The 57199-nt window shown below is 68.1% G+C and carries 50 protein-coding genes and 1 tRNA gene (1 of these 51 cut by a window edge); 27 read left to right on the top strand and 24 right to left on the bottom strand.

What is annotated here, in order from left to right:
- A protein-coding gene (locus BM430_RS11170) for a peptide ABC transporter ATP-binding protein (RefSeq protein ID WP_093567336.1) crosses the window boundary here: on the top strand, nt 1–926 show its 3' portion. The gene continues 82 nt to the left of window position 1, outside the view; only the last 926 of its 1008 coding nucleotides appear in the window; the start codon falls outside the window, past its left edge; the stop codon is at nt 924–926.
- Between the two features lie 61 nt (nt 927–987).
- On the opposite strand, the gene BM430_RS11165 is transcribed toward BM430_RS11170, so the two are convergent.
- Together BM430_RS11165 and BM430_RS11160 are read right to left on the bottom strand one after the other, a co-directional pair.
- Nucleotides 988–1356, bottom strand: coding sequence for a DUF6883 domain-containing protein (locus tag BM430_RS11165; protein WP_093567335.1), 369 nt, complete (start codon nt 1354–1356; stop codon nt 988–990).
- A complete protein-coding gene (locus tag BM430_RS11160) occupies nt 1353–1640 on the bottom strand; it encodes a DUF4926 domain-containing protein (RefSeq protein WP_093567334.1) in 288 nt (95 codons plus the stop codon). Before BM430_RS11160 ends, BM430_RS11165 begins: the two co-directional genes overlap by 4 nt.
- A 324-nt stretch (nt 1641–1964) precedes the next feature.
- On the opposite strand from BM430_RS11160, the gene argC reads away from it, so the two are divergent.
- From argC to BM430_RS11145, 3 genes are all read left to right on the top strand, one after another.
- Nucleotides 1965–2942, top strand: a complete 978-nt coding sequence (argC, locus tag BM430_RS11155; protein ID WP_093567333.1) for an N-acetyl-gamma-glutamyl-phosphate reductase — start codon at nt 1965–1967, stop codon at nt 2940–2942.
- 147 nt (nt 2943–3089) lie between these two features.
- Entirely contained in the window at nt 3090–4583 is a 1494-nt protein-coding gene (locus BM430_RS35240) for a GGDEF domain-containing protein (protein WP_093567332.1), read from the top strand.
- A gap of 111 nt (nt 4584–4694) precedes the next feature.
- Nucleotides 4695–6152, top strand: coding sequence for an adenylate/guanylate cyclase domain-containing protein (locus BM430_RS11145; protein ID WP_244539440.1), 1458 nt, complete (start codon nt 4695–4697; stop codon nt 6150–6152).
- A gap of 14 nt (nt 6153–6166) precedes the next feature.
- Here the strand turns inward: BM430_RS11145 and BM430_RS11140 are convergent, their stop codons facing one another.
- Nucleotides 6167–6544 carry a VOC family protein gene (locus BM430_RS11140; RefSeq protein ID WP_093567331.1) on the bottom strand — a complete coding sequence of 126 codons (378 nt, stop codon included), beginning with the start codon at nt 6542–6544 and terminating at the stop codon, nt 6167–6169.
- A 172-nt stretch (nt 6545–6716) separates the two neighbouring features.
- Between BM430_RS11140 and BM430_RS11135 the strand changes: the two genes are divergently transcribed.
- Nucleotides 6717–6806, top strand: a tRNA-Ser gene (locus BM430_RS11135).
- 581 nt (nt 6807–7387) lie between these two features.
- Here BM430_RS11135 and BM430_RS11130 read toward each other — a convergent pair.
- Nucleotides 7388–8554, bottom strand: coding sequence for a cysteine desulfurase family protein (locus BM430_RS11130; RefSeq protein WP_093567330.1), 1167 nt, complete (start codon nt 8552–8554; stop codon nt 7388–7390).
- Between the two features lie 125 nt (nt 8555–8679).
- Between BM430_RS11130 and BM430_RS11125 the strand changes: the two genes are divergently transcribed.
- From BM430_RS11125 to BM430_RS11090, 8 genes are all read left to right on the top strand, one after another.
- Nucleotides 8680–9645, top strand: coding sequence for a DUF4007 family protein (locus tag BM430_RS11125; protein WP_177303022.1), 966 nt, complete (start codon nt 8680–8682; stop codon nt 9643–9645).
- Nucleotides 9642–13109 (top strand): AAA family ATPase, encoded by a 3468-nt coding sequence (locus BM430_RS11120; protein ID WP_093567329.1) that lies wholly within the window; start codon nt 9642–9644, stop codon nt 13107–13109. The genes BM430_RS11125 and BM430_RS11120 overlap by 4 nt, the downstream gene beginning before the upstream one ends.
- A complete protein-coding gene (locus BM430_RS11115; protein WP_093567328.1) occupies nt 13106–13939 on the top strand; it encodes a phosphoadenosine phosphosulfate reductase domain-containing protein in 834 nt (277 codons plus the stop codon). The genes BM430_RS11120 and BM430_RS11115 overlap by 4 nt, the downstream gene beginning before the upstream one ends.
- Nucleotides 13940–14028: 89 nt before the next feature.
- The gene (locus BM430_RS11110; RefSeq protein ID WP_093567327.1) at nt 14029–16218 is read left to right on the top strand and encodes a DEAD/DEAH box helicase family protein; all 2190 of its coding nucleotides are present in this window, start codon (nt 14029–14031) and stop codon (nt 16216–16218) included.
- A gap of 11 nt (nt 16219–16229) precedes the next feature.
- Nucleotides 16230–16475: a hypothetical protein gene (locus BM430_RS11105; protein ID WP_093567326.1), complete on the top strand. Its 246-nt coding sequence runs from the start codon at nt 16230–16232 to the stop codon at nt 16473–16475.
- Nucleotides 16476–16482: 7 nt separating this feature from the next.
- The gene (locus tag BM430_RS11100) at nt 16483–18645 is read left to right on the top strand and encodes an AAA family ATPase (RefSeq protein ID WP_093567325.1); all 2163 of its coding nucleotides are present in this window, start codon (nt 16483–16485) and stop codon (nt 18643–18645) included.
- A 22-nt stretch (nt 18646–18667) separates the two neighbouring features.
- Nucleotides 18668–19114, top strand: coding sequence for a hypothetical protein (locus BM430_RS11095; RefSeq protein WP_143132006.1), 447 nt, complete (start codon nt 18668–18670; stop codon nt 19112–19114).
- A gap of 284 nt (nt 19115–19398) precedes the next feature.
- Complete coding sequence (locus BM430_RS11090) at nt 19399–21183, top strand: DNA phosphorothioation-associated putative methyltransferase (protein ID WP_177303021.1); 1785 nt, start codon at nt 19399–19401, stop codon at nt 21181–21183.
- Nucleotides 21184–21740: 557 nt separating this feature from the next.
- On the opposite strand, the gene BM430_RS35680 is transcribed toward BM430_RS11090, so the two are convergent.
- On the bottom strand, nt 21741–21971 hold the full coding sequence (locus tag BM430_RS35680) for a ribbon-helix-helix domain-containing protein (RefSeq protein ID WP_348273078.1): 231 nt from the start codon (nt 21969–21971) through the stop codon (nt 21741–21743).
- A 216-nt stretch (nt 21972–22187) separates the two neighbouring features.
- Between BM430_RS35680 and BM430_RS11085 the strand changes: the two genes are divergently transcribed.
- Both BM430_RS11085 and BM430_RS11080 read left to right on the top strand, forming a co-directional pair.
- Nucleotides 22188–22595: a GIY-YIG nuclease family protein gene (locus tag BM430_RS11085; RefSeq protein WP_177303020.1), complete on the top strand. Its 408-nt coding sequence runs from the start codon at nt 22188–22190 to the stop codon at nt 22593–22595.
- A 22-nt stretch (nt 22596–22617) separates the two neighbouring features.
- Nucleotides 22618–23931, top strand: a complete 1314-nt coding sequence (locus BM430_RS11080) for a DNA sulfur modification protein DndB (RefSeq protein WP_093567321.1) — start codon at nt 22618–22620, stop codon at nt 23929–23931.
- A 305-nt stretch (nt 23932–24236) separates the two neighbouring features.
- Here BM430_RS11080 and BM430_RS35550 read toward each other — a convergent pair whose 3' ends face one another.
- From BM430_RS35550 to BM430_RS11055, 7 genes are all read right to left on the bottom strand, one after another.
- Complete coding sequence (locus BM430_RS35550) at nt 24237–24362, bottom strand: hypothetical protein (protein WP_280142273.1); 126 nt, start codon at nt 24360–24362, stop codon at nt 24237–24239.
- An 816-nt stretch (nt 24363–25178) separates the two neighbouring features.
- Nucleotides 25179–25445 carry a hypothetical protein gene (locus tag BM430_RS11075; RefSeq protein WP_093567320.1) on the bottom strand — a complete coding sequence of 89 codons (267 nt, stop codon included), beginning with the start codon at nt 25443–25445 and terminating at the stop codon, nt 25179–25181.
- A gap of 106 nt (nt 25446–25551) precedes the next feature.
- The gene (locus tag BM430_RS11070; protein ID WP_093567319.1) at nt 25552–26592 is read right to left on the bottom strand and encodes an AAA family ATPase; all 1041 of its coding nucleotides are present in this window, start codon (nt 26590–26592) and stop codon (nt 25552–25554) included.
- Nucleotides 26593–26606: 14 nt separating this feature from the next.
- Nucleotides 26607–26783, bottom strand: coding sequence for a helix-turn-helix domain-containing protein (locus BM430_RS11065; protein WP_093567318.1), 177 nt, complete (start codon nt 26781–26783; stop codon nt 26607–26609).
- 85 nt (nt 26784–26868) lie between these two features.
- On the bottom strand, nt 26869–27588 hold the full coding sequence (locus BM430_RS33910) for a hypothetical protein (protein WP_143132005.1): 720 nt from the start codon (nt 27586–27588) through the stop codon (nt 26869–26871).
- A 39-nt stretch (nt 27589–27627) separates the two neighbouring features.
- Nucleotides 27628–28815, bottom strand: coding sequence for a tyrosine-type recombinase/integrase (locus BM430_RS11060; RefSeq protein WP_093567317.1), 1188 nt, complete (start codon nt 28813–28815; stop codon nt 27628–27630).
- 350 nt (nt 28816–29165) lie between these two features.
- The gene (locus BM430_RS11055; RefSeq protein WP_093567316.1) at nt 29166–30158 is read right to left on the bottom strand and encodes an HWE histidine kinase domain-containing protein; all 993 of its coding nucleotides are present in this window, start codon (nt 30156–30158) and stop codon (nt 29166–29168) included.
- Nucleotides 30159–30438: 280 nt separating this feature from the next.
- On the opposite strand from BM430_RS11055, the gene BM430_RS11050 reads away from it, so the two are divergent.
- The 6 genes from BM430_RS11050 (at nt 30439) to repC (ending at nt 38959) form a co-directional block, all read left to right on the top strand.
- Nucleotides 30439–30957, top strand: coding sequence for a MarR family winged helix-turn-helix transcriptional regulator (locus BM430_RS11050; RefSeq protein ID WP_093567315.1), 519 nt, complete (start codon nt 30439–30441; stop codon nt 30955–30957).
- Nucleotides 30954–32669 (top strand): FAD-dependent monooxygenase, encoded by a 1716-nt coding sequence (locus tag BM430_RS11045; RefSeq protein ID WP_093567314.1) that lies wholly within the window; start codon nt 30954–30956, stop codon nt 32667–32669. The genes BM430_RS11050 and BM430_RS11045 overlap by 4 nt, the downstream gene beginning before the upstream one ends.
- Before the next feature lie 307 nt (nt 32670–32976).
- On the top strand, nt 32977–34755 hold the full coding sequence (locus tag BM430_RS11040; protein WP_093567313.1) for a methanol/ethanol family PQQ-dependent dehydrogenase: 1779 nt from the start codon (nt 32977–32979) through the stop codon (nt 34753–34755).
- A 66-nt stretch (nt 34756–34821) separates the two neighbouring features.
- Nucleotides 34822–36030, top strand: coding sequence for a lytic murein transglycosylase (locus BM430_RS11035; RefSeq protein ID WP_093567312.1), 1209 nt, complete (start codon nt 34822–34824; stop codon nt 36028–36030).
- 181 nt (nt 36031–36211) lie between these two features.
- The gene (repA, locus tag BM430_RS11030) at nt 36212–37408 is read left to right on the top strand and encodes a plasmid partitioning protein RepA (protein WP_093567311.1); all 1197 of its coding nucleotides are present in this window, start codon (nt 36212–36214) and stop codon (nt 37406–37408) included.
- Nucleotides 37409–37672: 264 nt separating this feature from the next.
- Nucleotides 37673–38959, top strand: a complete 1287-nt coding sequence (gene repC / locus BM430_RS11025) for a plasmid replication protein RepC (RefSeq protein ID WP_093567310.1) — start codon at nt 37673–37675, stop codon at nt 38957–38959.
- A gap of 83 nt (nt 38960–39042) precedes the next feature.
- Here repC and BM430_RS35545 read toward each other — a convergent pair whose 3' ends face one another.
- Nucleotides 39043–39177, bottom strand: a complete 135-nt coding sequence (locus tag BM430_RS35545; protein ID WP_280142272.1) for a hypothetical protein — start codon at nt 39175–39177, stop codon at nt 39043–39045.
- A 381-nt stretch (nt 39178–39558) separates the two neighbouring features.
- Between BM430_RS35545 and BM430_RS11020 the strand changes: the two genes are divergently transcribed.
- Entirely contained in the window at nt 39559–40647 is a 1089-nt protein-coding gene (locus tag BM430_RS11020) for a catalase family protein (protein WP_093567309.1), read from the top strand.
- A 12-nt stretch (nt 40648–40659) separates the two neighbouring features.
- Nucleotides 40660–41058, top strand: coding sequence for an MAPEG family protein (locus tag BM430_RS11015; RefSeq protein WP_093567308.1), 399 nt, complete (start codon nt 40660–40662; stop codon nt 41056–41058).
- Between the two features lie 97 nt (nt 41059–41155).
- Here the strand turns inward: BM430_RS11015 and BM430_RS11010 are convergent, their stop codons facing one another.
- The 3 genes from BM430_RS11010 to hydA form a co-directional block, all read right to left on the bottom strand.
- On the bottom strand, nt 41156–42202 hold the full coding sequence (locus tag BM430_RS11010; protein WP_093567307.1) for a sensor histidine kinase: 1047 nt from the start codon (nt 42200–42202) through the stop codon (nt 41156–41158).
- A gap of 127 nt (nt 42203–42329) precedes the next feature.
- Nucleotides 42330–43307 carry an SDR family oxidoreductase gene (locus tag BM430_RS11005; protein WP_093567306.1) on the bottom strand — a complete coding sequence of 326 codons (978 nt, stop codon included), beginning with the start codon at nt 43305–43307 and terminating at the stop codon, nt 42330–42332.
- Between the two features lie 73 nt (nt 43308–43380).
- Complete coding sequence (gene hydA, locus BM430_RS11000) at nt 43381–44778, bottom strand: dihydropyrimidinase (protein ID WP_093567305.1); 1398 nt, start codon at nt 44776–44778, stop codon at nt 43381–43383.
- Between the two features lie 109 nt (nt 44779–44887).
- On the opposite strand from hydA, the gene BM430_RS10995 reads away from it, so the two are divergent.
- The 3 genes from BM430_RS10995 to BM430_RS10985 are packed head-to-tail and all read left to right on the top strand — an operon-like array spanning nt 44888 to nt 46242.
- Complete coding sequence (locus tag BM430_RS10995) at nt 44888–45076, top strand: type II toxin-antitoxin system HicA family toxin (RefSeq protein ID WP_093567304.1); 189 nt, start codon at nt 44888–44890, stop codon at nt 45074–45076.
- 6 nt (nt 45077–45082) lie between these two features.
- Nucleotides 45083–45532 carry a type II toxin-antitoxin system HicB family antitoxin gene (locus tag BM430_RS10990; RefSeq protein ID WP_143132004.1) on the top strand — a complete coding sequence of 150 codons (450 nt, stop codon included), beginning with the start codon at nt 45083–45085 and terminating at the stop codon, nt 45530–45532.
- A gap of 56 nt (nt 45533–45588) precedes the next feature.
- Complete coding sequence (locus BM430_RS10985) at nt 45589–46242, top strand: aspartate/glutamate racemase family protein (RefSeq protein ID WP_093567302.1); 654 nt, start codon at nt 45589–45591, stop codon at nt 46240–46242.
- Between the two features lie 2 nt (nt 46243–46244).
- Here BM430_RS10985 and BM430_RS10980 read toward each other — a convergent pair whose 3' ends face one another.
- The 8 genes from BM430_RS10980 to BM430_RS10945 all read right to left on the bottom strand — a co-directional run bounded on the left by BM430_RS10980 (nt 46245) and on the right by BM430_RS10945 (nt 55929).
- The gene (locus BM430_RS10980) at nt 46245–47171 is read right to left on the bottom strand and encodes an N-carbamoyl-D-amino-acid hydrolase (RefSeq protein ID WP_093567301.1); all 927 of its coding nucleotides are present in this window, start codon (nt 47169–47171) and stop codon (nt 46245–46247) included.
- Between the two features lie 250 nt (nt 47172–47421).
- Nucleotides 47422–49080 carry a nickel ABC transporter ATP-binding protein NikE gene (locus BM430_RS10975; RefSeq protein WP_093567300.1) on the bottom strand — a complete coding sequence of 553 codons (1659 nt, stop codon included), beginning with the start codon at nt 49078–49080 and terminating at the stop codon, nt 47422–47424.
- On the bottom strand, nt 49080–49955 hold the full coding sequence (locus BM430_RS10970; RefSeq protein ID WP_093567299.1) for an ABC transporter permease: 876 nt from the start codon (nt 49953–49955) through the stop codon (nt 49080–49082). The genes BM430_RS10975 and BM430_RS10970 overlap by 1 nt, the downstream gene beginning before the upstream one ends.
- 4 nt (nt 49956–49959) lie before the next feature.
- A complete protein-coding gene (locus tag BM430_RS10965; protein WP_093567298.1) occupies nt 49960–50991 on the bottom strand; it encodes an ABC transporter permease in 1032 nt (343 codons plus the stop codon).
- A gap of 16 nt (nt 50992–51007) precedes the next feature.
- On the bottom strand, nt 51008–52651 hold the full coding sequence (locus tag BM430_RS10960; RefSeq protein WP_244539439.1) for an ABC transporter substrate-binding protein: 1644 nt from the start codon (nt 52649–52651) through the stop codon (nt 51008–51010).
- Between the two features lie 143 nt (nt 52652–52794).
- Complete coding sequence (locus BM430_RS10955) at nt 52795–54183, bottom strand: NAD(P)-binding domain-containing protein (RefSeq protein WP_093567297.1); 1389 nt, start codon at nt 54181–54183, stop codon at nt 52795–52797.
- A 10-nt stretch (nt 54184–54193) separates the two neighbouring features.
- Complete coding sequence (locus BM430_RS10950; protein WP_093567296.1) at nt 54194–54940, bottom strand: SDR family oxidoreductase; 747 nt, start codon at nt 54938–54940, stop codon at nt 54194–54196.
- Nucleotides 54937–55929, bottom strand: coding sequence for an NAD-dependent epimerase/dehydratase family protein (locus BM430_RS10945; RefSeq protein ID WP_093567295.1), 993 nt, complete (start codon nt 55927–55929; stop codon nt 54937–54939). Before BM430_RS10945 ends, BM430_RS10950 begins: the two co-directional genes overlap by 4 nt.
- Nucleotides 55930–56580: 651 nt before the next feature.
- Between BM430_RS10945 and BM430_RS10940 the strand changes: the two genes are divergently transcribed.
- The coding region (locus BM430_RS10940) for a cysteine peptidase family C39 domain-containing protein (protein ID WP_244539438.1) at nt 56581–57199 on the top strand (619 nt) is incomplete at its 3' end.

Genomic DNA, 57199 nt, shown 5'->3' with positions numbered 1-57199 from the left:
TCCAGGCGGTCGGCGGCATCTCGTTTTCGATCGAGCCCGGCCGGACGCTCGCCGTGGTCGGCGAATCCGGCTGCGGCAAGTCGACGCTCGCCCGCATGGTGACGCTGATCGAGCCGCCATCGGACGGCACCCTCACCCTCGACGGAATCGACGCCGTCGACCCGCCCGCCGCCGAGCGCCGCCGCCTGCGCCGCACGGTGCAGCTGGTGTTCCAGAACCCCTACGGCTCGCTCAACCCGCGCAAGCGCATCGGGGCGATCCTGGAGCAGCCCCTCGCGATCAATACCGGCCTGTCGGCGCCTGAGCGCCGCGAGCGGGTGCGGGCGATGATGGCCAAGGTGGGCCTGCGCCCGGAGCACGACGCGCGCTATCCGCACATGTTCTCCGGCGGCCAGCGCCAGCGCATCGCCATCGCCCGCGCGCTGATGCTGTCGCCCAGGCTCGTCGTCGCCGACGAGCCGGTCTCGGCCCTCGACGTCTCGATCCAGGCCCAGGTGCTGAACCTGCTCGCCGACCTGCAACAGGAACTCGGCCTCGCCTACCTGTTCATCTCCCACGACCTCGGCGTGGTGCGCCACATCGCCCACGACGTGCTGGTGATGTATCTCGGCCTCGCCATGGAGCAGGGCCCGAAGGACGCGATCTTCGCCCGACCCCTTCACCCCTACACCCAGGCCCTGATGGCGGCGACACCCGGCGTCGGCCCGCGCACCCGCGCGCGGATCGTCCTGCGGGGCGAATTGCCCTCGCCGCTCGATCCCCCGCAGGGCTGCGTGTTCTCGACCCGCTGCCCCCATGCCGCCGAGCGCTGCCGGCAGGAGCGTCCGGCGCCGCGGCCGCTCGCGGGCCGGGCGGTCGCCTGCCACTACGCCGAGGCCTTCCTGGAGGGGACGCCGGGGGAGGGGCGGGTGGTCGCGGCGGGGTAGTGCGGGGAGGTGAGAGCGAGCCGCCGAGGGTTGCTGCGACACCCCGTTCGGCATGATGTCCCTACACTGACCGCTCCGCTTGGCGCGTCACGGGACGGATCGTGATGAACTTAGCCGTCCCGCCATCCCCATCGTTATCGATCTGCCAGACGCTTCGGATGTGAGGATTGCGGCCATCCGGACTAAGTAGAGGCCCCTCGAAATAGTGCTTGATCCCGTGTGGAGCCTCGAAGGCTGCCGTCCATCGTGTCGGCGACGGGTGCCGGCCGAGGGCGTCCATCAGATCGAGGGGACGATCGGGCGAGAAGCCGAACCGCACGAGAAGGGCGGCGTTCGCTGCCCCATCGTCGCTGTTCAGATTGAGGAGGTAGCCCACGACCTTCGCTTCCGGGATCGTGAAGGCGGACGGATAGGAATAGGCGGTGGTCACCCCGCGGCGCGGTCCACCACGCTCAGGAGGGCAGCCTCCACCGTGGCGAGCGCGTCCACCGGCTGGGTGAACTCGACCTCGAAGGCCGCACCTCCCGCCCAGATCGCAACCACCGTCCCGACCGAACCCGCAGGCACCGGCACTGCGTCGTCCCCGAGAACGTCCGCCAGCACCACGACACGGTCGAGCTCTTCGATCCGACGCGGTTCGCTGCGATCCCTCCGATCCCGGGCGACGGGACGCGGGGACGTCTCGGTGACGAATGTGAGGAGACGGCTGGCCATGCCCGAAAGCTACGTCATGCGGCGCATTCTGCAAGTCCTGCCGACGTTCCGCTTGACGACGAAGGCCGGCGGCGGCACCGTCGCCGCGCCATGATCAGGAACCCGACCCGCTGTGACCGACGTCGACGCCGCTGCCTTCCAGCGGTGGCCCTTCCGGCTGCGCGTCGATCGGTGTCCCTCCGTGGGGTGACGGCCTCTTAAGCGGCCCCGCCCGCCGGAGCGGCGATCGAGCCGCGTTCCCGAGAACAGCCCCCGCAGCCCCCGGCTCCGGGGGTTTTTCTTTGCCCGCATCCCAAGTTGCCCCACTCCCGAGAGGATACACCCATGAGCATTCGCGTCGGCATCGTCGGCATCAGCGGTTTCGGCGGCGGCGAGGCGTTGCGCCTGATCGCGGGCCATCCGGACTTCGAACTCGTCTACGCCGCGGGCGAGGGCAGCGCCGGCAGCCGCCTGGCGGACCGCTTCCCCGGCGTGCCGGCGCGCCTCGCCGACCTCGTGATCGAGAAGTGGGATCCGGAGCACCTGCCACCGCTCGACGTGCTGTTCGCCTCGCTGCCCACCGGCACCTCCGCCGAGGCGCTGGCGCGCGTGCCGGGATCCGTGAAGATCGTCGATATCGGCGGCGACCACCGCTACGTCGAGGGCTGGACCTACGGCCTGGCCGACATCTGGCCGGAGCGGATCGCCGGGCAGACCCGCGTCGCCAATCCCGGCTGCTTTCCCGCCGCGACGCTGACCGCGCTGGCGCCGCTCCTGGCCGACGGGCTGATCGCGCCCGACCCCATCGTGGTCGATGCCAAGACCGGCATCTCCGGGGCCGGCCGGGGCGGCGGCGACAGCCGGTTCGGCTACGCCGAGACCAACGAGAACCTGATCCCCTACGGCCTGCTCAGGCACACCCACATGCCCGAGATCGCCGCGACGATCGAGCGGATGACCGGCGGCAGCGCGGCCGGGCTGGTCTTCACGCCCCACCTCGTGCCGATGACCCGCGGCATCCTCGTGACGATCTACGGCCGCGGCCGCGCCACGACGGAGCAATGCCTGGACGCGGCCCGGCGCTTCTACGCGGGACGGGCCTTCGTCCGCGTCACCGACAGGCCGCCCCAGACCAAGTGGGCGACCGGCTCGAACCTCGCCTTCGTCAGCTACGCCGCCGACCCGGAGCGCGACCTCGTGATCGCGATGGGCGTCGTCGACAATCTCGGCAAGGGGGCGGCCGGCCAGGCGGTGCAGAACGCCAACCTGATCTGCGGCCTCACGGAGACCGCCGGGCTCGAGGGTGCTCCCATCTGGCCGTGAGGACGACTTGGCGCCTGGGCGCCCGCGGGCCGCTCGTCAATTTTATGGCAAGACAGACCATGGCAAGACAGATCATGGCAAGACGATCCCGCCATGCTACGGCAGGACGCCGCGGGCGGATGGCACCGCATCAGGAAAAGAACTTCTGTGAGAGCCATCCAGCGCCAGCCCGCCGAGCGCTCCGGCTCCCCGGTCCCGGGGCGGGCCCGGCAGGCCTTGCAGGATGCTGGCTGGACCGCCGCGATCGTGCTGCCTTGCGCGCTCGTGGCGATCCTGACCACCCGGCTGCTCGGGCCGCTGGCGCTGTTCTGGCCGGCAAACGCGGTCCTGCTCGGAATGCTGCTGCGCCATCCGGAGCGCGCCTCGGCCGCCGGCTGGCTCGGCGCCCTCGTCGCCTTCCTGGCGGCGGACCGGATCGCCGGCACCGGCTGGGCACCGACCCTGTGGCTCAACAGCGCCAACATGACCGGCGTGGCGGCGGGCTACCTCGCGGCGACCCGCCTCCTGCCGGCCGGGGCGCTCCGCCTCGACCAGCCGCGCGCCATGCTGTCGATGCTGGTCGTCTGCCTCGCCGGCGCCGGGGCCGAGGCGCTGGTCGGCGGCGCGGCCGGCCCGGTGCTGTTCGGGCGCGCCCTCGTCCCCAGCCTGCTCGACTGGTTCAACGGCCAGCTCGCGATCGACATCATCGTGCTGCCGCTCTTCCTCGCGGCGCCCCGGTCGCGGCCGCTGGGCGGCTTCGTCGCGCGCCTGCGGGCGCCGTCCCGCTGGCATCCGCACGACGTCCTGCCGGTGGCAGCCCTCGCCCTGTCCCTAGCACTGGCCATCGTGCTCGGGGGGCCGGGCGTGCTGGCCCTGCCGGTGCCGGCGCTGATCTGGTGCGCTTTGCGCTACCCGGTCTTCCCGACACTCGTTCTGACGGCGCTCATGAGCACCGCCCAGCTCTTCGCCATCGTGCTCGGCCTCCTGCGGCTGCCGGACATCGACCTCCTCTACCTCGACGCCCTCCTGTCGGCGCGCCTCGGCATCGCGCTGGTGGCGCTCGGGCCGATGGCGGTGGCGATCGTCAACGGAGCCCGCAACGACCTGCTGCACCGGCTCGACCACCTGGCCCGCCACGATCACCTGACCGGGGCGCTGCGGCGCGGCGCCTTCCTCGACCGGGCCGGCGCGCTGCTGGCGGAGCGCGCCGCGGCGGGCGAGCCGGCGGCGGTGCTGATGGTCGACGTTGACCACTTCAAGCAGGTCAACGACCGGTTCGGCCATGCCGGGGGCGACCGGGTGCTCGCCGCGGTCGCCGCCGCGCTCCAGGCCGAACTGCCGCGCGATGCGATCCTGGGGCGGCTCGGCGGCGAGGAATTCGCCGTGCTGCTGCCCGGCGCCGGGGCGGCACAGGCCGGGGCCGCGGCGGAGCGGCTGCGGCGTCGGGTGGCGGCCCTGCCGCTCCCGGGCGTGATCGAGGCGGGCGGACCGCCCCCGGCCGGGGTGACGGCGAGCTTCGGCCTCGCTTCCTGCGACGCCCGCCGGCCGCAGGGGCTGGAGCAGCTGCTGGCGCGGGCCGACGCCGCGCTCTACGCCGCCAAGGCGGCCGGGCGGAATCGCGTCGAGGCGGCCGAAGATCCCGGCTCCGCGCCGTCGGCCTGACCGCCCGCCGTGCGGGAGCGCACGCGCTCACGGCCTGTTCAACCCCTGGGGGCTTCGCTCCGGCGCGGCGCGCGCTACCATGAGGGGATCGGGAGGCCTGCGACCGGATCCGTGACAGAGCACGTTGCGACGGCCCGGCCGCGGGCCTTCACCAGAGACCGCCTGACCAGGGCCTTGCCGCTCGCCCGCGCGCTGACCTTCCGGGCGGGGCTCAGGATCGCGCGCCTGCGCCACTGGCTCGCCGGGCGGCTGCCGCCCCGGGTCCGCGGGCGGCTGGCCGGGAACGTGCGGGCCGCCGAGCTCGCCGGGCTCGCCTTCGCGTTCCGGGCCCGGGCCGTCGCCATCGTGGTCGTGTCGCTGTGGCTCCTGATTCTGGTGCCCTGGCCGCGCGACCTCTACTACCTCGCCGTCGCCGGCCTGTTCTTCCTCCTCGGCTACGTGCCGTATCGCCTGCGTCACCACGCCCGGGCGGGGACGATCAAGCTCGGCTTCACGGTGCTCGACATCGCGCTCATGACCGCGGCGATCATCGTGCCGCCGCCGGCCGGGCTCGGGGTCGACTGGCCGATCCAGACCCGGCTGCGCACCCCGGAATTCCTCTACCTGCTGCTCCTCCTCGGCGAGGCGGCGCTGACCTACTGGCCGGTGGCGGTGCTCTGGACCGGGACCTGGATCGCCGCGATCTGGTCGCTCGGCGTCTGGCTGGTCTACAGCCGCGCCGACACGGTGCGCTTCGCCAACGTCGTCCACGACGGGCGCCTGAGCGCGGAGGCCTCCCTGAAGGTCTTCCTCGACCCGGCCTATGTCGGCCTGACCCCGCTCTGGACGCAAGGGATCGTCACCGGCCTGTTCACCCTGCTGCTCGCCATCGCGGTGTGGCGGAGCCGGGGCACGATGCTGGCGCAGGTGCGCGCCGAGGTGGTGCGGGCCGACCTCGCCCGCTACGTCTCGCCCGACGTCGCGGACGCCCTGGCGGCCCGGGCCCATGCGGGCTTCGGCGCGCCGCAGACCCGGGTGGTGGCCGTGCTGTTCGCCGACGTCGTCGGCTTCACCGGCATGAGCGAGGGGATGGCGCCGGAGCGCGCCTTCGCGCTCCTGCGCGGCTTTCGCGAACGCAGCTGCAAGGTGGTGTTCCGCCACGCCGGCACCCTCGACAAGTTCCTCGGCGACGGTTTCATGGCAACCTTCGGCGGCCTCGACGGGCGCGGCGACGGCGCCGCCCGGGCGATGGCCTGCGCGGTCGCCCTCCAGGACGAGATCGACGCATGGAACGCCAAGCGCGAGGCCCGCGGCGCCGCGCCGGTGCGGGTCGCAGTCGGGGTGCATTGCGGCCCGGTGGTGATCGGCAATATCGGCGCCGACCAGCGGGTCGAGTTCACGGTGATCGGCGACGTCGTCAACGTGGCAAGCCGCCTGCAGGCCGCCACCCGCGAGGTCGGCGGCCGCATCCTCGCCTCCGATTGCTGCCTGTCGGCCGCCGGGCCGGACGTGGCGGGCCGCTTCACCCGCACGCTGCCCCTGACCCTGCGCGGCCGCCTCCAGCCGATCGTGGTGCACGTGGCGGAGTGAGGCCGCGGGCGGGCCTATCCGCGCTGCAGGATCTCGATGCGTACGCCGTCCGGTCCCTCGAAGAAGGCGATCCGCAATCCCGGCTTCACGTCGGTGATCCCTGAGACCAGCGGAATGCCGCGGGCGGCGAGATCCGCCACCGCAGCCTCGATGTTCTCGACGCGCAGCCCGATATGCTCGATGCCGCGATGGGGCGGCACGGCGGCGGACGCGGTGCCCTCCGGCGCCTGCTCGATGAACATCCTCATCCCGCCGAGATCGAGGATGATCCGGCTCGGCGTCTCCCCGCCCTCGCGCCCGGTCTCCCGCGCCTCCAGCACCTCGACGTAGAACCGCGCCGCCGCCACCGCGTCCCGACTGCGCAGATGGAGATGATCGTACACGTAGCCCATGCGGGTCTCCCTCGGGCCGCTCCGACGCGCGCCTCGTCCCGGCGCGCACGGTACGTCGCCCGGGCGCCGCGCGATAGGCGTTCCTCCACCCCCAGCCCCTCCGCACCCCGGTTGACGCATCGCCGCCGCCCGCCCTACAGAAAGGGCACCCGGGGCTCAGGCACCCGCGGCCGGAAGGGTGGCCGAGTGGTTTAAGGCAGCGGTCTTGAAAACCGCCGTGGGGGCAACTCCACCGTGGGTTCGAATCCCACCCCTTCCGCCATTATTATAGCGCAAGCTGTTGAAGTGATTAGCATATTTTAATTGCCGGTCATTTCGGCCCCAACTCCGGCCCCAACAGCGATGCTGGATCTGACTGGACTCCGGTGGACAAAGCAGGGCGAGGCTGCGGTCGTTGTTTGGAGCTCGCCAGCGCACCGTAGATGCTCGTGTGAACGCAGAGCCAATCACCGTTCTAGGGCGCATGATGCCTTGGCGAGGCCGAGCAACGTCGAAGCAGAGGACACATTTGCTGGCCGGCAGTTGGTGATCTTGTGATCGATGTGATCGCCTCGTGAAGCGACAAGCTCAACTAGTGGCGCGCGCATAATGTCGTGGAAGAGAAGCATAGTCTGTTCCTGCTTACTCGTGTGGCAGGTCCAGGGCTTGTTGCTTGCACACAGAAGGTTGTGCGCCCCTGAAAAAGCAGCCCGATTTTTTATTCGGAAATGGGGGGCAGCCTTGCGGACCGGCTGCATACTAGCGATGAACAAAAGGCCCATTTTCGCTAGCGAGAACGCAAGGTCGGAGTCCCCCGAACTGCTGATGCCTAATCAGCGCGTCTCGACCCAATTAATCGAAGCGTTATGCGTCAACGCACGCCGCCACGGCCTGAACGATGATCGCCGCGGCGGCGTCGACGTCGGATGTGGTCGTGAACCTCCCGAGGCCGATGCGTACGACCTCCCTAGCCTCCCGAACCGAAAGGCCAACGGCAGTCAGCACATGGGAGGGCTCCGGCGTGCCGGACGTGCAAGCAGATCCGGTTGATAGCGCAATGCGGGGCTGGAGGTTGGCGATCAGCCGCTCGGCTTCCACGTTTGCAAACCGGATACTAAGGTTGCCGGGATGGCGTCGGATCGGATCGCCCACCAATGTCGCGGTCGGTACGCCATCGACGATTCGGCCGAGGAGGCGCGCCCGCAGGGCTGAAAGGCGGGCGCGGTCGGAGCTCCGTCGGTTCATCAGCAACGAGCACGCGGCGCCGAAGCCTACGCACAACGGGGTAGGCACGGTTCCCGGGCGGAGGCCGTTCTCCTGCCCGCCTCCGAAGAGGAGCGGGGCGGGCCTTATCGGCACGTCCCGTGCGACGTAAAGCGCCCCAATCCCCATTGGCCCGTAGGCCTTATGCGACGAGAGGCTCATTAGGTCCACGCTCAATGATTGGACGTCGAGGTCCTCGACGGCAAGTGCCTGAGCAGCATCGGTATGGAAGATCGCGCCGGCTTCCCTACAGGTGGACGCAATCTCCTCAATGGGCTGTCGGGTACCGATCTCATTATTGATCAGCATGATTGAGACGAACCCTACCCCCCCGTCAAGCGCTTGGCGCAGCCGCGGCATATCGACGATCCCGTCCTCACCGACGGGCAGCATCTCGACTTCAACCCCGAAGAGATCCTTAGCTGCGAGGGCGGGCTCGAGGACTGCCTTGTGCTCGATCGCGCTCACGAGGATGCGTCTCCGCTCGCGAGGTAGGGCGCGACAGATGCCGAGGACCGCGATGTTGTTTGCCTCGGTTGCGCCCGACGTGAAAACTATTTCATCTGGATCCGCGCCCACTGCGGCGGCGACCTCGCTGCGGGCCTTCTCGACAGCTTGCCCGGCAGCCCACCCGAATGCGTGTTCAAAAGAGTGGGGATTGCCGAAGGATTTGGTCAGATATTCGCGCATTGCGCCCGCGACCGCGGGATCGAGGGGCGACGATGCGTTATGGTCGAGATAGATTGCGTCGGCAGGCAGGGGGTGCATCAATCGCCTCGAAAAACCGGCTTGGAGTGGGGCCACCTGGGCTCACCGTCCAGTTGACCCCGTCATTCCATACTCATAACCTTGACTGGACATTCCATCCAGTGGCTACAAAAACGATGAGAAGCTTGTTCGAAGAGACGGGTGCGCGTCTACAATTCGCGGGGCACGAAACATTCCCGCTGCGCTACGGATGGCTGAAGAAGGCTTTTGACGCAGTCGAGAGCTGCGGCTCGAATCAGACGAAGCATATCTTCACTAGTGAGCGCGCGATTTCCGATTTCGGTGTCGGCAAGAACATGGTTCTATCCATCCGGCATTGGGCTATCGCGTCCGGAATGCTCGCCTGGGAAGACGATGGGCTTGGTGAAATCCGGCCAACTCCGATTGGTCGGCTAATACTCAAGCAGGATCCGTATCTCGAGCACCCCGGTTCACTCTGGCTCATCCACTGGAACCTAGCGTCGACCCCCGGCAGGTCGGCGACTTGGTACTACGCATTCAATGAATTTAATGAGCCGTTCTTCACCCGTGACCTCCTGCGTCAAAGGCTTTTGCGCCGTTGCGACGAGCTGCGCGAAGCCAAGCGCCTCAACGAGACGCGCATCACGGAGATGACCCTCAAACGGGACGTCGACTGCTTCATCCGAACCTACGCTGCACGCACAGCCGGTGGCGGCCGTGCGGCTTTCGAGGATGGAGGGCTCGAATCTCCCCTCACTGAGCTGTCATTGGTTCAAATCCATGACGCGAGCGGGTCTTTTCAACTTCGGCGGGGGCCGAAGGCGACCCTTCCCGATCAGGTCTTCGCCTATGCGCTCGTCACCTTCTGGCGCGAGTTCTACCCGACCCGCCGTGAGTTCTCGTTGGAGGCGATTGTACACGAGCCCGGGTCCCCCGGCCGTGTTTTCCTCCTTGACGAGGACGCGACCTCCGAGCGGCTGGCCCGCCTAGATGAAATCACTGCAGGGAAGTTGCGCTGGGACGAGTCGACCGGGTTGCGGCAGATCTACGCCCACGATCTGCGCGGCTTGGACGAGAAACGGCTGATCGCAACGATGTACTCGGGCATGGATCTGGGAGCGGCGGCATGAGCGAAAAGACGTTGTCCGACGTCGTTCGAATCTCCCGTCGGTTCCGCCGGTCCGTCCGCGTCGACGCCGACATGGACGTTTCGGCCCTGGAGGGCTTCGTGTGCCCCCAATCGGCCGGCGCTGCCCTTCTAGGAATGGCTAAGCAGTTCGCTGAGGCCGGGCAAGGCGCCTTTACGTGGACGGGGCCGTATGGCTGTGGGAAGTCGAGCATCGCTCTCGCTCTAGCCGCCCTGCTCGGCAAAGGTGACGAGCTTCGTGCCGAGGCGCGGAAGGGCCTCGGGAAGGCTCTGTCCGTGAAATTAGAGGGTTTCCTGCGCAACGACGCCCGGCAGTGGGAGGTCCTACCCGTCGTCGGCCGGCGGACCGACCCGAAGGTGTTGATCTGCTCGGCTCTTACCTCGGCCGCAGCGAGCATGCGCGCCTGCTCGAAGGCGTCGAGCGCGGGCGAGGACCCCCAAGATGTTTTAGACAGCCTCGTCGCCGCCGCAAGGAAATCCAGGACGCGCGTCCTCCTCTTGATTGACGAAATGGGCAAGCTCCTTGAGCATGCCGCGTCGACGCAGAAGGACGTGTACTTCTTCCAGTTGCTCGCCGAGGCGGCGAGCCGGAGCGACGGACACCTTCTCGTAGTTGGCATCCTCCACCAAGCCTTCGACGACTACGCCCACCGCCTCTCGCGGGAGACCCGCGACGAGTGGCTGAAGATCCAGGGGCGCTACGTCGACATCCCGATTAATGTCGCCGGGGAGGAGCAAATCGAGCTCGTGGCCCGGGCTCTCGAGACTCAGAAGCGACCCGCCTCAAACCGGGGCATCGCCGGGCAGGTCGCCGCCGTGATAGCGCACAATCGAGCGTCTGTCGGCGCGGACCTCGGCGAAATTTTGCATCGGTGCTGGCCTCTCCACCCCGCGACCGCATGCCTTCTTGGCCCAATCTCGCGGCGCCGGTTCGGCCAGAACCAAAGGAGCATCTTCGGCTTCATCAACTCGGCCGAGCCGTTCGGCTTTCGCGAGTTCCTCGAAGGAGCCCCACTATCCTCCGGTCAGTCGTACGATCTTGTCCAGCTTTGGGCCTACCTGCGCGCCAATCTGGAGCCATCAATTCTATCCTCGCCTGACGGACACCGATGGTCGCTCGCCGTCGAGGCCGTCTCACGCTGCGAGGCGAAGGGCGGTGACTGGGCTCACTTTGAGGTCCTCAAGACAATCGCACTCGTCGACCTGTTCAAAGAGCGGTCCGGCCTTGTCGCTAGCAAGGAGATGCTTCGCATCTGCCTGCCTCACCTCACGCTTAACGACACAGACCGTGTCCTACGCGACCTCGCCGAATGGTCGGTCATCATCTACAAGCGTCATCTCGACGGGTACGCGATCTTCGCCGGCAGCGACTTCGATATCGAGAGAGCGGTCCGCGAGGTCAGGGGTAAGGTGGTCGGTGTTAATCTCGGGCGTATCCGCGAGCTCGCTGCGCTTCAGCCCATCCTGGCAAAGCGGCATTACCACCAGACCGGTGCCCTACGGTGGTTCGAACTTGACATCTGCGCCGCCGAGGATGCCGTGGAGCGGGCGCGGGACGGCACGCTGATCGGAGGCGCGGCCGGCCTGTTCCTCCTGATCATCGCGACTCGCAACGAGGAGCCGGGAGCCCTCAAGAAGATTGTACAGCGGGCATTAGCCGCAAAGGGCGATCATCCCGTCGTGATCGGCTGGACGCGCAACAGCTGGGCGATCCGAGAGCATGCGGCAGAGCTAATCGCCCTGGAGACGATCCGTTCGGAACGTCCTGAGCTGCGTGGCGACGAGGTCGCCCGCCGCGAGGTTCTGGCTCGGATCTCGCTGGTCTCCGCAGAGATCCAGGAGCAGGTGCGCGAGGCCCTCGTCTCGGCGGAGTGGGAATGGAGCGACGACGAAATCGCAGCCGGGGGGCGAGTCCTTCCCCGCGGTCCGGCGCGCTTGAGCGCGCTAGCCTCAGCGATTGCGGACAAGCAGTACGAGTTCAGCCCGATCATCCCGAACGAGCTCCTCAACCGTACCAAGCCCTCGAGCAATGCCGTCGCCGCGCAGCGCGCGCTCCTAAACGCAATGGTGTCGAGTCCCTCGGTGGATCGGCTCGCTATCGAGGGGTGGCCCGCCGAGGCGGGGCTCTATGCCTCGCTCCTGGAGCGCACGGGCCTTCACATCCCTGGGGGGGCCGATCACACGGCGCGCTTTGTGGACCCATCGACCAAAGGCGCGGCGCGCTTGTCCGAGCTTTGGAGGGTAGCGGACGTTTTCTTCCAGAAAGCAGGCGCGAAGGGGGCCTCGCTGGAGGGGCTCTACGAGCGTTGGCGCCAAGCCCCGTACGGCGTGCGCGAAGGATTGCTCCCCATCCTAGCAACAGCCTTTTATCTATCCCGCGCCGACCGGCTCTCGCTGTACCTCGACGGCATCTTCACGTCTCGGCTTGGTTCGATGTACGTCGACCGTCTGCTGCAGGACCCGGACACCGTGCGGGTGCGCTGGTCCGAGTTCTCGCCTCTGCATCGCGCGGTCCTCTCCGGCCTGTCCGAGATTGTGGCGCAGCTGGTTCCGTGCGGCTCGGGGGTGGACGCTAACGAGCCGATTTCGGTGGCGCGCGGGCTGGTCGCCGTGGTCGACGGTCTCCATCCGTGGACGCTTAAAACGGGCCAGCTCCCGCCAGACGCGGAGCGCCTGCGCAAGCTCGTGAAGGACGCCAACGACCCGAATCGCCTGATCCTCGACGACCTGCCGACCGCGTTCAGTGGCCGCGGCGGCGTCTCGGGCGCGAAGGCCACCGGAATCGTTGAGGCCGTCGCAAAGGGCATGCGGGAGCTAGCCGATGCCTATCCGATGCTGCTCAACGAGCTCGAGGATCGGCTCCTGAGCGAGTTGCGCGTGCCCCTTAAGGGAGCGGGCGCATTCGAGGAGCTCAGGAGGCGCGCGCTTACCGTCCGCGGTCTTACCGGCGACTTCAGGCTCGACGCCTTCGCCGTGCGGCTCTCTACGTTTGGGGGGGAGCGCGGGGACCTAGAGGCAATCGCCAGCTTGGCCGCCAACAAGCCTACTCGAGATTGGGTGGATCGCGACGTGGACCGGGCCCGGGCCGAGATCGCCGTCCTCGCGCAGCAGTTCCTTCGCGCGGAGGCCGTGGCGCACGTAAAGGGCCGGGAAGGCCGTGTCTCTATGGCTATTGTCATCGGCGATCCGAGGCGCGCAGAGCCGGTCGTACCCGCTTTCGACGTCTCCCCGAAGGAGATCGAGGCCGCCCGCGACCTCGCGCGTGAGCTGATGGATCTGATCTCGAGCGCGGGGGTCCATCGCGACGTCGCCCTTGCTGCCATCGCGGAGGCCGGGGCGAGGCTAGGTACGTCGGAGCCGACGGCGATTTCCGCCGGCGTCCTCCCGCGCGCCCCCGCGGCAACGGCCGGCAAAAAACCTAACGGGAACGGGAAGCACGTCAGATGACCGAGGTCCGCCACGTTCTGGGCCTGTCCGGCGGGCGCGACAGCGCCGCCTTGGCAGTGTTCATGCGGCAGAACTACCCCGAACTGACGCTCGAGTACTTCTTCACCGATACCGGTAAGGAGCTGCCTGAGGTCTATGAGTTCCTCGGCCGCCTCGAAGGGTTCCTCGGTCAGCCGATCGAGCGCCTTAACCCGGACCGCGACTTCGACTTCTGGCTCCGGCAGTACAAGCACTTCCTGCCGTCGCCCCGGACGCGCTGGTGCACGCGCCAGCTCAAGATCAAGCCATTCGAGGACTGGCTATGGCCTGATCTCGATGCCGGGACGCAGGTTGTGTCCTACGTGGCGATCCGCTCCGACGAGGACTACCGCGAAGGTTACAACTCAACCCACAAGAACCTTTCGGTTCGCCTGCCCTTTCGGGATGGTGGTATCAACAAGGCCGGGGTCGTCGACATACTGGAGGCGTCCGGGGTCGGACTGCCAGACTACTATCGCTGGCGCTCCCGCTCCGGCTGCACCTTCTGCTTCTTCCAGCAGAAGATCGAGTGGGTCCGGCTACTCGAGGAGCACCCCGAGGCATACGAGGAGGCCAAACGCTACGAGAAGAACGCGGTGGAGCACGGATCGCCGTTCACCTGGAGCCAGGGCGAGTCCCTCGAGGAGCTGGCGCGCCCCGAGCGCATCGCCCAGATCCGCGCTGACCACGAGCGCCGGCTGGCGCGCCTCGAGCAGCGCAGGCCGGTCAACCCCCTTCGTCCGGGGAGCGGCCCAATGGAGCTCGATGAGGTCTACGGCTCTGCGAAGGCCTGCCTAGCCTGCCACAAGTAGGTTAGCCTCGACCGTCTAGGCTCTTGGTTCGTTGGCGTCAGCGCCTGTGGCCGCCGAGATCCGACTGAGATACGAATGGGACTGTACGCATGAGGGCACTTGCGAGCCGGACGGACCTCTCGGCCACGCTCGAGCGGGGAGCAGCGGAGGACGGGTGGCTTGACGAAGTGCGCCCTCTCTACATCCTGCCCCACGACGACTTCGTAGGACAGGTTTTAATCCCATCGTTCGCCGGGGCGGCGGGCGTCGACTGCATGGTGGGGTTCTTCTCGAGCCAATCGCTGCGGGACATCGCCCCTGGACTGGCGACATTCTTGCGGGGAGGCCGCAAGCCGTTCCGGCTGATCGTCAGCCCGTTCCTGAGCCCCGAGGACCAAGTAGCGATCGCGGACGGAACCAAGGATGTCGGCGTCGTCGCCGACGCCGTGCTCAGGGACCTGCTCCTGACCGAGGACGCAATCTCGCAGCATACGCTGCGGTGCCTCGCGCACCTCTTGCGAACCGGGCGGCTGGAGCTACGGATCGCCATGTTGCGCAACTCGATCTTCCATCCGAAGGTCTGGATGTTCGATCTCGGCGAGAACCGCACGCTCGTCGCGCACGGCTCGACGAACTTCACAGCCGCGGGGCTCAAGCGCAACTACGAGCAGGTAACTATCTCGCGCTCGTGGCTCGATGCAACGCAAAGATACATCGCGACACAGCTTGCGTTCCAGTTCCGGCAACTCTGGGAAGGATACGACGAGGAGTGCATCGTCATCCCGGCACCTCGCGCGGTCGCCGACGGTTTGCTCCGCACCCTCGGGGAGAGCGACTCGCTTCCCCTAGAGGATGATCTGAGACGCCTCTACGATCGTGCCTCACATCGCAAGGAGGTGCGCCCCCCGCCGACCGACGAGCCGCCCCATGCAACAGGCGGGTTCGCGTTACCGCCCGGCCTTGACTGCTGGACCGGCGACTTCGACCACCAAGGACGGGCGGTAGATGCGTGGGTTGGCGCCGGCTTCCGAGGCGTCTTAGAGATGGCGACAGGATCCGGCAAGACCATCACGTCCATGGTCTGCGCCCACCGTCTCTTCGAGAAGACTGACCTGCCGCTCCTGATCGTGGTCGCCGCACCTTACGTTCCGCTCGTCCAGCAATGGTGCGAGGAGATCGAGCCGTTCGGGATCAGGCCGACGAATGTGACCACAGTTCATGGCGCCGGCGCCAGGCGAGCCGAGATCCAGGCGATCGGGCGCCGGCTCAAGCTAGGAATCTCGCGCGTGGAGGCGATCGTCGTCAGCCACGACCTTCTTTGCTCGCCGGAGTTCCAGGCAATGCTCGGGAGCATGAAGGGAGTAGACCGCCTGCTCGTGGCTGACGAAGCGCACAACCTCGGACGGGAGAGTTTCATCGCGCGGCAGCCCGAGTTTTTCGAACACCGGCTCGCCTTGTCCGCGACACCCGTCAGGCAGTACGATCCTGACGGGACCGAGGCGATCTTCGCCTTCTTCGGAGAGGTCGTGTTCCGGTTCACGATGGACGAGGCCATTGGGAAGTGCCTCGTTCCCTACGACTACCACGTCCACCCGGTCCAGCTAGGCGCTGACGAAATGGACGAGTGGCGCGAGCTCTCCGCTCAGATCAAGAAGAACGCCTGGCGCCAAGGCAGCGGGAAACCCGACGAGCTCCTTTCGAAGCTCCTGCGGGACCGCAGGGCGCTCTTGGAGACCGCGAGCGGGAAAATCGGAATGCTGGCCCGCCTGCTCGACAGCGAGGACCTCAAGTCGCTTCGCTACACGCTGATCTATGCGAGCGACAAAGGTCCGGATCAGCTTAACCAGGTAAACAGCTTGCTTAGGCAGCGAGGCCTGCTCTTCCACCAGCTCACAGCCGAAGAGACCGCTGATCGCCCGCGGATGCGAGACATCATCCGGTCCTTCCAAGCCGGCGAGCTCCAAGTCCTCACGGCAAAGCGGGTGCTCGACGAGGGCGTTAACATCCCGCAAATCTGCCGAGCCTACGTCTTAGCGAGCACGACCGTCGAAAGGCAATGGGTGCAACGCCGAGGACGCCTCTTACGATCCTGTAGAGCGATCGGGAAGGCTCATGGAATCGTTCACGACTTGATTTCTCTTCCTCCGGGGATGGAAAACGATATAGATGCGGACGCCCGGACGCTGATCAAATCAGAGTTGCGGCGTGTCCGTGAGTTCGCAAAACTCGCCCGCAACGCGGGGAGGTCCGACGGACCTCTCGGCATCATCTCTAAACTGACCGACGCGGTCGCAACTTGATTGAGGATGGCATGCCCCTCAACGGCAAGCTGGTGGCACAGTTGATCTTCCAAGAGATCGATAAGCTGGAGGAGCGTTGTCCAGGCTACCGCCACGAATTCAAAGAGACGCTCGGCGATATACTTGACTATGAGAGGCAACATAAAATAAGCGCAACCAATATACAGCAAAATATTAACTCGAAGTGCAACGCGATGGGTCGATTTCTGGCAGATCGCATGCAGAAGGCCAGCGTGCAAACCAACGACATCGACTGAGATCGACATGAAACTGCTTTGCGCCACCTTCAAGAACTTCCGCCTCCTTCGCGATCTCGAACTGAAATTTGCGACGGACCCGGAGAAGCGGCTCACCGTGATCCGGGCGGCCAACGAGACTGGCAAGACGACCATCCTCACGGCCCTGCAGTGGGCTCTGTACGGGGACGCGGCGTTGCCTGGGGGCGGCGCGGATTTCCGGCTTCACCCCATCGACTGGGACCCAGAGACCGAGGGAGCGCGAGTTCCGATCTCGGTCGACGTCGAGTTCGAGGTGGTGCGCCTGAACAAGGGACACGAAATCAGGCGCCAGTACCGGCTCCTCCGGACCGTAGACGAGGAGATCGCCGGAGCTCGCTGGAGCAGAAGCAGCGGCGCGATGAAGGTTTGGGAGAGCACCTCCCAAGGCACTCGGCAGGTCCAGTCTCCCGAGGCTTTGATCACGGACGAGCTACCGACTGAACTCCGAGAGGTCTTCTTCACGGACGGCGACCGCGCGCTCAGCTTCATCGAGGCTGAGGTGTCGATTCAGACTAAGAGGCAGCGTGTCCAGAGCGCGATCCGCTCGCTCCTTGGCCTAGACGTGTTGGAGAATGCCGCCAAGCACATCAAGAGGACCGAAGCGGAAGTCAACAAGCAGGCGCGATCCATTGGCGGCGGGAGTGACATCCAGCGAGTCTCCGTACAACTCGAGAAGCTCGACACCGATATCGAGTCAATCGAGAAGGAACGCGACGACGCCAACGAGCAGTTTACGAATTGGGACACCGACCTAGCGAAGCGCGAGCGGCAACTGAGCGAGGCTCTGCAGAAGGGCGACAAGGAAAAACTGCAACGGGAGTTTGAGGCGGCCAAGGCTAGCCTTAAGCGGGTCGACGGACTGATCGCCGCCGCTTCCAAGGAGCATGCCACGTTGTTTACCGGCAGGCCGCTCGCCCGCGACCTGCTGTCCACCACGCTCGGGCCCGTCTTCGAGAAGCTTGACTCTCTGAAGGACAAGAACGAGATCCCAAACACGACCGTACCCGTTCTTGAGGAGCGGCTCTCGTCCGGCATGTGCATCTGCGGGGAATGTCTCGACCCAGCACGCCAGGAGGCTTCCGACGACCCGGACGGGGCGCAGCGCCGGGGTAACCATATCCGTAGCCTGATCGAGAAGAGCCGCGCTGCCGATGATGTCAAACAGATCGTGACGGACCTTTACTTCCATTCGAGGGATCTGCGGCCGGCCCAGCCAGCGCAGGGCGGGGTGACCGTCGGCTGGATCATGGACTACGCCCGGATCGTGGAGCAGCGCCACCACTACAGCGACATGCGCCAAGAGGCCGGCCGCAAGCTAAAGGCCCTAGAGGCTCAAATCGACCAGCTCGAGGACACGCACATCCGCGAGATCCAGGACGCCAAGAAGTTCGCCAAGGAACAGCGGGACAAGCACCTCAATCTGAAGACTAGGGCCGAGACTCGGCTCGAGGGATTGCGCGAGAACCAGACGCGCCTAAAGGCCGAGCGGACCCGGCTGGTTGGCGAACAGAGCAAAGGGGTGAGAGTCCTGGCCGAGCTCAACGTCGTACAGGATATCTCTTCCGTGTTGAAGAGGGCGTACGACCGCATCACGACCGACGAGCTGCGCAAAGTTAGTGCCGAGATGAACTCCATCTTCTTGGAGATGATCGGAGCCGACCCGGAACAGGGAGCGATCATCCAGCAGGCGGAGATCAGCGCCGAGTTCGATATCATCGTTTATGGGCCAGACCGCCGCACCCTGAATCCGGACCGCGACCTGAACGGCGCGTCCCGGCGGGCTCTCACTCTAGCCTTCATCCTCGCCCTGACTAAGGTAAGCGAGGTAGAGGCACCCAACGTCATCGACACCCCACTCGGCATGATGAGCGGATACGTCAAGCGCTCTGTTCTGCGGAAGGCGATCCAAGAGAGCGCTCAACTCGTCTTATTCCTGACCCACTCCGAGATCGAAGGCTGCGAGGAAATCATCGACAAGACCGCCGGTACGGTGGTCACGTTGACGAACCCCGCCCACTTCCCGCGGATGCTCGTGAACGACTCGAGGGCGGCGAAACGGACGGTGCTCAAGTGCGGCTGCAATCACCGGCAGGAATGCAACGTCTGCCGGCGGCGGCTCGATGCTGAAGAACTCGAGATGGTATCCTAAGGCCGGGCAGGGGGGCAGCACGATGGCCGATCGCCAGCATAATCCTTTTGCAAATATCGACATTATGGTGCCGTTCGAGTTCCAGGACGAGATTAAGCGCTACAACGAGGATCGAGTGTCCGACGATGCGCCGTTCGCCCGGCAGGTCGACATCTGGTTCCTCGCCCTCTGCGTGGCCGTTCGCCTAGAGCTCGCGCCGGCCGACCTGCCGAACCGCAAGACGTACAAGATGATCACCGGCGCAATCTTTGCCAGCGATCCATGGCGTATCCAGGCGCTCACCTTGATTGCCATGTCGCGGACCGATGACATCAAGATCGCGGCCGAGCCGCGCCGGATCATGTCGATCGCCTCCGACCTAGCGGCAGCCGGCCTTCCGCACGTTCTGCAGATGCTTCGGGACGGGGATGGCGACCCAATATGGAATCTGTCTGATAATCTCGAGGAGATGCTCCGCAAGGCCGCGTGACGATCACGGATGGACGGTGTAGAGGGCGCGATCCGCTCCGCACCTGAGTGCTGACGTACCCTTCATCGGCCGATTATCCTCCCTGTCTTGTATGTGACGCTGAGAGGACAATGCTACGACACGGCGAGGTCAAGTCGTGCTCCGGCAGGTTCAAGTCAACCCGCAGGGTTGGCAAGCGCGTCGGAGGCGCCGTCTACGTCCATATCTCCGCGTTAGGTGAGCTAGCGGACGATGAGCGCGCACCGATCGAAGCTGCGCGGGCGTGCATCGGCGAGCACTGGAACGTGGCCAAGATCACCCCCAAAGGCGTCACGCTCCTCGCCTACGAGGATTTCGACACAGCAGCCTTTCCACGTCTTCGGCATGCCTGGCGTCCTAGGGTCGATGGCGTGGACCATGACGATTACACGCGCCGCGACAACCCGCCCATCCTGCATCGGAAGGAGCTGCTCCTGAGGGCCGACGACCCGCGGGTTGAGCTGTTCGCGGACCTCACGCGACAAGCCGTCGAGCGCGGCCTATTCGCTGATCCACACCGGATTGGCACCGCCAACGCCTGGGAGAAGCGCTTGGAGGACGCGGGTGTTGTGGTGATCGGCCATCGCTTAGCCGATCGCGCTGCCCCAGTCGCCCGTCACCGGACGGCCATCGCCCGTAATCGGCTATCAACCCCGATGCAGCAGCTCGTCTTACAAGGCTTCATTGCCGACGGGGTCTCCGTGTTCGACTACGGATGCGGTCAGGGCGATGATGTTCGCGCCCTTCAGGAGAGCGGGGTCGAGGCGTCCGGCTGGGATCCCTACTTCGCGCCAGCCGCCGCACGGCTGGAGGCCGAGGTCGTGAACCTCGGTTTCGTCCTTAACGTGATCGAAACCCCTGGCGAGCGGATCGAGGTCCTCCGCCGAGCCTTCTCCCTCGCGCGCCGCGTCCTCGCTGTCTCTGTCATGATGACAGGCCAGCGTCCCTCGGACGGGCTGCAGACCCATGGGGACGGACACCTCACCTCGCGCGGCACCTTCCAGAAATACTTCACTCAATTAGAACTCCGTGAGTTGGTCGCGGAGGCGCTCGGTCGTGACCCGGTCGCGGTCGCGCCCGGGGTGGTTTTCGCATTCCGGCAGGCAGAGGACGAGCAGGATTTTCTGGAGCGCCGTCAATCGCGGCAACGTCAGTGGCCCACAGGCATCGAGCTCGGCCCTTCGATGCGGAGCATACAGGTTGGCGTCGAGCGGAGCCGGTTCGCCCCTTTGGTCGACGACGTGGCTACGTCTTGGCTCGAACTGGGCCGCGCGCCCTTGCGAGACGAGATACCCCCTTCGACATCAGCGGCTTTAAGGGATGCAGGATTGTCGCTCGAGCGTGCGACACGCCTCGCTGCCAATCTGATCGGCCACGACAGACTGATTGCATCGGAAACCTCCCGACGCGAAGATCTGACCCTCTTCCTTGCGATGTGGAAGTTTGGGCGCCGCTCGGGCACCAGCCTGTCGGAACGGCTTCGCCGAGATGTACGGCACTTCTTCTCTTCGTTGTCGAAGGCTGAGGAGGCAGGCACCGCCTTCCTGTTTTCGTTAGGCAGCCTCGATACACTTGCTGCGGCCGCTGCTGAGGCCGCTGAGCAGAAACTCGGGCATCGGGCAGGGAGCTTCCTGCACTTCCGGCGTGACGCCTTGGATAGGATGCCCTTGGCGATCCGCGGGCTCGTCGCATGTGTGACTGTGATTCACGGCGGGCTAGACGAGGTGGATGTAATCGCGGTCGACGTCGGGGAGCGGCGGGCAACCCTCTACAGGATACTCGATTTTGACGCCCGACTTCCGCTCGTGACCCGATCGACCAAGGTCTCCCTCCCACGCCAAGACCTCCACGATCGCATCTACGAGGAGGGGCGGCGCCCAATCTTTCTCGGGCGGTCCCGTTATGCTGCGAATGGAATCGAGGCGGTAGAAAGGGAGGCGCTAGAGACCAAGATACGGCGGGTGCTTGGGATGCCTGAGGATCGTCTCACGTGCCGGCAAGACAAGCTTGCGGACGTCCTTCGAGCATCCGGGCGGAGAGGAAGTCCTTGAGTTGGCACAGGCGTGCTCGGGGGGGGGGGGGGGGGGGGGGGGGGTCGGCGAGCAGACAGTTGAAGCTAAAGCCTAGTCCGGGCATCGTCGAGGGTGCCCCCCAGCGCATAGAGACCGACGAATGCACCACGAGCTCGCTCGCTAACAGCTTGCAATCGCAAGGGGAATTTTGTCGAGCATTGTACGTTTTTTGTTGGCATCAGTGCACTATTTGACGATCCTTAGCCACAACGATGACCGTTTCCAACATTACGACCGGCCGCGTCGGCTCCGTTCCTTGCTTTATCGCCTTTCGACGCCGAAACGGCTTCGTGAAGAGCTCAGCCGGCCTTCCCGACGGCGGTCCGGCTTTGACTTAACGTGCGCTACTACGGGACCATGCACGAGCGCGGCGGACGCGATCGCGGGCTGGTGAGTATATGAGAGATGACCCTAATAGAGCTTAGGTCATCTACAGATCGCAGCCATGCATACGGTGGAACCCAGAGCGGTAAACACTCCATTTTATCTTGGACATGTTGCTCTAATGCGTGCATTCCATTACAGCCCGAAGGCACTCACTCCGCCACCTCGTCGCGAACTCCACCTCGTGGCAGGCGCTGCTGGTCGGCAATGCGTGGATGCCCGTGCTTCTCGAAGAGGTCATTGATCGCCACGGCGAGCAAAGATTGAACGGTTAGGCCCTTCTCGGCGGCGATTACCCTGAATCTCCGGATTACTTCTGTGTGGAAGTGTCCACCGATCTGCCCCTTTCCTTGCCGTGATGGGGGCCTGCCCTTTGCAGGCATGCAATACCTCCGAGAATCTCATTGCCAAGCTTCTAGCACAGATCACATTCACTCCACCATCAATGGTCGTCATGTCTGCATGTCGACATGACGACGTTTGAAATTGTTTGCAGAATTTTCATTGCGCCACGGGCAAACAAGATCGATGTTTGCGCATACAGATTGCTCAGATGCGCAAACACGACGGCCTTGAGCGCAAACAGAGGGGTAGCGTCTATGAATTTGCACGCCCGTCCCGCTAATTCGCATGACAGCCTGCGAACGTCGCGCGAGCTGCGACGGGCGCTCCTGTGCCCCCAACCGAAGCGCGAGGTCGACGGATCGGCACCCTTCTGCGCCTTTCAGTCCGTCCTCGTTCCCGAGGCTGGCGGCGTATATCTCATCCACGACCTCCGCGGCATCCTCTATGTCGGCCGCACGATCAATCTGCGGCAACGTCTCGCCCAGCACTATTGGGTCACTGAGAACGATCTGTTGCGCCTCGCCCTCCGCCACCGCTTCGGAGAGATGCGCTTCTCCTGGTTTCTAGTCGAAGTCGGGCGCGAGCGCGCGCTGCTCGAGCACGACCTCGTTGGCTGGCTCCAGCCTCCGTGCAACCGGGCGACCCCCGGCCTCCCCCGCTGACTCCAACTGAAGGACTGAAATCATGGCCCTGCTCATTCCTGCGATTAAAGGCAAGCTCGGAACGACCATCTACTACGAGGCCACGATGAAGGTGCGTGATCTGGTGCAGGCGGTGCGCCCGCCCCGCGAGATGGACGGGTGGACGAGCTTCAGCATTGAAGAGCGCATGCAGCGCAACGCCGACATGCCCCGGATCAAGAAGCAGCTTGCTCCGTACCTTGTCCGCAACGCCGACCGCTTCTTCGGCTCGATCATCGTTCTAGTCTACGGAGGCCCGATCAGCTTCGAGTCCTTAACGGACTTAGCTAAGAACGTCCCTGTCGCGTATAAGCAGGTATCGCAGCAGATCGGCTTCCTCACCATCGATCGCGGATCGCTGATCGTGCTCGACGGGCAACATCGCCTCATTGCGCTCCGTATGGCCCAACAGGGTGATATCCAGGGACCGTTCAGCTCGACCGTCGGCGACGACGATGTCTGCGTCATCTTCATCGAGCACGAGGAAGACATCAAAACGCGCCGGATCTTCAACACGGTCAACCGCTACGCCAAGTCCACCACCCGCAGCGACAATATTATCACTAGCGAGGACGACGGATACGCCATTGTCGCGCGCCGCATCCTCGCGGAGGGTAACCCTCTCGCCACCCGCAAGTCCGGGGGTGAACCCGAGGACGTCGTGGAGTGGAAAAACAACACGCTGGGCGTCCGCAGTACGCGCCTCACAACGATTGGGGTCGTCTACGAGACCGTGCGGCTGATTCTCGCCCACCACGACATACCGAAGCTCGACCCTCAGGATCGGCCGGATGACGACCAGCTGGACGAGTACACGCAGTATGTCAGCGATCTCTGGACCTCACTCGTGGAACGGATCGGCGCATTCAAGACGGCACTCGGCGACCTGAAGAAGATCCCGGCCATGCGTGAGGACACGTCGCAGACCTCTCTGCTGTTCAAGCCGGCGGCTCAGGTGGCGCTGGTGGACGGCGTTCTGCGGGCGGTCAAACTCGGTAAGATGAGCCTCGACGAGGTCATCGACCGGATCAACCAGGTCCCCGACTGGAGCATGACCTCGGATTGCTGGCGCGACATCATCACGAAGTCGGGTGGAACGATCGACGCCAGCACGGACGCGCGCGACCGCATGGCTCACCTCGTGACCTATTTCCTGGTGGCCGACAAGCTGAGCGACGCTGTCAAGTACGATGTCTGGAAGCGCTACATCACAGCGCGTGGCAACCGTGAAGATCTGCCTATCCCCGTCGCCGGGCCTGCCTTCACCGCTGAGGACGCGAAGAAATACGAGGACACCGCGCTCAGCAAGGCCGCCTGAGCAACATCGTCGACAGCACACCAGGGCCGCTCGCCCGCGAGCGGCCCTTTCCTGCGATGCGTCGCCGTTGTTGAGCCGGCAGCCATGCGGCCAGCAACGTGACGATCGGGAACAGGGGGGACAAGGCAGGGCGTGGTGCGGGCAATCGCCTGGCCAACCACTGCCGCTAGGTCTCGACGCTGAGATGAGTAAGGTCCTTCTGGCAATTAGCCCCGACGTTCCAGCGGCACGCGAATCAGAACGCGATCTAGACGGGCTCGCGCGCCAGGTCGGTGCGGAGCAGCGCCTAGGGCTGAAAGCGCCCGTCAGGATTGCGAACGAACACCCAGCAGACCGATCGGCACGATGGGCAGACTGCCGGGTCTGGCGCTGCCAATCACGTCGGCCGGGCGTTTCTGGCCTTTGGCGGGGTCGGCATCAAACAGCCTCATCAATGCGTTCGCAGACAAACTCTCCCGTTGCCTCGTTTAGCATGGTCACGCGCATCCTAATCTCAGGCTTCGGAAAACATTCCTTGATCTCCCTAGGGGATGCATTCCGATCTTTAGGAATTGCTATTATGATTCGCACGACTCCATCGCAGTTGTCGCGAGCCCAAGCTAGATTTTCGATCAGCTCAGGCAGACCAGGTGATCTCAGCCAATTCGGATCGTGGGAGTGTGTATGTGAGCGATAGAGCGCCGTACCTCGCTCAAATCGATCCTGCCAGAATGTGACTGCAACGATTCCGCGTGCTTCATTCCGAGCAGACCAGCTCCAGCGCGGATTTTTCGCAACTGTATCGTATGACTCGAAGCACGCCCTGTGGGTCCATTTCCGCGGCACAATCGTCCTCCTGCTTGGCGCCAAGCATATGCCAATCGGAGACGGACCGCGAGCGAACGGGCGAGAAACGGCCGCGGTAGCGTGCGGCTCTAGACTCAAAATGAGACACTGTCTGCCGCGAGGACGGATGAACGGACAGCGGCTCAAACGCCAGGGTGAACCCGGCGCGAAGCGAGCGGGCAGGGGCAGCATAGCCGTATCTCTTGGCGGAGACCTAGCTAGTCTACCCATCCGGCTGCTTCATAGCCTCACCCCATTAACCCGCCTGCCATGAGCCAAAGTAAGCTAAGGCGGCGGAGGGCACGGATCTCACCCGAAAGCGGGCTCCTCCGAAGCGGCCGAGCCGACCAACTCAATACTGGCCGACCCGGCGCATTCAGCAGCGGGTTGCCGAGCTGCGTCGAGGTTAAGGTCGTGAGTGTCTAGAAGCCGGGTGCGGAGCGAGAAGCAGCCCACGGCGTCGATCTGGTCTCGATCCACGGGCGCGTCAGCTCGTTTGCGACGAAGGCGGCGGGGTCTACGACGAAGCCCTCACCGTAGCAGACCCCAGCGAGGCCGGCCTCGAAGTCGATGACTATTTGTTCTCGCAAGGCGTTCTCGATTCTGGCGTACTGTTCGGCTGTGGGTTGGCGGCCATGGAAGGCTGCGGCTTCTGCTATGGCGGTCGCGATGGACACGAAACGAGTCATGGTGCGTTTTTCTCGATTGATGGTGAGAGAGGGGCGGTCACAACGGTCACAAGATCACAGCCGCTTCGACCGCCCAGTTGTCTCAGGATTGCGATGACTTCAGCTCTTATTCTTCGATGACCACCTCCCCATCGCCCTCTTCGTTGAGAACATACAGGCCGCGTCCGCGCTTGCTGACCTCACCCGATGACAGCATTCTTTGGAGCAGTTGCCGGACGTTCGCGTTGGGCACGTCAAGCTTGATGCTCAGCTCTGTCGGTGACATCGGGCTGGCCCCTTCGGCTAAGGCAGCCAAAATTGCTTGCCGCTCGTCGCTGCGTCTCACTTCTGCTGCAGGTCCCTGTGCAGACCAGGCGCCGGATTGTTTGTCGAACAGCAGGGCAGTCTCGATTTCCTCGATGTCGCGTCCGCGGGCATAGAGCGTCGTACCCTGGCCGCCCCGATCTAGGATCAGAATCGTGTCGGCGGCACCCGTGATCCCGTTCGTGCCGGAGACGGTCTCAAACGGGTCCTCCGCGGCCATCTTGCGGGTGTGGTGGACCACGACGACTGCGATGCTGGTTTCGTCTGCGAGCTGCTTCAGCGGCATCAGAGCCCGGTAGTCCGACTCGTAGCCGGTCTCGCTGCTGCTGCGCTCCGGCCGGATCTTCGTGAACACATCGACGATGACCATCCGCGCATCTTCTGTCGCATCGACCCATTCACGGATCGCTTCGGCCCCGCCCGCGTCCAAGCGCGGGCACTCCGTCTCGAAGTAGAGGCCGTCCAAGGCGACCTCTTGTTCCTGCAGGATCTGGCGCAGACGCTGCTGCAGGCGGCGCTCGTTGTCCTCTAAGGCGAGGTAGAGGACGCTGCCCTGCTTCACCGGCACGTTGCCGAGCGCCGGCCCGCCGGTGGCAACTGCGACGGCCAAGCCCAGCGAGAGCCATGACTTGCCGGTCTTCGGCTTGCCGGCGACGATCGAAAGGCCGGGCTGGATGTACCCGGGCACGATGTGCTCGATCGTCGGCAGCCTCTTGGCCAGCAACGCGGTGGCGTTGAGGCGACCGAGTTTCGGGCGCACCTGGACGGTACCAGCCTCTGCGTCTACCGTGGTCTCGATTACCTCGGCTGTTTCGGTCGGGGAGGCCTGGGCGAAATCGAGCATGATTTTGCTCCCGCCTAGATTTTGGGTAGAGCGGCCAACCAGCTCTGCAGGTCCGCCGCCAGTATCAGCGTCCGACGGCCGAGCTTGCGTGCCTTCAGCTTGCCGGCCTTGATCTGCTCATACAGGAAGCTGCGGCCGACGCCGCTCGCTTTCACCGCATCCGCGATGCTGTAGCTCAAAACCTCGTTCATGTTTACCTCTCGTGCATGTGCCGGGATCGCCTCGGTCGATGCACGAGAGGTGCTTCAAATTTCCGGCTCGAACCAGCCGTTCCGATTAAGTTGGCGTACCGTTTCGATTAGCCCGCGATCTAGGGCCTGCCTTGCTCCACGCTTTCGCTCCGGCCTGTTTCACGGCAGCGCGCCAAGCTCGGAGTCCTGCTTGTACTCCAAGCGATGGAACCTGATTTCTGGCCCATTGGATGGCATCATCCCTAGTCATGGCAGGATTCTCGAGGGATTGCTCCATCAGCCCCTTCAGAAGCTCAGTCGCTCGATTCTCGGCTGAGATTTTAGGCGTTTCCGCCGGCCACAGCTTCAGCACCTCTCCCCTATCCAGCCTAATCAAACTTCCTCCTTTCGGATTTCCTCCTTTGACATCTAGATAGTCGAATTTATTGCACTTAATGCCGTGATCAATCCAATGCAACTTCGGTATCGCAGCTCGTTCCCTTTCCTGCCACTTCCAAGTTGCAACGATTTTTCCGGCTTTCAATTGAAATCTCAATTCTGTTATTGCCGAATGCAGGGCATCCCAGACGACAGTTCTCGGGATGCCTTCGATTTTTACGATCACTGGCGCTATCATTTTGTGCCAAAATCTTAAGTCAATTTCCGAACGCTCGCAGTCTATATCCTCAAGACTGCTGTCAGAGACTGCACCTGCGATACGCGGCTTCCTGTACGCAATCCAAGCTATAACCTGCTCAAGCGTCCAGTATGGTTCTTTGAAGCCTTCCGCGAAAAGTTTTTCAAGCCGCTCACCCTGGTCATGCATCTCCAATTCCAATCGGACACGTTGACAGCCGGCATGGCATTACCGGGCACAGAAATCCGCCCAGGCCTGCATCAGATCACGCCTCTTCTGGAACAAATCTGTCCGAAAGTAGGCCGCCTCAATCTTATCCTTGTTGGTGTGGGCTAGTGCAGCCTCGGCCACCTCACGCGGCGCGCTCGTCTGCTCCGCTACCCAGTCCCGGAAAGACGATCGAAACCCGTGCACCGTTGCATCCACCTCCATCCGACGCAGTAACATCTCCAGCGCCATAGTCGACAGCGGTCGCCCAGGCTTGTTGCCAGGAAAGACAAACTCGGCTCGGCGCACCTCATGGAGCTCCACCAGGATCTCGCGGGCACGGCGCGGCAGCGGTACCCGATGCTCGCGTCCGGCCTTCATCCGCTCCTTCGGCAATGTCCAAGTTCCCTGGTCAAGATCGATCTCGTTCCAGTCCGCACCCATAGCCTCACCGCTACGAGCGGCGGTCAGGATCGCGAACTCCAAGCACAGCGCACTGATCGACCCGCTTAGACGCAGGCGAGCGATGAAGGCAGGAACCTCCTGATATGGGAGCGCCTTATGGTGCCCGCGGGTCAGCTTCTGGCGGCGGGGCAGCAGATGATCGAGATGGCCGCGCCAACGAGCGGGGTTCTCGGCTGTCCTGTGCCCCTTGGCCCGAGCGGCATCCAGCACCTTCTCGATCCGGCCGCGCAGGCGCGAAGCTGTCTCCGGCACCTTAGTCCACAGGGGGTTTAGGATGGTCAGCACCTGCTCGGTCGTGACCTGATCGACCGGCACGCTCCCAATTGGATCGCAGTAGCGCGTTAGGGTCATGCGCCATTGATCCCGGTGTTTCGGGTTCTTCCAGCCGGTCTCAAGGGTACTGACAACCTCCTTTGCCATCTCGCTGAATGTGGGCACCCGTTTCTCGGGCTGCACGTCTCGCAGAGCCAGCGGGTTCACACCGTTCGCGACGTGTGTACGGGCGGCCGCGACCAGTTCGCGGGCACGGGCGAGGCTTACGGTGCTGGCGCTACCCAGACCCATCTCGCGCAGCTTGCCCACACCCGTCTGACCGGGCTCTCGCCAGCGGAACAGGTATACCCAACGCCGACGCGAGCCGTCGGGCGAGATGGACAGATAGAGGCCTCCACCATCCGCGTGGCGGCCGGGCTTCTTCAGGGTCGAAACTGTCCGAGCGGACAGGCGGTTGGTGGTGCGGGCCACGGCATTCCCCGGTTCGGCCCCAACATGGGCCCCAACACAGACACCGGAAATTGGCGGACAATCGCGGACAGTGTAAGATCCTTAGCAGCGCAACATGTTGATTTTGAAGGCTGCCGCACCCTTCAATGGACGTCAGCGCACAGGGGTACGACAGACACCCCTTCCGCCAGAACGACGCCTTAAGGCGTTGTCAGCAAAGCGAAAGCCGCAGCCGAGGATAGAGCGCCCCCTCCAGAGCCCCCGCCTCGGGACGGCGCTCGGCCCACCCTTAAGGGCAGTCGTGATGCCGGGTCCCACAGACCCCGCCCTCGACGCGTGCGCCCGCTGGTGTGCGAGCGCGCATGCCGAACCTAACCAACCGGCACCGTCATCGCGAAGTGCAGGCCGTCCGCGTCGATGGTCCGCGCGAAGCGCCCGCCCAGGCTGCGCTCGATGGTCTGCCGCAGCAGGCGCGAGCCGAAGCCGGTGCCGTCCGCCTTCGGCGCAGCCGCGCGGGCCGGGCTCTCGTCCCAGGTCAGCCGCAGATGCCCGTCCGCCACGTCGCCGCGCAGGCGCAGCGAGCCCCCGCCGGACAGGGCGCCGTACTTGGCCGAATTGGTCGCCAGTTCGTGGAAGATCATGGCGTAGTCGTTGACCTTGTCGGGGGCGGCGACCGCGTCGTCGGCGATGGCGAGCGCGATGTCGGCGCCGTCGCGGTAGGGCGCCAGGATCCGCTCGGCGAGGTCGCCGAGCCGCACGTCGCCCTGGTCGAGCCGGTGCGAGCGGGTGGCGAGCACGGTGGCCTCGTGCAGGACGCCGAACCGCCGCGACAGGTCCTCGGCGAAGGTCGGCGCCGAGGTCGCGTCCCGGGCGACGATGGCGGTGAGCGCCCTCGCCACGGTGAACATGTTGGAGACCCGGTGCGCAAGCTCGGCGGTCAGCAGCCGCTCGGCTTCTTCCGCGCGCCGGCGCTCGGTGACGTCCAGGAAGATGGCGTGGAGCCATTCGCCGACGCGCCCGGCATTGCCGCCGATGCCGCGCGCCGAGATCCAGCGCGCCTCTGCGCCCTCGCCGATGCGGAAGTCGAAGCTGTAGGGCAACGGGTCGACCGCGCTCGCCATCCAGTCATGCATCATGCCGTCGCGATCCTCGGCGTTCACCCGCGCGAACAGCGCGTCGATCGGCACGACCGCCTCGGTCGTGCCCCAGAACGCGCGGCAGAGCCCGTCGAGGCGGGCGAGGCGCCGCTCCGGCGACCAGGCCCAGAGGCCGACGCCGCCGCGATGGATCGTGTCGCTGAACTGCGCGAGCGTCCACTCCTCGGCCGTCGCGGCCTCGCCGGTCGTCGCCTCGCCTGCGGTCATGCTCGTCCCCGGTCCCGTCCCCGCCCGTTGCCGCGCACGCCGTCCGGGCGGCGTGCGAGGCCGGCCGCGACGTATCTGGCCTCTCACGACCGAGCCGACAACGGCCGGAGGGCCTCGCCGTCCCTGCCACGATCGCCGCAGGACCCCAGAATCGCGCGGTGCGGCCGCGCCCGCCGATCCGCGGAGGCTCAGGCCGGGAACCGGACGCCCGGAAGGCCGTTCTCGCTACGATGACAGCTCGCTGTCAAAATGACACGATCCTCCGAAGAGGCAGTCCCTCATGGAACCTGCCGGCCCTACATCCGACCCGGACCGCGCCCGGCACGCCTTCTCCGGTCTCGTCGTCGCGGTGTTCCGCCTCAACGGCGACCTGATCGAGGCGGGCGACGCCCTCGTCCACGACCTCGGGCTGACCAGCGCCCGCTGGCAGGTGCTGGGCGCCGTCGCCCTCGCGCCGGCGCCGCTGCCGGTCGCGCACATCGCCCGCAACATGGGCCTCGCTCGCCAGTCGGTGCAGCGCGTCGTCGACGACATGCGCGCCGACGGGCTCGTGCGGCTCGAACCCAATCCCCACCACCGCCGCGCCCCGCTGGTGGCGATGACCCCGCGCGGCGAGGCCGCCTACGCGCAGGCGATGGCGCGCAAGGACCTGTGGGCGGACGGGCTGACCGAGGGGCTGCCGCCGGAGGCCATCGAGGCCGCCGGCACGCTCCTGCGTGCCCTCCAGCAGCGGATCGGCGCCTCCTCCGACCGCATCACCGCCCTCGCGACAGCCACACGACGGGAAACCCAGGAATGACCCGCACCGACGCATCCCCGGACATCGACGCCGACGTCATCGTGGTCGGGGCCGGCCCGATCGGCCTGACGACGGCCTGCGCCCTGCGCCACCACGGCGTGTCGTGCCTGCTCCTCGAGCAGCGCACGGAGACCAAGGCCTATTCAAGAGCCAACAACCTGTGGGCGCGGCCGCAGGAGCTGCTCGCCGGCATCGGCCTGCGCGACGCGATCGCCGAGAACGCCTACCCGGTCAACACCATCAACTTCTTCGTCGACGGCACGCCCACGACCCCGATCCCGATCGCCGACGTCGCCAGCCCGTACCCGGAGGTCCTCTACAGCGGTCAGGACGTGATCGAGCGAACCCTGACCTCGGCCTTCGAGGCCCGCGGCGGCCGGCTCGACCGGGGCTGCGCGGTGACCGGCCTCGTCGAGGACGCGGCGGGCGTCACCGTGACGGTCCGGCGGGGCGGGGAGGGGCCGGAGGAGCGTAGGCGCGCCCGCTACCTCGTCGCTGCGGACGGCGCCCGCAGCACGATCCACCCGCTCGTCGGCCTCGATTTCACGCCGGAGCGGTTCGCGCAGTGCATGAACCGGCAGGTCGATGCCCGGCTGTCCTGGCGGCGCTCGATGGCGCCGGACCAGCTCTGGTTCTTCTACTACGAGCGGGGCTTTGCCGGCATCATGCCGGTCTGGGGCGGCTACCACCGGCTGTTCTTCCTCGCCGACGACACCGGCGTGCCGGACCGCGACCCGACGCTCGACGAGATCCAGGCGCTCGCCCGCGAGGTGACCGGCGACGACACCCTCGCGCTGTCGGATCCGCAATGGCTCACCCACAGCCGGTTCGAGTACGGCGTCTCGCCCGGCTATGCCCGCGGCCGGGTGTTCCTGGCGGGCGATGCCGGGCACCTGTCGCTGCCGATCGGCGGCCAGGGGATGAATGCCGGCCTGCACGACGCGGTCGAGATCGCGTGGCGGCTCGCCATGACGCTGCGGGGCGAGGCGACGCCGGTCATCCTCGACTCTTACGACGGCGAGCGCGGCGGGGAGCACGCCCGGCTGAGCGCCCAGCAGGCGCGCGGCTTCCGCTGGACCGTCTATCGCGGGCCGGTCACCGACACGGTGCTCGGGCTCGCCGCCAGGGCGCTGCCGAATCTCGGCTCGCTGCTGCAGGGGACGGACGACATGCAGCAGATGAAGGTCGCGTATCCGAAGAGCCGCCTGAACGAGGACCGCCTGTCAGGGCTGACGAGCCTGCTGCGATCGGGACCGAGGCCGGGCGAGCGGGCGCCGGACGCGGAGGTGACGGCGGGCGGGGAGACCACGACCCTGTTCCGGTTCCTCGCCAATCCGGACGGGCGCACGACGGGCTGGGCCCTGCTCGGCTTCGACGGGCGCACGGGCTCCGCCCGGGATGCCCTGCGCGCCGCCGTCGCGGCCGTCGTGCCCTGGCCGTGGGTGCGGCCGCGGCTCGTCCTGGCCGGCCCGCTGGTCGCGGGCGTGGACGTCCCGGTCCTGTCCGACCTCGACGGCAAGGCGCACGGCGCCTACGGCCTGGAGGGCCGGCCGGCCCTGGTGCTGGTGCGCCCGGACGGGCACATCGCCTTCCGGGGCGAGGCCGGCCGGGCCGACCATCTCGTGGCGTATTGCCGGCGGGTGTTCGGGGCGGGGGCCGGGGGTGACGCCGCGCCGGCCGGTAAGCGGGAGGAACCGGTGCTCGTCGAGTGAGAGTTGTCTGTCTCAGCGGGACATCCACTTCAAATCTCTCCCAGCCTTTCCCGGACGAGAGCAGCGAAGCGAAAGAAGATCCGGGATCCATCATGAAAAATCGCGAAGCGCCTGCTTGTCTGCAACGACGCAACAGGCAGAGCCGCTTCGCGGCACGTCTCACCTGGATCCCGGATCTCCTTCCGCTGACGCTTCAGTCGTCCGGGAAAGGGGGAGCTTGTGATTGACGACCCGCTTGTCCGGGATGGCGGTCCATCACTATGACGGATGACAGCAACGGCCCGGCGCGGCCGGGGAGGGGACACGCATGAGATTCGCGGTGCTGGCGCTCCTGATGCTCGGTCTCGGCCCGGCCCTCGCCGGGGAGAACACCTCCGGCCGGGAGCCGGTCTTGCCGACCCTCGACTACGCCAACACGCGCTTCTCGGCGCTCGACCAGATCACGACCGCGAATGTCGGGCAGCTGAGGGCCGCCTGGACCTACTCCACCGGGGCGTTGCGCGGGCACGAGGGCGCGCCGCTCGTCGTCGGCCACGTCATGATCGTGCACACGCCGTTCCCGAACACCGTCACCGCCCTCGATCTCGACCAGGACGGCCGGATCCTGTGGCGCTACGCGCCGCGGCAGGAGGCCGGGGTGGCCGCAGTGATGTGCTGCGACACGGTCCATCGCGGCCCCGCCTACCAGGACGGCCGGATCTTCCTGCAGCTCGCCGACACCACCGTCGTGGCGCTCGACGTCGAGACCGGACGGGTGCTGTGGTCGCTGCGGAACGGCGACCCGGCCAGGGGCGAGACCAACACCGCGGCGGTGATGCCGGTCGGGGACAAAGTGATCGTCGGCCTGTCGGGCGGCGAGTACGGGGCGCGCTGCCACCTCACCGCCTACGACCAGGCGACGGGGCGGCGCCTGTGGCGCGCCTACGCCACCGGGCCGGACGACGAGATGCTGGTCGATTCCGAAAAAACCACGGAGCTCGGACGGCCGGTCGGCGAGAACTCCTCGCTGACGAGCTGGGAGGGCGAGCAGTGGAAGACCGGCGGCGGCTGCGCCTGGGGCTGGTTCTCCTACGATCCGGACCTGAACCTGATCTATTACGGCACCGGCAATCCCTCGACCTGGAACCCGGCGCAGCGCCCGGGCGACAACCGCTGGGCGATGGCGATCGTCGCCCGCGACGCCGGGACCGGCGTGGCCCGTTGGGTCTACCAGATGACGCCCCACGACCAGTGGGACTATGACGGCGTCAACGAGATGATCCTGACCGAGCAGGAGATCGGCGGGCGCCGGCAGCGCCTCCTGACCCATTTCGACCGCAACGGCTTCGGCTACACCCTCGACCGGGAGACCGGCGCGGTGCTGGTGGCGGAAAAATTCGATCCGAGCGTGAACTGGGCGAAGCGGATTGACCTCGACCGCGCCTCCCCGACCTATGGCCGCCCGGTGGTGGACGAGCGCTTCGCCCCGGGCACCACAGGCGAGGACGAGACCGTGACGGGCATCTGCCCCGGCGCGCTCGGCGCCAAGAACCAGCAGCCCGCCGCCTACTCGCCGCGCACCGGCCTGTTCTACGTGCCGACGAACCACATGTGCATGGATGTCGAGCCGTTCCACGTCACCTACACGCCGGGCCAGCCCTATGTCGGGGCGACGCTGACGCTGCATCCGCCGCCGGGCGCTGAGCGCACCGGCGCCTTCATCGCCTGGGACAACCTGTCGGGCCGCATCAAGTGGTCGATCCCCGAGCCGTTCTCGGTCTGGTCCGGGGCGCTCGCCACCGCCGGCGGGGTGGTGTTCTACGGCACCCTCGAAGGATACCTGAAGGCGGTCGACGCCGAGACCGGCCGGGAGCTCTACCGCTTCAAGACGCCGTCGGGGATCGTCGGCAACGTCACCACCTACCTGCACGAGGGGCGGCAATACGTGGCGGTCCTGTCCGGCATCGGCGGCTGGGCCGGGATCGGGCTCGCGGCGGGCCTCACCGACCCGGCCGAGGGATCGGGCGCCGTCGGCGGCTATGCCGCCCTGTCGCACTACACCGCCGCGGGCGGGCAGCTCACGGTCTTCGCCCTGCCGGAGCGCTGAACTGCGGGATTGACCCGGGCGGATCGGCTCGCAACCTGCCCGGATCGCCATCACGGAGGATCCTCGATGCGGGTGCCGATCGCACTCCTGTGGCTGCTCGCGGCGCCGGCCGCCCTGGCGCAGACGCTGCCGGCGGACGATGCCGGGATGGCCGCCTGCCTGACCGGCCTCGTCGCGCGGGCAAAAGAGCAAGGGGTGAATCCGGCCCTCGCCGAGGCGCAGCTCTCCAGCCTCACCGCCGATCCGGACGTGCTGGCGGCGACGGGCAAGCAGGCCGAGTTCGAGAAGCCGGTCTGGGCCTATCTCGATTCCGCGGTGAGCGAGGAGGCGGTGGCCGACGGCAAGGCGAAGCTCGCGGCGGAGGCGAGCCTGCCGGCGATCGAGACGGCCTACGGGGTCGACCGGCACGTGCTGGTGGCGATCTGGGGCATCGAATCGGGCTACGGCTCCGTCCTGAACGATCCCCGCAAGGTGCGGCCGGTCCTGCGTTCCCTCGCGACCCTGGCCTGTGCCGGCGGTCCGCGGGTCGCGACCTGGACCGAGGAACTGGTCGCGGCCCTGCGCCTCCTCGATCTTCGCCGCACCACGCCGGACCGACTGACCGGCTCCTGGGCCGGCGCGATGGGCCACACCCAGTTCATGCCGACGACCGTCCTGCGCCACGCCCTCGACTTCGACGGCGACGGGCGGGCCGATATCTGGACGTCGGCGCCGGACGCGCTCGCCTCGACGGCGCAGTACCTGCGCACCCTGGGCTGGCGCCCGGGCGAGGGCTGGGGCGGCGAGGTGGTGCTGCCGCCGGGCTTCGACTATCGCCTCGCCGACGAGACGACGATGCGGACGGTTGCCGAGTGGCGCGCCCTCGGCCTCAAGCCCGCCGGCCGGGAGATCGGGGCGGATTCCGACACGGCGCGCCTGGTGCTGCCGGCCGGCGCGCGCGGGCCGGCCTTCCTGCTGCGGCCGAATTTCCAGGCGCTCCTCGGCTACAACGCCGCGTTCTCCTACGCGCTGGCGGTGGCGCATCTCTCCGACCGGCTGCGGGGCGAGCCCGCCTTCGTGCAGCCCTGGCCCCGGGGCGACCGGCCGCTCGGCGCCGACGAAAGGCGGGAGATCCAGACGGCGCTCGAGGCGAAGGGGCACGCGGTCGGCGGGGTCGACGGACGAATCGGTCCGCGCAGCCGCGCGGCGATCCGGGCCTGGCAGGCGGCGGCCGGAGTGGTGCCGGACGGCTACGCCGATGCCGCGCTCCTGGAGCGCCTGCGGGCCGAAAACTGATTCCCCGCCAACGCACGATTCGGGGCTTCGGTACCACCGCGATCGACTCGAAGCGCCTGACTCCTGTGGAGAAAATGTTGTCGACTCCTGAATCGGAGCCCCCCGGGCTTAACGCTTGACTCTCCGTCGGCCGATTCCGCCAAACTACGCCTGCAAGCTCGGATGAGGCTCGAAAGCGTAGATGTCGAAGGCGGCCGACAGTCGAATCACCGGGCGGACGCCAGCCTCCCCCGCGCCGTTCGACGCCGTGATCGCGGCCCATGCCGAGGCGTTGACGCGCCAGCTCGCCGGAGCGGGCGGGCGGTACAGCCCGCCTTCGCCGCCGCGCGCGCTGCGCCGCTTCCCGACCGGGGAGGCGGCGCGGCTGATCGGCATCACCGACGCCTATCTGCGCCAGCTGATCCTCTCCGACGAGGCGCTGGAGCCCGAGAAGGGGCCGGCGGGCCGGCGGCTCTTCACGCTCGGCCAGATCAACGACCTGCGCCGGCGCCTGGCGCGGACGCGGCCGGGCTACCTGCGCCACCGCCGGGCGGGCGAGCACCTGCAAGTGATCGCCGTCACCAACGTCAAGGGCCGCTCGGGCAAGACCACGGCGGCGGCGCATCTGGCGCAGTACCTGGCCTTGCTGGGCTTTCGCGTGCTCGCGGTCGATCTCGACCCGCAGGCGGCGTTGTCCGGCCTGTTCGGCTGCCGGCCGGAGCCCGATGACGGCGTGAGCCGGACGCTCTACGGCGCGGTGCGGCGCGACGGGGCCGAGCGGCCGCTGGCTGAGATCCTGCGCCCGACCCACTTCCCGGGCATCGACCTCGTGCCCGGCCACCTCGCATTGATGGCCTGCGAGCACGGCGCGGACCCCGAGGGCATCGTGGGCCGCGTCGCCGGGGCGCTGGCGAGCGTCGCCGACGCTTACGACGTCGTGGTGGTCGATTGCTCGGCTCAGCTCGGCGTTCTGACGCTCGGGGCGCTCTCGGCCGCCACCGGCATCCTGGTGACGGTGCAGCCGCAGAGGCTCGACCTCGCCGGCCTGTCCGGTGCGCTGCGGATAACCGCCGACCTTCTCGGGGCGGTGCGGCGCGACGCCGGCGGCGCGCCGCGGCACGACTTCCTGCGCTACCTCGTCACCTGCCACGCGCCGTCCGACGGCCCGCAGACCCAGGTCGTCGGACTCCTGCGGGCTCTGTTCGGCGAGCAGGTGATGACCCACACGGTGCCGTTCTGCCCGGCGATCGCCGAGGCGGGAGCGGCCGGCCGCACGCTCTACGAGGCGGGCCGCGAGGGCCTGTCGCGGCAGGCCTACGACCGGGCGATCGAGGCCCTCGATGCGGTGAATGCCGAGATCGCCGGCGAGATCGCGCAGGCCTGGGGCAGGGCCGCGTGACCCTGCCGCTTCCCCTCATCCCGGGATCCCGCCCCGGATGAACGCTGCGTTACGCAGCGCCGATTCACCCCGCCTCGCGGCGGTTCCACTCACCTGAACTGAAGAAAGGATCGATCCGGCAAAAGAAAAAGGCCCCCGAAGCGACGCCCCGGAAGCCCTTCTCTTAGTGCCTGGCAGCCTGAGAGAATCAAATCCGGCACATTCTGTCAAGCGTGGCGCCGATTCGGCGAACCCTTTTCTGTTGCCTGACGACAGGCAAGAGCGATGTCCCAGATCCGACCGACGACGCCCTTCGGGCGGCGGCCGCTGTCGCTCGCCATGATGGCGGCGCAAGCGGCGGCGAAGGCCTGCCCGGAGGAGGCCGCGAGCCACAAATGGCGCACCTTCCGCCACCTGACCGAGGCCAAGCAGCGCCTCGGTCTCGGGGACCGGGCGCTCGCCGTGCTCTCGGCGCTGCTCAGCTTCCATCCCGAGACGGCGCTCACGCCGGGTCCCGACCTCGTGGTCTTCCCGTCGAACCGCGAATTGTCGGTGCGCGCCCACGGCCCGTCGCCGACGACGTTGCGGCGGGCGCTGAGCCAGCTCGTCGAGGCCGGCCTGGTGATCCGGCGCGACAGCCCGAACGGCAAGCGCTACGCCCGGCGCGGCGAGGGCGGCCGGATCGAGCAGGCCTTCGGCTTCGACCTCTCGCCCCTGGTGGCGCGGGCCGCCGAGTTCGAGGCGCTGGCCGCCGAGGTGCGGGAGGCCGCCAGGGCGCGGGCGCTCCTGCGCGAGGAGATCTCGCTCCTGCGCCGCGACATCGGCAAGATCGTCGCCTTCGCCCGCGAGACCGGCCTGGGCGGCGCCTGGGACGGGATCGAGGCGCAGCTGCAGGGCGCCGGCGCGATGCCGCCGCGCTCGGCCGGCAACGCGGTGCTCGGCAGGATCGCCGAGGAGCTTCGGGTTCTGCGGGAAGCGGTGGATAAGTGCCTGGCGGAATCGCTCGAATTCCCGAAAACGGGCGCCAGTGAGTCCCAGGCCGGCTGCCACCATCAGAGTTCAAAACCTGAGTCTCTTCAGAATCTTGAACCGGGTTTGCGGGGAGACGGGATCGCGATCGTCGAGGCCGGGGCGGAGAGCGTGGTACCCGCCAGCCGGACGGTGCCGCTGCGGCTGGTGCTCGAAGCCTGCCCAGACATCGGCTTTTACGCCCGCCACGGGATCGGCACCTGGCGCGACTTCCTCGGAGCGGCCGCCGTGGCACGGACGAGCCTCGGGATCGGGCTGCCGGCCTGGACCACGGCGGTCGAGGCGATGGGCGAGGAGCAGGCCGCCGTGGTGGTCGCGGGCCTGCTCCAGCGCGGGACGGCCATCGCCGCGCCGGGGGCCTATCTGCGCGATCTCGCCGGGAAGGCGCGGGCCGGGCGGTTCTCGGTCTGGCCGATGGTGATGGCGTTGTGGCGGATGCGGCAGGAGACGAGCGGAGAGGAATCCAACCCGTCGCCCGTCGTGGCGCAGCTCTCCGGTCGCGTGCCGACTTCGCGCGTCAGGCCCGCGGTCGACCTGCCGTGACGGTGCCGAACATGGATGAGGATGGCCGGCAGAAGACACGAACCCCCGGACGACGCTGCATCCGCGGTCGCGGTCGGGATCGCCTATCCGGCGAGGACCAGCGCGTCAGCCCGCGCCACGTACGCCGTCAGGATCACGAAGACGAGGACCGTGAGCGCGTTCCAGGCCAGGTAGCGGCTGCGGTCGATCAGGGTGCGGGTCTTGACGGCGGCGGGCATGGACAAGGCTCCTCGATGGAGGGGCGAGCGGCGCCCGCGTGGTGGCTCGGAAGGGACGCGTGCCGCGCCGGTCTTCGAGAGCCGCATTCAAGCGGGAGCACGCCGACGGGTCAATGAACGCGCCTGCCAAAGTGATGACCGTTGAGAGAAGATCCTTGCTTCGAAATCGCGATTTGAGAGAAGATTTCTCGCATATCCCGTGGTGTCTCCGCCTCGACCGATGATCCGGTTCTCCGGCTCACCGCTCCGCCAGCCCCTACATCTCGTCCCGGATCCGCCGCCGCCCGCCGAAACGCGACGGAACACGGGCGGAGCGGCGCCGTTGCCGCTGACGCAACGACGCCCGTCAGCGTCGATCAAGACGAGCAAGGTCCATCCGCGATGCAGGCGCCGATCCGCTTCGATCCCTCCCTGGAGAGCGTCCCGCCCGACGAAGAGGAGGTGCAGGCGGAGATGGTCCGGGTCTTCGAGACAATCCAGGCGACGACGCTGAAGGATTACGGCCACGCGGTGCGCGGCGTCCACGCCAAGAGCCACGGTCTCCTGACCGGCCGGCTCACGGTGCTGCCGGACCTGCCCGTGCCGCTGGCGCAGGGCCTGTTCGCAGCGCCGGGCACCTACGACGCGGTGCTGCGGCTCTCGACCAATCCGGGCGACATCCTGGACGACAGCGTCTCGACCCCGCGCGGGCTGGCGGTGAAGGTGATCGGCGTGCCCGGCGAGCGGCTGCCGGGCGCAGAGGGCGACACCCAGGATTTCGTGATGGCGAACGCCCCGGCCTTCACGGCGCCGGACGCGAAAACCTTCCTCAGGAGTCTCAAGCTGCTCGCCGCCACCACCGACACGCCGCAGGTGTTCAAGAAAGTCTTGTCCGCCGCGCTCCGGGGCGTCGAGAGCGCGCTCGAGGCGGTGGGGAGCAAGAGCGCGACGATCGTCAGCCTCGGCGGCCATCCGGAGACACATATCCTCGGCGAGACCTTCTACAGTCAGGCGGCCCTCCGCTGGGGCGACTACGTCGCGAAGGTCGCCGTGGCCCCGGTCTCGCCGGCCCTGACCGCGTTGACCGGCGCGGCGCTGAGCGTGAACGGCAAGCCGAACGGTCTGCGCGAGGCGGTCTCGGACTTCTTCGCCGCCCACGAAGGCGTGTGGGAGCTGCGCGCCCAGCTCCTCACCGACCGCGACGCGATGCCGGTCGAGGACGCCTCGATCCCCTGGCCGGAGGAGAGGAGCCCCTACGTTCCGGTCGCCCGGATCACGGTCGCACCGCAAGAGAGCTGGAGCGAAGACAAGGTGCGGCGCCTCGACGACGGCCTCGCCTTCAGCCCCTGGCACGGGATCGCGGCGCACCGGCCCCTCGGCTCGGTGATGCGGGTGCGCCGCGCCGTGTACCGGAGCTCGGCCGGCTTCCGGGCCCGGCACAACGGCTGCCCGATCCAAGAGCCGACTCGCCAAGAGCCGACTCGCGCCTGAAGGAGTTTCGCGATGGCGTTCCCGTCCCTGACCGCCGCCTACGGGGCGGTGCTGGCGCTCCTGTTCGCCGGCCTCTCCGGCTGGGTGATGGCCCGCCGCCTCTCCGCCAACGTGCTGCACGGCGACGGCGGCGACGCCGTGCTGCTGCACCGCGCCCGGTCCCAGGCGAACTTCGCCGAGTACGTGCCGCTCGTCCTGCTCCTCGTCGGCCTGCTCGAGGCGCACGGGGCGAGCCGGATCCTGGTGCACGGCCTGCTCCTGGTGCTGCTGGTCGGCCGGGTCCTGCACCCGTTCGGCATGACGGCGCCGGCGAACTCCCCCCGGCAATATGCCTGCCGCGGCGGCGGCATCCTGGCGACCTTCGCGGTCCTGATCGTCTCAGCGCTGGCGCTGCTGCTGCGGCTCGCCTGAGCGGGCTTGCGCCGGCGGGCCGACGCAAGCCCGCTTGGACTTTTGTCTTGCCGCAGATTTTCGTCGCAAGACCGGCAACCACTTTTGCGAAATCAGCTCAGGCGCCCGGCGACGCGGCGGCGAAATCGAGCCGCACCACCGTGCCGGGCCCGCCCGCATAGGTGAGCGTGCCGTCGAGCTGCGCCGCCAGCCCCTGCGCGATGCGTAAGCCCAGGCTCCGGCTCGCCTCGGGGTCGAACCCGGCCGGGATGCCCCGTCCGTCATCGGCGATGGTCAGCGCCATCCGGTCCGGCGCGGTCGCCTCCAGGCGGATGGTGATCGTCCCGCGGGCGCCGTCCGGGAAGGCGTGTTTGAGGGCGTTCGTCACCACCTCGACCACCAGGAGCGACAGGGTGGTCAGCCGCGTCAGGTCGAAGCGCACCGGAGCGACGTCGACGAGGCAGACGATGTTGCGGGCGCCGGTCGCGTCGAGGAGGTCGGCGCACAGCTCCTGCAGGTACTGGCCGACCGGCAGGCTGATCCGGCCCGGATCGTAGAGCCGGCGGTGGATGCGCGAGATCGTCTCGAGCCGCACCCGCGCCTCGTCGAGGGCGGCGAGCGCCGCCTGCGGGTCGTTGCCGACCCGGCGCTTCTGCAGGGTCAGGAGGGCTGCGACGAACTGCATGTTGTTCGCCACCCGGTGCTGCAGCTCCTGGAACATGGTGCGCTGCTGCTCGTAGAGCCCGGCCGTCACTTCGCGCTCGTGGCGCAGCCGCATGCTCGCCGTGTGCATGATGTGGATCAGCGCGATGTCGACGGCGACGATGAAGACGTAGAAGGCGAGCGCCAGCGCGGACTGCGCCGAGACGATGAAGCCCGTGCTCGGCGGCAGGAAGAAGTACCAGGCGGACAGCCCGCTCAGGGTCGCGCAGGTGATGCCGGCGCGCAGGCCGCAGAAGAACGTGGTGAGGATGACCGCCGGGAAGAAGGTCAGGTAGGGAAAGCCCGGCGGCAGCACGTCGTCGACGGCGAGCCGCAGGCCGAGGGCCGCCGCGGTGGCGCAGAGCGCCACGAGGTCGCCGAGCCAGACCTGCGCGCGCAGGCGCTCGGTGGCCTGGATCGCGCTCCAGAACCGGCTGCGGCGCGCCGTCGGGACGGTGGACACCGGGGCAGTCGTCGACTCGGCCGTTGACAGTGCGCTGTCTCCTCGATCGAGGATCAAGCTAGGGCGATTCGTGCGGAAAGCCGCCCGGAAACCCGCCGATTCGTCGCATCGCCGAGAGATCTCGCGCTCACCGTGACTTCGCGGCCGCGGTCGCGGCGAGGAGCAGCGCACCGGCGCCGAGGGCAAGGCCCAGGCTGAGGTGCCGGGCGGAGGGCACGCCGTGGCGTGCCCGCCAGCCGCCGCTCGTGGACCGGCGGTCGTCGAGGGGCGCCCGCAGCGCGCCGTGGGTCACCGGCGCCGGCCGCGCCCGGTCGAGGGCGTGGTGGATCGCGAGGCCCATCAGGTGCTCGGTCGGGCCCGGCGCGAGGGCGTAGGCCGCTTGCGCCGCCCGGGCCGGCCAGCCGACCGCGACCTCGTCGTGGGGGTGGCGCGCCACGTGCACGAAGGTCTCGGCCACGTCTTCCGGCGCGTAGACGAGCGGGCCGGTATCGATGCGCTTGCCCGACACGTTGGCGCCGTGGTCGAGCCCGGGCGTGTCGATCATCGCCGGGAAGACGGAGCAGACATGGATGTGCCGGTGCCGGCGCAGCTCCTGGCGCAAGGCCGCCGTGAAGCCGCGCAGGCCGAACTTGCTCGCCGTATAGGCCGCCGCGAACGGTGCCGGCGCCCAGCCGCCGAGGGAGATGTTGGTGATCAGCGTGCCGCGGCCCTGGCGCAGGAACACCGGCAGGGCGGCGTAGGCGCCGTGCATGCCCCCCAACAGGTTCACCGCGACGGTCAGGCGGTGGAGGTCGAGGGGCGCGTCCTGGTAGGGGCCGAACACGCCGGTGCCGGCATTGTTGATCCAGACGTCGATGCCGCCGAAGGCCTGCTCAGCCTCGTCGGCCAGCGCCTGCACGGCCTCCGGGTCGGTCACGTCCGTCGGTACGGCGATCGCCTCCGCGCCCAGCCGCCGGCAGGCCGCCGCCACCTCGTCCAGGGCATCGTGGCGCCGCGCCGCCAGCACCAGCTGGGCGCCGCGCCGGGCGAAGGCCAGGGCGGCGGCACGGCCGATGCCGCTCGAGGCACCGGTGAGCACCACCACGGCGTTGGACAGGTCGGTCATGCGGGCCTCCGTGCTCGGGGGCAGTATCGCCCTCGGGCGCAACCGGGAGGCCCTCACGATGTTCCCGCCGGCTCTACCCCCGCCGGATCGGCGCGCCGCTGCCGGCCTTTGTCGTGACCGCGCCGCCCTCGACGATCACGTGACCGCGGCACAGGACCGTCTCGGGCCAGCCGGTCACCTCGCGCCCGGCATAGGGCGTGAAGCCGGTGCGGTCCTCGACCATCGCGTCCGAGAGCGTCACGCGCCTGGACGGGTCCCAGACGCAGAGGTCGGCGTCCATCCCCACCGCCACCGAGCCCTTGTTCGCGAGGCCGTAGATCCGCGCCGGCGCCGTCGCGGTGATCTCGACGAATTTCTTCAGGCCCAGGCGCCCGCCCGACACCATCGCGTCGAAGAGCAGCGGCAGGCGCATCTGCAGGCCCGGCATGCCGTTGGCGATCTCCTTGAAGGTCGCGTTCGCACCCGCCTTGAGCTTGCCGGTCTCGTCGTAGCGGTAGGGGGCGTGGTCCGACGACACGGTCTGAAGGTCGCCGAGATCGAGGGCGCGCCACAGGGCGTCCTGGTCGCGGGTCTCGCGGAGCGGCGGCGAGCACATCCACTTCGCCCCCTCCAGGCCCGGCCGGTCGAGGTCGGATTCGGTGAGGAAGAGGTATTGCGGGCAGGTCTCGGCATAGACCTTGGCGCCCTCGCCGCGGGCCCGGCGCAGGATCGCGGCGCCCTCCTCGGTCGAGACGTGGAAGATCATCACCGGCTGGTCGAGATACTGCGAGAACCGCACCACCCGCTCGAAGGCCTCCGATTCCGACAGGCGCGGATGGCTCGCGGCGTGATACTTCGGCGCCGTCTTGCCCTCCTTCAGCAACTGGCGGCTCGCGAAGGCGATCAGCCCGTGATTCTCGGCATGGACGCAGACGAGCGCGCCGACCTGCTTCGCCGCCGCCATCAAGTCGAGCAACGCCTCGTCGGCGAGGCGCAGGCGGTCATAGGTCATGAACGCCTTGAGCGAGGTGTGCCCGGCACGGGCCAGCGCCGGGATGTCCTGGTTCAGGGCCTTCTCGGTCGCGTCGGCGATGATGAGGTGGAAGGCGTAGTCGATCACCGCGCCGGCCCGGGCGAGAGCCGTGTAATCCTCGACCACACCCGCCAGATCCATGCCGACATGCTGGGCCGCGAAGGCGATGACGCTGGTCGTGCCGCCGAGCGCCGCCGAACGGGTGGCGCTCTCCCAGGTATCGGCGTTCATCAGGCCGGAGGCCGAGAGCTGCTCGATATGGGCGTGGCTGTCGACCCCGCCCGGCAGCACCAGTTTCCCCGTCGCGTCGATCTCGCGCCGGCCGGGGGCGAGATCGAGGCCGATCGCCGCGATCTTCCCGTCGCGCAGGCCGAGATCGGCGGAGAAGACGTCGGTCGCGGTCGCGACGGTGCCGCCGCGGATCACGGTGTCGAAGGCGGGCTGTTTGGAATCGGACATACGCGTCACGCTCTGGCTCGAGGGAATGAGGATCGGGCGACCGGAATGCCTTCCGGTGGGTCGCCCGCCCGTGTCATGATCGCGCCCCGTGGGACGCGCGGGGCTGCCGATGGATTCCAGGGATCTGATCGGCGAACTGGAGCGGAACGGCTGGGTCTGGCATTCCACCACTGGTAGCCATCGCCACTTCAAGCATCCGACGAAGCCGGGCAAGGTCACCGTGCCACATCCTCAGAAGGACATGCATCCCAAGACCGTGAAGTCGATTCGGAAGGCGGCGGGTCTTCCGGGCGCCTGAGGCGCTTTGCGGATCCCGTCGGACGAGGACAATGCCATGCATTACATCGCGTTCCTACACCCGCCCGAGGGCAGCTCCGAATGGGGCGTCACCTTCCCGGACCTGCCGGGCTGCGTCTCGGGCGGGGAGACTTTCGAGGCCGCCATCGCGGGCGGGCGCGAGGCCTTGTCGGGCCATTTGGCGGTCATGCGCGCCGATGGCGATCCGCTGCCCCCCGCGCGCAGCCTGGCCGAATTGTCGGCCGATCCCGAGGCCATGGCGATGCTGGAAGGCGGCCTGGTGCAGGTCATCGCACCGGATCCGGCGCCGGGCCTGCGGGTGCGCATCGACCTGATGATCGATGCGGCGCTGCTGCGCCGGACCGACGCAGCGGCCGAGGCCCGCGGCATGTCCCGCACCTCCTTCATCGAAGCGGCGCTCGTCGAAGCAGCCCTCCCGGCCGCCGCCGAATCCTGACGGGCCTCGCGCCCGAAACTTGCTAGGCTCAAGGCCTGACACACCAGGAGACCACCATGACGGCCAGCCGGCGCATCCTCGTCATCAACCCGAACTCGAACGAGGCCGTGACCCGCGGCCTCGACGGAGCGCTGGCGCCGCTGGCCCGTCCGGGCATCGCCATCGAGTGCCGCACCCTCGCCGAGGGTCCGTTCGGAATCCAGTCGCAGGCCGATGTCGAGCAGGTGGCCCTGCCGCTGCGCGACCTCGTGCGGCGCGAGGCGGCGGACGCCTACGTCATCGCCTGCTACTCCGATCCTGGCCTCCACGTCTGCCGCGAGGCGACCGACCGGCCGGTGCTCGGCATCGCCGAATGCGGGATCCTCAGCGCGCTCGCCCGGGCCGACCGGTTCGGGGTGATCGCGGTGGCGAGCCGCTCGATCCCGCGCCACCTGCGGGCGTTGCGCCAGATGGGCGTGAGCGAGCGGCTGGCGGGCGAGCGGGCGCTGGAGATGACCGTCGCCGAGACGGCGAGCGGCAAGGACACGCTGGCCCGGATGATCGCCGTCGGCCGCGACCTGCGCGACCGGGACGGGGCAGGTGTCGTCGTGATGGGCTGCGCCGGCATGGCGGTCCACCGGCGCGGCCTCGAGCAGGAGCTCGGCATCCCGGTCATCGACCCGACCCAGGCCGCGGTGGCGATGGCGATCGGGATCGTGGCGGTCGCCTGACGTCACTCGGGCAGCACCACGCCGGTCTGGGCGGTGATGCGGCCGTAATGCTCGATGCGGCGGTGGCGGGCGAAGTCGAAGATCGTCTCCTTGCCGAACCGGGTCTCGTCGAGGTCGCACGCGTGGACGATCACCCCGTCGGCCTCGCCGGGGAGTTCCGCCACGATCTTCCCGTTCGGATCGACGATCAGGGTGCCGCCGGTGAGGTGGTGCCCGTCCTCGTCCCCGGCCTTGGCCACCGCCACGACCCAGGTGGCGTTCTGGTAGGCGCCGGCCTGGACCGAGAGGCGGTGGTGGAAGAGCCGCTCCTCGATCCCTTCCGCGCCGCGCTGCGCGTTGACCGACGGGGTGTTGAAGCCGAGCACCACCATCTCGACGCCCTGCAGCCCCATCACCCGGTAGGTCTCGGGCCAGCGCCGGTCGTTGCAGATGCACATGCCGAGAATGCCGCCCAGCATCCGCCAGACCGGGAAGCCGAGATCGCCCGGCTCGAAGTAGCGCTTCTCCAGGTGCTGGTGCGAGCGCTCAGGATCGAACTCGTCGTGGCCGGGCAGGTGCACCTTGCGGTACTTGCCGACGAGGGTGCCGTCGCGGTCGACCAGGATCGAGGTGTTGAAGTGCCGGCCCTCCGGCGTCAGCTCGGCATAGCCGAAGGACATCGCCATGCCGTGCTCGCGCGCCCTTGCGAAGAGCGGGGCGGTCGCCGGGCCCGGCATCTCGCGCTCGAACCAGTGGTCGGCCTCGGCCCGGTCCTCGTGGTACCAGCGCGGGAAGAAGGTGGTGAGCGCCAGCTCCGGATAGACGATCAGGTCGGCGTCCTGGCGTTTCGCTTCGTCCATCAGGGCGATCATCCGGGCGACGACGCTGTCGCGGTCCTCGGCCTTTTGGATCGGGCCGAGCTGGGCGGCGGCGGTGCGGATCACGCGCATGGGGGATTCCTCAGATACGAGAACGAGTTGATGGAATGGCGCGGTTTTTCTCCCTCCCCCCTCTGCGGGGGAGGGTGGCCCCTGCGTCAGCAGGGGTCGGGAGAGGGGCAGCGCGACGCTGATCCAGGTGGCACCCGTCATGTCGCGCGCGACTTCTCCGGAGGCGGCGTCCCCTCTCCCGGCCCCCTCCGGGGGCCACCCTCCCCCGCAGAGGGGGGAGGGGGAATTCGCACGACCGACAGGGTAGGATTCACGCCGCCGGCTCCGCCGCGAATCCGCGCGGCGCGCCCGGCCGGAAATGCGGGATCGCCGCCAGCAATTCCCGCGTGTAGGCGGTGCGCGGCGTCCGGAACAGGTCGCGGCTGACGCCCTCCTCGACCACCCGTCCGCCCTGGAGCACGAGGGTGCGCTCGCACATCATCCGCACCACGTTGAGGTCGTGGCTCACGAACAGGAAGGCGAGGCCGTCCTCGCGGCGCAGGTCGTCGAGGAGGCGAAGGACGCCGGCCTGGACCGAGACGTCGAGGGCCGCCGTCGGCTCGTCGAGCACCAGGAGCCGCGGCTTGACGGCGATGGCCCGGGCGATGCCGATCCGGGCCTTCTGGCCGCCGGAGAGCTGGTGCGGAAAGCGGTCGAGGAGGGCGGCGGGCAGGCCCGCCCGCTCGGCGCTCTCGATCACCCGCAGGCGCAACGCCTCGCCGCGTAAGGGCGTCAGGCGCTTCACCGGATGGGCGATGCAGTCGAAGGCCGAGAAGCGCGGGTTGAGGCTGTCGGTCGGGTCCTGGAACACGATCTGGATCGCGCGCCGGTGGGGCGAGCGGTGGAAGTCGCGGGCCGGGATCGTGCCGATCGATTCGTCGTCGAACAGGATCTGTCCGGCGCTCGCATCGAGGAGGCGGCAGATCATCCGCGACGTGGTGCTCTTGCCCGACCCCGATTCGCCGACGAGGCCGAGGCTCTCGCCCTCGCGCAAGGAGAACGACACGTCCTCCACCGCCATGGCGCCGCCGAAGATCTTGCCCAGCCCCTGCACGTCGAGGAGCGGCGGGGTGCCGGGGGCGGGGGCCGGCCGCGGGACGGCGGGTGGGCGGTTCCCCTCCGGCACGAGGTCGGCGAGCGTCGAGGTCGGGGTCGGCGAGGCGGCGACGAGGCGCCTGGTGTAGGGGTGGCGGGGGCCCGAGAACAGCGCGCCCGGCTCGCCCTCCTCGACGAGGCGGCCCTGCTCCATCACGGCGATGCGGCCGCAATACTGGGCGGCGAGGCCGAGATCGTGGGTGATCAGGATCATCGCCATGCCGCGCTCGGCGGTGAGCCGGGCGACGAGGTCCATCACGGTCTTCTGGGTCGTCACGTCGAGGCCGGTGGTCGGCTCGTCGGCGATCAGCAGGGCCGGACGGCAGGCGAGCGCGAGAGCGATCATCACCCGCTGGCACATGCCGCCGGAGAGCTCGTGCGGATAGGCGTCGAGGCGCCGCGCGGCGTCACGGATGCGCACCGCCTCCAGGCTCTCCAGCGCCCGCTCCCGGGCCTGCGCCTTCGAGGCGCCGCCCGCCACCAGCACGTCGGCGAGCTGGCGGCCGACGGTACGGATCGGGTTCAGCGCCGCCCGCGGGTTCTGGAAAATCATGCCGATCGCCGAGCCGTGCGCCGCCCGCAGGTCGGTGGCCGAGAGCCGGGTGACGTCCTGGCCGCGGAAGCGGATCAGCCCGCCGGTGATCCGCCCGGCCCGGTCGAGGAGCCGGGCCGCCGCGAAGGCGGTGACGGACTTGCCGGAGCCGGATTCGCCGACGAGGCCGAGGCTCTCGCCGGGCGCGACGTGAAGCGAGACGCCGCGCAGGGCCTCGACCGGGCCGCTCCGGGTCGCGAAGATGACCTTCAGGTCCTCGATGGAGAGGAGGGAGGGCTGCATCAGGTCCGCATCCGGGGATCGAGGATGTCCCGCAGGCCGTCGCCGAGCAGGTTGAAGCAGAGCACCGCCAGCATCAGGGCGAGGCCCGGGAAGGCGACGAGCCACCACTTGCCGGTGGTGATGAAGCGCGCGCCCTCCGCGACCAGGATCCCCCATTCCGGCGTCGGCGGGCGCACCCCGAGGCCGATGAAGGACAGGCCGGCGGCGTTGAGGATCGCCCAGCCGAGGTTGAGCGAGATCTGCACCGCCATCGCGGGCAGGACGTTCGGCAGCAGGAAGCGCAGGACCACCGCGAGGTGGCCCTCGCCGCCGGCCCGCGCCGCCTCGACGTAGCCGGCATCGCGCCGCACGTTCACCTCGGCCCGGGCGAAGCGGATGTAGAACGGCAGGTTGATGATGGCCGTCGCGATGACGATGTTCTCGACCCGGTTGCCCAGCGCCGCGACCAGCGCCATCGCCAGCACGAAGAGCGGGAAGGCCATCAGCACGTCGACGAGGCGCCCGACCACCCGGTCGAGCCGCCCGCCGGCATAGCCGCTCACCCCCCCGATCACCGCGCCGAGCGCGAAGGACAGGCTCACTGCCGAGAGCGCGATGGCGAGGTCGAGCCGCGTCGCCGCGATGATGCGGCTGAGCACGTCGCGGCCGAGCTGGTCGGTGCCGGCCCAGTGCGCGGCGCTCGGCGGCTGGAGTGCGACCGAGACGTCGGAGGCGACCGGATCGTAGGGGGTCAGCCAGGGGCTGAGGATCGCGACGAGGCAGAGCAGCGTGCTGCCTGCGGCGGCGACGGCGGTCAGCGGATTCTCGCGCAGGACGTGAGCGGCGTGCCGCAAGGTGCTGGGCGGTGGGGCGAAAGTCGGAGCCACGGCGTTCATCGGATCACTCGATCGAGACGCGCGGGTCGGCGAGGCCGTAGAGCACGTCGACCGTGAGGTTCACGACGACGAACAGGCTCGCCATCAGCAGCACGAAGCCCTGGACCGGCGCGTAGTCGGAGGAGAGCAGCGCGTCGAGGGCGTAGGAGGCGACCCCGGGCCAGGAAAACACTTTTTCCACCAGCACGTTGGCCCCGAGCATGGTGGAGAACACGATGCCCGCGATGGTCAGCACCGGCAGGATCGCGTTGCGCAGAGCGTAGGTCACGATCACCCGCCGGCGCGGCAGGCCGAGCGACCGGGCGGTGCGGATGAAGTCGCTGCCGAGCACGCTCAGCATCGCCGCCCGGGTGATGCGGGCGAGCGGCGCCAGCACGAACAACGCCATGGTGAGCGCCGGCAGGATCAGCTGGCCCGCCGCGGCGCGCCAGCCCTCGAAGTCGCCGACGAGCAGGAAGTCGATCAGCAGGAAGCCGGTGATGTCGGGCGGGCTCGCGGCGAAGACGTCGATGCGACCGGTCGGATCGGGGGCGACGCCGAGCAGGTAGTAGAACACGTAGATCAGCAGCAGCCCCGACACGAAGGTCGGCACGCAGACCCCGAGCGCGCAGAGGAAGCGCACGGCGTGGTCCACCGCCGAGCCGGGCCGGAGCGCCGCCGCGATCCCGAGCGGGATCGCCAGGAGGAGCGCGATGACGAGCGCCGTGAAGGTCAGTTCGAGGGAGGCCGGCAGGCGCTGGCGGAGATCCGTCAGCACCGGCTGGCCGGTCGTCATCGAGCGGCCGAGCTGGCCGCGGGCCACGTCGCCGAGGTAGCGCACCAGCTGCTCGGGCACCGGCTTGTCGAGGCCCATCTGGCGGCGGATCTCCTCGATCTCCGCCTTGCCGGCATTGGGCCCGGAGGCGAAGAACACCGCCGGGTCGCCGGGCAGCACCCGCATCAGCAGGAAGGTGAAGACCAGGACGCCGAGCAAGGCCGGCAGCGAGGACAGGAAGCGCCGCCCGGTGCGCCGGGCGATGCCGCTGGCGGAGGCCATCTCGGCTCCTTCTCCGCTACTTCCGCGACAGGTCGCGGTAATCGACCTGGCGGTGGAACTGGTAGGTGTAGCCCTCGACGGATTGCGCCATCACGGCGTCCTGGTTCGGCTGCCAGATCGGGATCTGCGGCATCAGGGCGAGGTGGCGCTTGTTCAGGGCGCGGGCCTCGTCGTCGTACTTCGCCGGATCGCGCTCGAACCGGGCCTTGGCGGCCAGTTCGTTGATTTCAGGATCGTCGATCGAGCTGTAGTTCCAGCGCTGGTTGCCGGTATAGAAGTTGCGGTAGAAATAATCCGGCGAGGGCAGCCAGGCGACGATGCCCTCGGTGAAGAACGGCAGCTTCTTCTCGCTCACCTGCGTCGACATCTGGGCGTCGGGCAGCTTCTGGATCTCGACCTTGACGCCGATTTTTTCCAGCGATTCGCGGATCAGCGCGGCCATCGGCTCGGCGGTCGCGGCCTGGCCGACATTGAAGCTGAAGGTGGTCGAGAACCCGTCGGGCAGCCCGGCCTTGGCGAGCAGGGCCTTGGCCCTCTGTAGATCGAGGGTCACCGGCTGGGCCACGGGGAAGACGGCTTTCGGATCGCCCTCGCCCCAGGTCGCGCCGAAGAGCGGCTTGCCGCGGCCGAACAGGGCGGCCTTGAACATCGCGTCGTAGGGCAGGGCGTAGGCCAGCGCCTGGCGCACCTCGACCTTGTCGAAGGGCGGCAGCTTCGTATTGAAGGAGATCAGCGTCAGCGCGTTGAATTGCGGCGTCGCGATCACCTTGAGCTTGCCCCGCTCCTTGAGCGCCAGCGCGTCGTTGGCCTGGAGGTCGATGACGATGTCGGCGTCGCCCTTCTCGACGAGGTTGGCGCGGGTCGCAGGATCCGGGATGGTCTGGGCGATGACGCGCTTGAAGCCGGCGGGCTTGTCCGGCGCGGCACCCGTCCAGTCGGCGTTGCGCTTCAGCACCACCTGCTCGCCGGGCTTGAACACGTCGACGCTGTAGGCGCCGCTGCCGACGGCGTGGTCCTTCAGCCAGGCCTGCGCCCAAGGGTCTTCCGGCGTCGCGTGGGCCTTGGCGGCCTTGGAGTTGATGACGATGGCGTAGACGGTGGCGAGGTTCGGCAGCGCCAGCCGGTCCGGCTTCGGCAGCGTCACCTTGAAGGTGTGGGGATCGACCACGGTGAACTGGTCGGGGCTCGTCAGCGAGCCGGTCAGGAGCTGCGGCCCGGCGAGCGACTTCGCCGAGACGGCGCGATCGAGCGACCACTTCACATCCTCGGCCGTGACCGGGGTGCCGTCCTGGAACTTGGCGTCCTTGCGCAGGTAAAAGGTGAGGGTCAGGCCGTCGGGGCTGACCTCGTAGCGCTCGGCGAGCTCGCCGCGCACCGAATCGAGGTCGAACACCCAGTTGTCGCCGAGCTTCTTGCGGCCGAAGGTGACGAGACGGTCGTACGTCGAGAGGCTGATCGCGAAGGCCTCGCGGGTGGTGCCCGGCATGGTCGGATCGAGGGTGTTGACCGCGGCTCCCGTGACGTAGCGCAGGGTCTCGGCCCGGCTCTGGGCGCTCGCCGGCGCCGTCCCGGCCACGAGGGCGACGATGACGGCGCCCGAGAGGCTGCCCAAGTAGAGGCCGCCGGAACGGCCGCCCATCCGCATGCTGGTCTTCGTCACGCCTGTCCCTTCCTGCATCCCTGATCGGCCGGCCTTCTTGCAAGGGCCGTTCCAGCAGCGGCCATTCGAGACCAGGGACGGGCTTGGGGGCAAGTGCGAACAAGATCGCTGCGAACAAGATCGCAAAGGCGAGAGCGCGCGGATCAGCGCAACACCGCCTGCGGCACGTCGTAGGCCCGGAACTCGGCCCACAACCGGTCGAGGTCGGCGGTGAACAGCCCGCGGGTGAGGCCGGAGACGAGGTGCGGCACGGCGGTGGTCATGGCGTTGATCGACGAGCCCGAGGGGCCGTGGCTCACCGTCGAGGCGATGCCGAACAGGTGGATGTCCCTTATCCATGGCGTCAGGCCGGGCTCGCGCTCGGCGAAGGCGTAGTCGTCGCCGAGATAGGGATAGGCGGCGAGGCGGTCGTCGCGCTCCTCGGGCGGCGGCGCGTAGCGGTCGCCCCAGGTGGCGATGTTGTGGGCAAACGCTAACAATTCGGGCCGCGCGGCGTAATCGACCGTGATGCCGGTGGCGGCGATCACGAGATCGGCCGCAACCGTGCCCTTCGGCGTGTCGAGGCGGACGCCTCCGCCATCCATCCGCGCCGCGGTGACGGGGGCGCCGGGGAGGAAGCGGAAAGTCGGGTGCCGGGCGCAGCGGTCCCAGGTCGCCTGCGGAAAGCCCTCGCGCAGGCCCATCACCGCGCTCATGAAGCGCCAGCGCCAGGCATCGTCGAGATCGCCGAGATGGCGCAGGAAGCCCGCGAAGGTGAGCCAGCGATAGGGCTGCACCACCTGCGCCTCCGCCCGCCGGCAGAGCAGCGTGACCGCGGCGGCGCCGGCCTCGAGCGCCGTCGCCGCGTTGTCGAAGGCCGAGGCGCCGGCGCCGATCACCGCGACGCGCTTATCCGAGAGATTCGCGAAATCGACCGGGTCGTCGGTGCGGGCGACGCGCCCCGCCGGCAGGCCGGCCAGCACCTCCGGCAGGGCCCAGGTCCCGGCGCCCTCCTGGCCGGTGGCGAGCACCACCTTGCGGGCGTAGCGCACGGTGCCGTTCGAATCGGTGACGGCCAGGAGCCCGTCCGCCGGCCCGATCCCGGTGACGGCGACGCCGTTCTCGACCGGCACGCCGGTCGCCTCGCGCACGAAGGCGAGATAGGCGGCCCAATCCTCCCGGGGGATCAGGTCGAGGGCATCCCAACTCGCCTGGCCGTAGCGGGCCTCGTGCCAGGACTGGTAGGTCAGCGCCGGCAGGCCGAGATCCGGCCCGGTGAAGTCCTTCGGGCTGCGCAGGGTGCGCATGCGCGCGTAGGTGAGCCAGGGCCCTTCCAGCCCCCTCGGTGCCCGGTCGAGCACCAGGATATTCGTCACCTGCGACCGCATCAGCCCGAAGGCGACGGCGAGGCCCGACTGCCCGGCCCCGACCACGATCACGTCGCGGGCCGGTCTCCCGTCCGGGCCGGTGCGGGGGGTGAGCCAGGGGGCACGGGGATGGGCCGTGCGGGCGATCTCGTCGCGGACGCGGGCATGGAGGGCGTCGAGGGACATGGTGGATCCTTCAGGCCGCGAGCCAGCCGCCCTCGACCGGCAGGGCGGCGCCGGTGGTGAAGGAGGCAGCGTCGCTGGCGAGGTAGAGGACGGCCCGGGCGACCTCCTCGGGCTGCCCGAGGCGCTTCATGGCGTGCCGCGCCTCGGAGGCGGCGCGGGCGGCGGCCGGGTCGGCGGCGCGGCGGAAGCTGCGGGCGAGCATGGGCGTCTCGATGGCGCCCGGCACCACGGCGTTGACGCGGATGCGGTCGGCGGCGAAATCGAGCGCCATGGTGCGGGTGAGGCTGAGCACCGCGCCCTTGGCGGCGAGGTAGGCGCTGTTGCCGCGCCCGCCGGCCAAAGCCAGCTGCGAGGCGACCGTGACGATCGCCCCGCCGCCCCGCGCGCGCATCGACGGCACCGCCTGGCCGGCCCAGAGCCAGGTCCCGCCGACATGGGCGCGGAACACCGCGTCCCAGTCCTCGGGCGAGGTCGTCTCGACGGTGCCGCCGACGGAGAAACCCGCCGCCGTCACCAGGACGTCGATGCCACTGAGCGCCGCGACGATCGCGCGCGCGTCCGCCGCGACCGCGGCGGGATCGCCGACATCCGAGGCGCGAAACAGGCCGCCGATCTCGGCCGCCACGGCCTCCGCCGCCGCGCCGTCCCGGTCGATCACCGCCACCCGGGCGCCGGCCTCGGCAAAGAGCCGCGCCGTCGCAGCGCCGATGCCGGAGCCGCCCCCCGTCACCACCGCGACCTTGCCGTCGAGTCTCACGGGCGATCCTCCGTCATGCGTGTCTGCCGGCGTGCCTGCCAAGCCAGGAACGCGTCGGCCGAGGCGGCGAGGCCGTGCGCCGCCTCCCAGCCGAGCTCGTCGCGCAGGCGCGCGGTGGCGAGCGGCGGCCGGTCGCGGTCGCCGTGCAGCGAGATCGTCGGGGTCTCGCCCGGTGCGGCAAGCCGGCAGACGAAGCCGGTCCGCGCCAGGGACGCAGCCAGCCGCTCGCCCCAGGCGAGGACCGGCCAGGTCCCGGGACTCGACACGTTGTAGAGGGGGAAACCCAGGCTTTCCGCCGCGATCAGCCGCGCCACCGCATCCGCGGCGTCGGGGGCGTAGAGCCAGTCCCGCCGGCCCGGCCGCGGCAGCAGCGCCGGGATGCCGGCCTCTGCGGCGGCCCAGATCTGCGCCTGCGGGCTCAGCGTATCGCGCAGACCCGTGTCGCGCTCGAACGGGCCGAACACCGCGCTCAGGCGCACGCTCACCCCGTCGAGGCCCCAATGGCCGCAGAGCCGGGAGAGCACCTTTTCCGAGGCGAACTTGGTGACGGCGTAGAGGCTCTCCGGCCGCACCGGCAGGTCCTCGGACAGGATGTCGCCCTGTGCGGCCCCGTAGGCCGCCGCCGAGGACAGGTTCACCACCCGGCGCACCCCGGCCCGGCGGCAGGCCTCCAGGATCGGCACCATCGCGCCGAGATTGACGGCGAGGATCGTCCCCGGATCCGCCGCCTCGCGGGCGGCGTCCGCGGTCACAGCGGCGGCGATCACCACCGCGTCGGTGCCGGGCCGGATGACGGCCGCGAGGCAGGCCGGATCGGTGACCTCGCCGAGGTCGAGGGACAGGGCGCCGGGCCGGGCGGCGAGCCTCTGCCGCAGGGGCGGCGGGGGCGGGGCCCGGTCGAGGAGGCGCACGGCGAGGCCGCGCCCGAGCAGGGCATCGGCGAGGTTCAGCCCGACGAATCCGGCGCCGCCCAGGATGACGGTGCTCATGGAGATGGCGCGGGACTCGGCGCGCCCGGATCGTCGCGGTGGGAGGGTGTCGGCACGCGCTGTCCTCGTGATGGGTGGCCGCGCTTCATGCACGAAGCGGGCCGGCCGGCGGCCGGGAGCGTCATGGAACGCGAGCGCGCCTCGGCGTGCAACCGTCGCGTTCGCAGGCCGACTGCGTCGCGGGACCGGCATGGGGAAAGGTCTGGAAACACCGGAGCATTGCGGGATGCGACAGTGGCACACGGCCGTGCCGAACGAGCAAACGACTCCGTTCTGCTCGCCGCCCTTTCCCGGACGACTGCAACGAAGTGGAAGGAGATCCGGGAAAGGGGGAGAGCTTGAACCGGTCGCCCAGCATAGGTCTGCCGCGCGACCCGCCACCCTGCCGGCGCCGCCTGTCGTCCCGCGCCACACGAAGCGTGGCCGCCACCATCCGCCCGACCGTCATGAAACCATCACGACCCCTGACCAAGAGGTTTCCCGACATGGCCGGCGCGACACATGCGCGGTCCGCGATTCCTGCGGGCCCCGGCCGCCTTCGGGTTGCTCCAAGCTGGTCACGAAGGGTGCGATTCTCGTATACGTTGCGGTCCTGGGACGGAGCGCGGCAGGACGCCGGCGGGCCTGCGCCGCGGAGTGGGAGAGCGGGACATGGTGCAAGACGCGGCCGCACAGGCCGGCCCGGGCCAATCCGGTCCCGGCGCCGCGGAACTGCCGGCGGCCCGGCCCGATTCGGGCCTCGGGGCGCTGGCCCTCGTCGCCTCGTTCCACCAGATCCCGTGCGAGCCGGCCCAGGTCCGCCACGACCTCGGCCTCGGCCAGACCGTCATGGGCGCCGTCGACATCGTCCGCGGCGCCAGACGCCTCGGCCTGAAAGGGCGCCTCCTCCAGAACCAGAAGCCGGCCCGCCTCGACGGCATCCCGCTCCCGGCGATCCTGGAGGTCGATGACGGCCGCTTCGTCGTCCTCGGCCGCCGCTTCGAGGACGGCAAGCTCCGCATCATCGATCCCGTCGCCCGCACCGCCGAGCACGTCGAGGCCGACGCCTTCCTCCCGCGCTGGACCGGCACCATCGTGCTCGTCGCGCGCCGGGCCAACATCCAGACGGCACTGCACAATTTCGGCTTGACCTGGTTCGTGCCCTCGGTCTGGCGCTACCGCAAGCCGCTCGTCACGGTGCTCGTCGCCTCGCTGTTCATCCAGCTCTGCGCCCTCATCACCCCGATCTTCTTCCAGATCACCATCGACAAGGTCCTGGTCCACCGCGGCT

Origin of the sequence: Methylobacterium sp. 174MFSha1.1 (assembly GCF_900116815.1) — a bacterium.
GTDB lineage: Bacteria > Pseudomonadota > Alphaproteobacteria > Rhizobiales > Beijerinckiaceae > Methylobacterium.
The sequence above is the reverse complement of the archived record's forward strand: the minus strand, read 5'-3'. Positions and strand labels throughout refer to the sequence as shown.

Excerpts from the sequence above, each read along its gene's own strand:
- hydA (WP_093567305.1), bottom strand. The coding sequence starts at position 44,778 with ATGTCCGATTCCAAACAGCCCGCCTTCGACACCGTGATCCGCGGCGGC.
- BM430_RS10965 (WP_093567298.1), bottom strand. The coding sequence starts at position 50,991 with ATGGCCTCCGCCAGCGGCATCGCCCGGCGCACCGGGCGGCGCTTCCTG.
- BM430_RS11020 (WP_093567309.1), top strand. The coding sequence starts at position 39,559 with ATGCAGGCGCCGATCCGCTTCGATCCCTCCCTGGAGAGCGTCCCGCCC.
- BM430_RS35680 (WP_348273078.1), bottom strand. The coding sequence starts at position 21,971 with ATGCCTGCAAAGGGCAGGCCCCCATCACGGCAAGGAAAGGGGCAGATC.
- BM430_RS11160 (WP_093567334.1), bottom strand. The coding sequence starts at position 1,640 with ATGGCCAGCCGTCTCCTCACATTCGTCACCGAGACGTCCCCGCGTCCC.
- BM430_RS11080 (WP_093567321.1), top strand. The coding sequence starts at position 22,618 with ATGGCCCTGCTCATTCCTGCGATTAAAGGCAAGCTCGGAACGACCATC.
- repA (WP_093567311.1), top strand. The coding sequence starts at position 36,212 with ATGTCGAAGGCGGCCGACAGTCGAATCACCGGGCGGACGCCAGCCTCC.
- BM430_RS10995 (WP_093567304.1), top strand. The coding sequence starts at position 44,888 with ATGGATTCCAGGGATCTGATCGGCGAACTGGAGCGGAACGGCTGGGTC.
- BM430_RS11045 (WP_093567314.1), top strand. The coding sequence starts at position 30,954 with ATGACCCGCACCGACGCATCCCCGGACATCGACGCCGACGTCATCGTG.
- repC (WP_093567310.1), top strand. The coding sequence starts at position 37,673 with ATGTCCCAGATCCGACCGACGACGCCCTTCGGGCGGCGGCCGCTGTCG.
- BM430_RS10980 (WP_093567301.1), bottom strand. The coding sequence starts at position 47,171 with ATGCGCGTGATCCGCACCGCCGCCGCCCAGCTCGGCCCGATCCAAAAG.
- BM430_RS11120 (WP_093567329.1), top strand. The coding sequence starts at position 9,642 with ATGAGCGAAAAGACGTTGTCCGACGTCGTTCGAATCTCCCGTCGGTTC.
- BM430_RS11005 (WP_093567306.1), bottom strand. The coding sequence starts at position 43,307 with ATGACCGACCTGTCCAACGCCGTGGTGGTGCTCACCGGTGCCTCGAGC.
- BM430_RS11140 (WP_093567331.1), bottom strand. The coding sequence starts at position 6,544 with ATGGGCTACGTGTACGATCATCTCCATCTGCGCAGTCGGGACGCGGTG.
- BM430_RS10970 (WP_093567299.1), bottom strand. The coding sequence starts at position 49,955 with ATGAACGCCGTGGCTCCGACTTTCGCCCCACCGCCCAGCACCTTGCGG.
- BM430_RS11050 (WP_093567315.1), top strand. The coding sequence starts at position 30,439 with ATGGAACCTGCCGGCCCTACATCCGACCCGGACCGCGCCCGGCACGCC.
- BM430_RS11105 (WP_093567326.1), top strand. The coding sequence starts at position 16,230 with ATGCCCCTCAACGGCAAGCTGGTGGCACAGTTGATCTTCCAAGAGATC.
- BM430_RS11130 (WP_093567330.1), bottom strand. The coding sequence starts at position 8,554 with ATGCACCCCCTGCCTGCCGACGCAATCTATCTCGACCATAACGCATCG.
- BM430_RS10955 (WP_093567297.1), bottom strand. The coding sequence starts at position 54,183 with ATGTCCCTCGACGCCCTCCATGCCCGCGTCCGCGACGAGATCGCCCGC.
- BM430_RS11035 (WP_093567312.1), top strand. The coding sequence starts at position 34,822 with ATGCGGGTGCCGATCGCACTCCTGTGGCTGCTCGCGGCGCCGGCCGCC.
- BM430_RS11040 (WP_093567313.1), top strand. The coding sequence starts at position 32,977 with ATGAGATTCGCGGTGCTGGCGCTCCTGATGCTCGGTCTCGGCCCGGCC.
- BM430_RS33910 (WP_143132005.1), bottom strand. The coding sequence starts at position 27,588 with ATGCATGACCAGGGTGAGCGGCTTGAAAAACTTTTCGCGGAAGGCTTC.
- BM430_RS11115 (WP_093567328.1), top strand. The coding sequence starts at position 13,106 with ATGACCGAGGTCCGCCACGTTCTGGGCCTGTCCGGCGGGCGCGACAGC.
- BM430_RS11055 (WP_093567316.1), bottom strand. The coding sequence starts at position 30,158 with ATGACCGCAGGCGAGGCGACGACCGGCGAGGCCGCGACGGCCGAGGAG.
- BM430_RS11095 (WP_143132006.1), top strand. The coding sequence starts at position 18,668 with ATGGCCGATCGCCAGCATAATCCTTTTGCAAATATCGACATTATGGTG.
- BM430_RS10985 (WP_093567302.1), top strand. The coding sequence starts at position 45,589 with ATGACGGCCAGCCGGCGCATCCTCGTCATCAACCCGAACTCGAACGAG.
- BM430_RS11085 (WP_177303020.1), top strand. The coding sequence starts at position 22,188 with ATGAATTTGCACGCCCGTCCCGCTAATTCGCATGACAGCCTGCGAACG.
- BM430_RS11070 (WP_093567319.1), bottom strand. The coding sequence starts at position 26,592 with ATGCTCGATTTCGCCCAGGCCTCCCCGACCGAAACAGCCGAGGTAATC.
- BM430_RS11015 (WP_093567308.1), top strand. The coding sequence starts at position 40,660 with ATGGCGTTCCCGTCCCTGACCGCCGCCTACGGGGCGGTGCTGGCGCTC.
- BM430_RS11075 (WP_093567320.1), bottom strand. The coding sequence starts at position 25,445 with ATGACTCGTTTCGTGTCCATCGCGACCGCCATAGCAGAAGCCGCAGCC.
- BM430_RS11100 (WP_093567325.1), top strand. The coding sequence starts at position 16,483 with ATGAAACTGCTTTGCGCCACCTTCAAGAACTTCCGCCTCCTTCGCGAT.
- BM430_RS35545 (WP_280142272.1), bottom strand. The coding sequence starts at position 39,177 with ATGCCCGCCGCCGTCAAGACCCGCACCCTGATCGACCGCAGCCGCTAC.
- BM430_RS11110 (WP_093567327.1), top strand. The coding sequence starts at position 14,029 with ATGAGGGCACTTGCGAGCCGGACGGACCTCTCGGCCACGCTCGAGCGG.
- argC (WP_093567333.1), top strand. The coding sequence starts at position 1,965 with ATGAGCATTCGCGTCGGCATCGTCGGCATCAGCGGTTTCGGCGGCGGC.
- BM430_RS11065 (WP_093567318.1), bottom strand. The coding sequence starts at position 26,783 with ATGAACGAGGTTTTGAGCTACAGCATCGCGGATGCGGTGAAAGCGAGC.
- BM430_RS35550 (WP_280142273.1), bottom strand. The coding sequence starts at position 24,362 with ATGAGGCTGTTTGATGCCGACCCCGCCAAAGGCCAGAAACGCCCGGCC.
- BM430_RS10945 (WP_093567295.1), bottom strand. The coding sequence starts at position 55,929 with ATGAGCACCGTCATCCTGGGCGGCGCCGGATTCGTCGGGCTGAACCTC.
- BM430_RS10975 (WP_093567300.1), bottom strand. The coding sequence starts at position 49,080 with ATGCAGCCCTCCCTCCTCTCCATCGAGGACCTGAAGGTCATCTTCGCG.